Annotated in this window: 60 protein-coding genes (2 of these 60 only partly in view); 21 read left to right on the top strand and 39 right to left on the bottom strand. The window is 46.6% G+C overall.

The window, feature by feature from the left end; genetic code table 11:
* From QEP07_RS12845 to QEP07_RS12835, 3 genes are all read left to right on the top strand, one after another.
* On the top strand, nt 1-125 hold the 3' end of the coding sequence (locus QEP07_RS12845) for a lipoprotein signal peptidase (RefSeq protein WP_285010575.1). 478 nt of this gene lie to the left of the window's left edge; 125 of the gene's 603 nt are visible here — the last part of the coding sequence; its start codon lies beyond the left edge, outside the window; its stop codon occupies nt 123-125.
* Between the two features lie 67 nt (nt 126-192).
* A complete protein-coding gene (locus QEP07_RS12840) occupies nt 193-900 on the top strand; it encodes an SIMPL domain-containing protein (protein ID WP_437126689.1) in 708 nt (235 codons plus the stop codon).
* 109 nt (nt 901-1,009) lie between these two features.
* Nucleotides 1,010-1,324 (top strand): OmpH/Skp family outer membrane protein, encoded by a 315-nt coding sequence (locus QEP07_RS12835; RefSeq protein ID WP_285010573.1) that lies wholly within the window; start codon nt 1,010-1,012, stop codon nt 1,322-1,324.
* Between the two features lie 87 nt (nt 1,325-1,411).
* Here the strand turns inward: QEP07_RS12835 and serS are convergent, their stop codons facing one another.
* Nucleotides 1,412-2,683 carry a serine--tRNA ligase gene (gene serS, locus QEP07_RS12830; protein WP_285010571.1) on the bottom strand — a complete coding sequence of 424 codons (1,272 nt, stop codon included), beginning with the start codon at nt 2,681-2,683 and terminating at the stop codon, nt 1,412-1,414.
* A 32-nt stretch (nt 2,684-2,715) separates the two neighbouring features.
* Here serS and rsmI point away from each other — a divergent pair, with 32 nt between their 5' ends.
* Genes rsmI through lnt form a run of 3 tightly spaced genes read left to right on the top strand, consistent with a single transcriptional unit; the run spans nt 2,716 to nt 5,703 of the window.
* Nucleotides 2,716-3,441, top strand: coding sequence for a 16S rRNA (cytidine(1402)-2'-O)-methyltransferase (gene rsmI, locus QEP07_RS12825; RefSeq protein WP_285010569.1), 726 nt, complete (start codon nt 2,716-2,718; stop codon nt 3,439-3,441).
* Nucleotides 3,425-4,069, top strand: a complete 645-nt coding sequence (locus QEP07_RS12820; protein ID WP_256001969.1) for a PH domain-containing protein — start codon at nt 3,425-3,427, stop codon at nt 4,067-4,069. Before rsmI ends, QEP07_RS12820 begins: the two co-directional genes overlap by 17 nt.
* A gap of 5 nt (nt 4,070-4,074) precedes the next feature.
* Nucleotides 4,075-5,703, top strand: coding sequence for an apolipoprotein N-acyltransferase (gene lnt, locus QEP07_RS12815; protein WP_285010568.1), 1,629 nt, complete (start codon nt 4,075-4,077; stop codon nt 5,701-5,703).
* Here the strand turns inward: lnt and QEP07_RS12810 are convergent.
* On the bottom strand, nt 5,695-7,335 hold the full coding sequence (locus QEP07_RS12810) for an NAD+ synthase (RefSeq protein WP_285010567.1): 1,641 nt from the start codon (nt 7,333-7,335) through the stop codon (nt 5,695-5,697). The two genes, lnt and QEP07_RS12810, sit on opposite strands and share 9 nt — an antisense overlap.
* Before the next feature lie 29 nt (nt 7,336-7,364).
* Nucleotides 7,365-8,030 carry a porin family protein gene (locus QEP07_RS12805; protein WP_285010550.1) on the bottom strand — a complete coding sequence of 222 codons (666 nt, stop codon included), beginning with the start codon at nt 8,028-8,030 and terminating at the stop codon, nt 7,365-7,367.
* Between the two features lie 51 nt (nt 8,031-8,081).
* Here QEP07_RS12805 and gldB point away from each other — a divergent pair, with 51 nt between their 5' ends.
* Entirely contained in the window at nt 8,082-9,116 is a 1,035-nt protein-coding gene (gene gldB / locus QEP07_RS12800; RefSeq protein ID WP_285010548.1) for a gliding motility lipoprotein GldB, read from the top strand.
* On the opposite strand, the gene QEP07_RS12795 is transcribed toward gldB, so the two are convergent.
* The 7 genes from QEP07_RS12795 to QEP07_RS12765 are packed head-to-tail and all read right to left on the bottom strand — an operon-like array spanning nt 9,117 to nt 16,004.
* Nucleotides 9,117-9,833: a 2-phosphosulfolactate phosphatase gene (locus QEP07_RS12795; protein WP_285010546.1), complete on the bottom strand. Its 717-nt coding sequence runs from the start codon at nt 9,831-9,833 to the stop codon at nt 9,117-9,119.
* 12 nt (nt 9,834-9,845) lie between these two features.
* A complete protein-coding gene (gene gcvT, locus QEP07_RS12790; RefSeq protein WP_285010545.1) occupies nt 9,846-10,922 on the bottom strand; it encodes a glycine cleavage system aminomethyltransferase GcvT in 1,077 nt (358 codons plus the stop codon).
* Nucleotides 10,923-10,962: 40 nt separating this feature from the next.
* Nucleotides 10,963-12,165 carry a glycosyltransferase family 4 protein gene (locus tag QEP07_RS12785; protein WP_285010544.1) on the bottom strand — a complete coding sequence of 401 codons (1,203 nt, stop codon included), beginning with the start codon at nt 12,163-12,165 and terminating at the stop codon, nt 10,963-10,965.
* Between the two features lie 18 nt (nt 12,166-12,183).
* Nucleotides 12,184-12,795 (bottom strand): ribonuclease HII, encoded by a 612-nt coding sequence (rnhB, locus tag QEP07_RS12780; protein WP_256001977.1) that lies wholly within the window; start codon nt 12,793-12,795, stop codon nt 12,184-12,186.
* A 28-nt stretch (nt 12,796-12,823) separates the two neighbouring features.
* Nucleotides 12,824-13,906: an ABC transporter permease gene (locus tag QEP07_RS12775; RefSeq protein ID WP_285010542.1), complete on the bottom strand. Its 1,083-nt coding sequence runs from the start codon at nt 13,904-13,906 to the stop codon at nt 12,824-12,826.
* Between the two features lie 6 nt (nt 13,907-13,912).
* Nucleotides 13,913-15,049, bottom strand: coding sequence for a glycosyltransferase family 2 protein (locus QEP07_RS12770; RefSeq protein WP_256001980.1), 1,137 nt, complete (start codon nt 15,047-15,049; stop codon nt 13,913-13,915).
* Entirely contained in the window at nt 15,027-16,004 is a 978-nt protein-coding gene (locus QEP07_RS12765) for a lysylphosphatidylglycerol synthase transmembrane domain-containing protein (protein ID WP_256001981.1), read from the bottom strand. Before QEP07_RS12765 ends, QEP07_RS12770 begins: the two co-directional genes overlap by 23 nt.
* A gap of 42 nt (nt 16,005-16,046) precedes the next feature.
* Between QEP07_RS12765 and ruvC the strand changes: the two genes are divergently transcribed.
* Nucleotides 16,047-16,613: a crossover junction endodeoxyribonuclease RuvC gene (gene ruvC / locus QEP07_RS12760; protein WP_256001982.1), complete on the top strand. Its 567-nt coding sequence runs from the start codon at nt 16,047-16,049 to the stop codon at nt 16,611-16,613.
* A gap of 54 nt (nt 16,614-16,667) precedes the next feature.
* Here the strand turns inward: ruvC and QEP07_RS12755 are convergent, their stop codons facing one another.
* The 8 genes from QEP07_RS12755 to QEP07_RS12720 all read right to left on the bottom strand — a co-directional run bounded on the left by QEP07_RS12755 (nt 16,668) and on the right by QEP07_RS12720 (nt 22,705).
* A complete protein-coding gene (locus tag QEP07_RS12755) occupies nt 16,668-16,883 on the bottom strand; it encodes a hypothetical protein (RefSeq protein WP_256001983.1) in 216 nt (71 codons plus the stop codon).
* 59 nt (nt 16,884-16,942) lie between these two features.
* Nucleotides 16,943-17,824 carry an ATP synthase F1 subunit gamma gene (gene atpG / locus QEP07_RS12750; protein WP_285010541.1) on the bottom strand — a complete coding sequence of 294 codons (882 nt, stop codon included), beginning with the start codon at nt 17,822-17,824 and terminating at the stop codon, nt 16,943-16,945.
* Between the two features lie 38 nt (nt 17,825-17,862).
* Nucleotides 17,863-19,437, bottom strand: a complete 1,575-nt coding sequence (gene atpA, locus QEP07_RS12745; protein ID WP_256001985.1) for a F0F1 ATP synthase subunit alpha — start codon at nt 19,435-19,437, stop codon at nt 17,863-17,865.
* Between the two features lie 48 nt (nt 19,438-19,485).
* Nucleotides 19,486-20,034, bottom strand: coding sequence for an ATP synthase F1 subunit delta (atpH, locus tag QEP07_RS12740; protein ID WP_285010539.1), 549 nt, complete (start codon nt 20,032-20,034; stop codon nt 19,486-19,488).
* A 22-nt stretch (nt 20,035-20,056) separates the two neighbouring features.
* Complete coding sequence (locus tag QEP07_RS12735) at nt 20,057-20,551, bottom strand: F0F1 ATP synthase subunit B (RefSeq protein ID WP_256001987.1); 495 nt, start codon at nt 20,549-20,551, stop codon at nt 20,057-20,059.
* A 67-nt stretch (nt 20,552-20,618) separates the two neighbouring features.
* Nucleotides 20,619-20,828, bottom strand: coding sequence for an ATP synthase F0 subunit C (gene atpE, locus QEP07_RS12730; protein ID WP_062551197.1), 210 nt, complete (start codon nt 20,826-20,828; stop codon nt 20,619-20,621).
* Nucleotides 20,829-20,866: 38 nt separating this feature from the next.
* A complete protein-coding gene (gene atpB / locus QEP07_RS12725) occupies nt 20,867-22,033 on the bottom strand; it encodes a F0F1 ATP synthase subunit A (protein ID WP_285010538.1) in 1,167 nt (388 codons plus the stop codon).
* Nucleotides 22,034-22,483: 450 nt separating this feature from the next.
* Nucleotides 22,484-22,705: an AtpZ/AtpI family protein gene (locus tag QEP07_RS12720; RefSeq protein WP_256001990.1), complete on the bottom strand. Its 222-nt coding sequence runs from the start codon at nt 22,703-22,705 to the stop codon at nt 22,484-22,486.
* 97 nt (nt 22,706-22,802) lie between these two features.
* On the opposite strand from QEP07_RS12720, the gene porW reads away from it, so the two are divergent.
* The 3 genes from porW to uvrC are packed head-to-tail and all read left to right on the top strand — an operon-like array spanning nt 22,803 to nt 29,635.
* Complete coding sequence (gene porW, locus QEP07_RS12715; protein ID WP_285010536.1) at nt 22,803-25,577, top strand: type IX secretion system periplasmic lipoprotein PorW/SprE; 2,775 nt, start codon at nt 22,803-22,805, stop codon at nt 25,575-25,577.
* Between the two features lie 3 nt (nt 25,578-25,580).
* Nucleotides 25,581-27,812, top strand: a complete 2,232-nt coding sequence (locus tag QEP07_RS12710; RefSeq protein ID WP_256001992.1) for a transglycosylase domain-containing protein — start codon at nt 25,581-25,583, stop codon at nt 27,810-27,812.
* An 11-nt stretch (nt 27,813-27,823) separates the two neighbouring features.
* Nucleotides 27,824-29,635, top strand: a complete 1,812-nt coding sequence (gene uvrC, locus QEP07_RS12705) for an excinuclease ABC subunit UvrC (RefSeq protein ID WP_285010535.1) — start codon at nt 27,824-27,826, stop codon at nt 29,633-29,635.
* A 34-nt stretch (nt 29,636-29,669) separates the two neighbouring features.
* On the opposite strand, the gene porN is transcribed toward uvrC, so the two are convergent.
* From porN to QEP07_RS12675, 6 genes are all read right to left on the bottom strand, one after another.
* Nucleotides 29,670-30,548 (bottom strand): type IX secretion system ring subunit PorN/GldN, encoded by an 879-nt coding sequence (gene porN / locus QEP07_RS12700; protein ID WP_285010533.1) that lies wholly within the window; start codon nt 30,546-30,548, stop codon nt 29,670-29,672.
* Nucleotides 30,549-30,551: 3 nt separating this feature from the next.
* A complete protein-coding gene (gene porM, locus QEP07_RS12695; RefSeq protein ID WP_285010531.1) occupies nt 30,552-32,090 on the bottom strand; it encodes a type IX secretion system motor protein PorM/GldM in 1,539 nt (512 codons plus the stop codon).
* A 43-nt stretch (nt 32,091-32,133) separates the two neighbouring features.
* A complete protein-coding gene (porL, locus tag QEP07_RS12690; RefSeq protein ID WP_285010530.1) occupies nt 32,134-32,940 on the bottom strand; it encodes a type IX secretion system motor protein PorL/GldL in 807 nt (268 codons plus the stop codon).
* A 41-nt stretch (nt 32,941-32,981) separates the two neighbouring features.
* Entirely contained in the window at nt 32,982-34,349 is a 1,368-nt protein-coding gene (porK, locus tag QEP07_RS12685) for a T9SS ring complex lipoprotein PorK/GldK (protein WP_256001998.1), read from the bottom strand.
* Nucleotides 34,350-34,451: 102 nt separating this feature from the next.
* Nucleotides 34,452-35,222 (bottom strand): uroporphyrinogen-III synthase, encoded by a 771-nt coding sequence (locus QEP07_RS12680; protein WP_285010529.1) that lies wholly within the window; start codon nt 35,220-35,222, stop codon nt 34,452-34,454.
* Nucleotides 35,223-35,238: 16 nt separating this feature from the next.
* Nucleotides 35,239-36,237: a DUF4271 domain-containing protein gene (locus tag QEP07_RS12675; RefSeq protein WP_285010527.1), complete on the bottom strand. Its 999-nt coding sequence runs from the start codon at nt 36,235-36,237 to the stop codon at nt 35,239-35,241.
* A 208-nt stretch (nt 36,238-36,445) separates the two neighbouring features.
* On the opposite strand from QEP07_RS12675, the gene QEP07_RS12670 reads away from it, so the two are divergent.
* On the top strand, nt 36,446-37,243 hold the full coding sequence (locus QEP07_RS12670; RefSeq protein ID WP_285010525.1) for a patatin-like phospholipase family protein: 798 nt from the start codon (nt 36,446-36,448) through the stop codon (nt 37,241-37,243).
* A 49-nt stretch (nt 37,244-37,292) separates the two neighbouring features.
* Here the strand turns inward: QEP07_RS12670 and QEP07_RS12665 are convergent, their stop codons facing one another.
* On the bottom strand, nt 37,293-38,477 hold the full coding sequence (locus QEP07_RS12665) for an ATP-binding protein (protein WP_285010523.1): 1,185 nt from the start codon (nt 38,475-38,477) through the stop codon (nt 37,293-37,295).
* A gap of 117 nt (nt 38,478-38,594) precedes the next feature.
* Between QEP07_RS12665 and QEP07_RS12660 the strand changes: the two genes are divergently transcribed.
* On the top strand, nt 38,595-38,879 hold the full coding sequence (locus tag QEP07_RS12660) for a hypothetical protein (protein ID WP_285010521.1): 285 nt from the start codon (nt 38,595-38,597) through the stop codon (nt 38,877-38,879).
* Between the two features lie 106 nt (nt 38,880-38,985).
* Nucleotides 38,986-39,279 (top strand): hypothetical protein, encoded by a 294-nt coding sequence (locus tag QEP07_RS12655; protein ID WP_256002009.1) that lies wholly within the window; start codon nt 38,986-38,988, stop codon nt 39,277-39,279.
* Between the two features lie 26 nt (nt 39,280-39,305).
* On the opposite strand, the gene QEP07_RS12650 is transcribed toward QEP07_RS12655, so the two are convergent.
* The 4 genes from QEP07_RS12650 to QEP07_RS12635 all read right to left on the bottom strand — a co-directional run bounded on the left by QEP07_RS12650 (nt 39,306) and on the right by QEP07_RS12635 (nt 43,106).
* Nucleotides 39,306-40,238, bottom strand: a complete 933-nt coding sequence (locus tag QEP07_RS12650) for a DUF6438 domain-containing protein (RefSeq protein WP_285010519.1) — start codon at nt 40,236-40,238, stop codon at nt 39,306-39,308.
* Between the two features lie 48 nt (nt 40,239-40,286).
* A complete protein-coding gene (locus QEP07_RS12645) occupies nt 40,287-41,489 on the bottom strand; it encodes an MFS transporter (protein ID WP_285010516.1) in 1,203 nt (400 codons plus the stop codon).
* A gap of 67 nt (nt 41,490-41,556) precedes the next feature.
* Nucleotides 41,557-42,189, bottom strand: coding sequence for a class I SAM-dependent methyltransferase (locus QEP07_RS12640; protein ID WP_285010514.1), 633 nt, complete (start codon nt 42,187-42,189; stop codon nt 41,557-41,559).
* 56 nt (nt 42,190-42,245) lie between these two features.
* The gene (locus QEP07_RS12635) at nt 42,246-43,106 is read right to left on the bottom strand and encodes a pirin family protein (protein WP_285010511.1); all 861 of its coding nucleotides are present in this window, start codon (nt 43,104-43,106) and stop codon (nt 42,246-42,248) included.
* 21 nt (nt 43,107-43,127) lie between these two features.
* Between QEP07_RS12635 and QEP07_RS12630 the strand changes: the two genes are divergently transcribed.
* Nucleotides 43,128-43,883: a cation:proton antiporter gene (locus QEP07_RS12630; protein ID WP_285010508.1), complete on the top strand. Its 756-nt coding sequence runs from the start codon at nt 43,128-43,130 to the stop codon at nt 43,881-43,883.
* A gap of 32 nt (nt 43,884-43,915) precedes the next feature.
* Here QEP07_RS12630 and QEP07_RS12625 read toward each other — a convergent pair whose 3' ends face one another.
* The 3 genes from QEP07_RS12625 to QEP07_RS12615 form a co-directional block, all read right to left on the bottom strand.
* The gene (locus QEP07_RS12625) at nt 43,916-44,377 is read right to left on the bottom strand and encodes a hypothetical protein (protein ID WP_285010506.1); all 462 of its coding nucleotides are present in this window, start codon (nt 44,375-44,377) and stop codon (nt 43,916-43,918) included.
* A gap of 398 nt (nt 44,378-44,775) precedes the next feature.
* Entirely contained in the window at nt 44,776-45,207 is a 432-nt protein-coding gene (locus QEP07_RS12620) for a hypothetical protein (RefSeq protein WP_285010503.1), read from the bottom strand.
* Nucleotides 45,208-45,211: 4 nt separating this feature from the next.
* Nucleotides 45,212-45,838 (bottom strand): FMN-binding negative transcriptional regulator, encoded by a 627-nt coding sequence (locus tag QEP07_RS12615; protein ID WP_285010501.1) that lies wholly within the window; start codon nt 45,836-45,838, stop codon nt 45,212-45,214.
* A 109-nt stretch (nt 45,839-45,947) separates the two neighbouring features.
* Here QEP07_RS12615 and QEP07_RS12610 point away from each other — a divergent pair, with 109 nt between their 5' ends.
* Together QEP07_RS12610 and QEP07_RS12605 are read left to right on the top strand one after the other, a co-directional pair.
* Nucleotides 45,948-46,391 carry a hypothetical protein gene (locus tag QEP07_RS12610; protein ID WP_285010499.1) on the top strand — a complete coding sequence of 148 codons (444 nt, stop codon included), beginning with the start codon at nt 45,948-45,950 and terminating at the stop codon, nt 46,389-46,391.
* A gap of 9 nt (nt 46,392-46,400) precedes the next feature.
* Complete coding sequence (locus QEP07_RS12605) at nt 46,401-46,604, top strand: helix-turn-helix transcriptional regulator (RefSeq protein ID WP_285010498.1); 204 nt, start codon at nt 46,401-46,403, stop codon at nt 46,602-46,604.
* Nucleotides 46,605-46,811: 207 nt separating this feature from the next.
* On the opposite strand, the gene QEP07_RS12600 is transcribed toward QEP07_RS12605, so the two are convergent.
* Nucleotides 46,812-47,537 (bottom strand): hypothetical protein, encoded by a 726-nt coding sequence (locus QEP07_RS12600; RefSeq protein WP_285010497.1) that lies wholly within the window; start codon nt 47,535-47,537, stop codon nt 46,812-46,814.
* Nucleotides 47,538-47,566: 29 nt separating this feature from the next.
* Nucleotides 47,567-48,976, bottom strand: coding sequence for a TlpA family protein disulfide reductase (locus QEP07_RS12595; protein WP_285010496.1), 1,410 nt, complete (start codon nt 48,974-48,976; stop codon nt 47,567-47,569).
* A gap of 124 nt (nt 48,977-49,100) precedes the next feature.
* Between QEP07_RS12595 and QEP07_RS12590 the strand changes: the two genes are divergently transcribed.
* Complete coding sequence (locus QEP07_RS12590; protein ID WP_285010495.1) at nt 49,101-49,439, top strand: DUF4180 domain-containing protein; 339 nt, start codon at nt 49,101-49,103, stop codon at nt 49,437-49,439.
* An 8-nt stretch (nt 49,440-49,447) separates the two neighbouring features.
* Here QEP07_RS12590 and QEP07_RS12585 read toward each other — a convergent pair whose 3' ends face one another.
* Entirely contained in the window at nt 49,448-49,669 is a 222-nt protein-coding gene (locus QEP07_RS12585; RefSeq protein WP_285010493.1) for a hypothetical protein, read from the bottom strand.
* Nucleotides 49,670-49,719: 50 nt separating this feature from the next.
* On the opposite strand from QEP07_RS12585, the gene QEP07_RS12580 reads away from it, so the two are divergent.
* Nucleotides 49,720-50,103: a hypothetical protein gene (locus QEP07_RS12580; protein WP_285010492.1), complete on the top strand. Its 384-nt coding sequence runs from the start codon at nt 49,720-49,722 to the stop codon at nt 50,101-50,103.
* Between the two features lie 5 nt (nt 50,104-50,108).
* Here QEP07_RS12580 and QEP07_RS12575 read toward each other — a convergent pair whose 3' ends face one another.
* Together QEP07_RS12575 and QEP07_RS12570 are read right to left on the bottom strand one after the other, a co-directional pair.
* Nucleotides 50,109-51,167, bottom strand: a complete 1,059-nt coding sequence (locus QEP07_RS12575; protein WP_285010490.1) for a TlpA family protein disulfide reductase — start codon at nt 51,165-51,167, stop codon at nt 50,109-50,111.
* Between the two features lie 62 nt (nt 51,168-51,229).
* Nucleotides 51,230-51,700, bottom strand: coding sequence for a hypothetical protein (locus QEP07_RS12570; RefSeq protein ID WP_285010489.1), 471 nt, complete (start codon nt 51,698-51,700; stop codon nt 51,230-51,232).
* A gap of 139 nt (nt 51,701-51,839) precedes the next feature.
* Here QEP07_RS12570 and hemW point away from each other — a divergent pair, with 139 nt between their 5' ends.
* Entirely contained in the window at nt 51,840-52,979 is a 1,140-nt protein-coding gene (hemW, locus tag QEP07_RS12565) for a radical SAM family heme chaperone HemW (RefSeq protein ID WP_285010487.1), read from the top strand.
* Here the strand turns inward: hemW and QEP07_RS12560 are convergent.
* Together QEP07_RS12560 and QEP07_RS12555 are read right to left on the bottom strand one after the other, a co-directional pair.
* Nucleotides 52,976-54,238 (bottom strand): DUF1501 domain-containing protein, encoded by a 1,263-nt coding sequence (locus QEP07_RS12560; protein WP_285010484.1) that lies wholly within the window; start codon nt 54,236-54,238, stop codon nt 52,976-52,978. The genes hemW and QEP07_RS12560 overlap by 4 nt on opposite strands.
* Before the next feature lie 7 nt (nt 54,239-54,245).
* A complete protein-coding gene (locus tag QEP07_RS12555) occupies nt 54,246-55,742 on the bottom strand; it encodes a DUF1800 domain-containing protein (protein WP_285010481.1) in 1,497 nt (498 codons plus the stop codon).
* 135 nt (nt 55,743-55,877) lie between these two features.
* Between QEP07_RS12555 and QEP07_RS12550 the strand changes: the two genes are divergently transcribed.
* Nucleotides 55,878-56,529 carry the 5' portion of a cupin-like domain-containing protein gene (locus QEP07_RS12550; protein ID WP_285010480.1) on the top strand. It continues 230 nt past the right edge of the window, so the window shows 652 of its 882 coding nt (coding positions 1-652); its start codon is at nt 55,878-55,880; its stop codon lies beyond the right edge, outside the window.

Raw genomic sequence — 56,529 nt, 5'->3', positions numbered from 1 at the left:
TATTCAATATCGCTGACGCAGCCATATCTGTGGGTGTTGTGATTATCCTGCTCTTCCAGAAGACTTACTTTAAAGAAGATATGCAGGAAGAAATTGGCCCTAACAATGAGGTAGTTGAGGATTAGTTATATGCAGGCTTGTGGAATTGGCACATTCTTTTCATCATAATTCCAAATACACAAAAAACGAAGAATGATGAAGAAACTATTCACTTTGGCCATAGCAGCACTCTTTAGCTTCAGTGCGCTGGCTCAGCAGGCAGACCTCAGAAAAAAGATCAGCGTTAGCGGGTCTGCGGAAACCGAGGTAACACCGGATATAATTTACTTGTCGATTTCGCTTAAGGAATACCTGAAAGACAACAACAGTAAGAAAAAGATAGATATTACAACGCTTGAAAACCAGCTTTATGCTGCTGTGCAACGCGCTGGAATCGACAAATCGAATCTGACGATCAATAATCTAAGCAGTTATAATAACGTGACTGAAAAGAAGAAGAACCCGGATTTTCTGGCCAGCAAGCAGTACAAACTGAAGGTAACTGACCTGAATAAATGGAATGATATTATAGGAGCGATCGATCCGAAAGGTATTGCCTACACCAATATCGACAGCTACGATTATTCGAAGATCGAGGACCTGAAGAAGGAACTTAAAATAAAAGCGCTGCAAGCCGCTAAATTGAAAGCGACCTATCTTGTTGAAGCACTTGGTGAAAAACTGGGTAGCGTTATTGACATCCAGGAGATCAACAATGAACAATTTCCTCAGCCGATGTACAGAAATGTGATGATGATGAAGGCGGAAAGTGCAGATGCCGCTGCCAACGCCCCGGCAGAAATCGACTTTAAGAAGATCAAGCTGAATTACATAATGAATACCGTGTTCGAGATAAGATAGGCGCTGACTACTTGAGAAGACACTTTCACACGAACAACATTCGGAAACCTACCAAAACGTTTTGGTAGGTTTTTTGTTATTCTGTCATTGTATCATTAAACTCAACATTATGAAAAAATTTATTTACTCGTTGGCGCTGGTATTTACACTAGCCATTACCGCAGATACTGCTTACGCGGCAGACAAGGATAAAAAAGCCAAAACGGAACTAACTGCAGAGCAGAAAGTACAGTTGGAGCGGATTAAAACACGCGTTGAGGAAATCCGTGACATGGACAAATCGGATCTTTCAAAAGAAGAGCGAAAAGCCTTACGTAAAGAACTTAAGGAACTGAAACAGGAAGCACGTGCGATGAGCGGCGGTGTATACCTGTCGGTTGGTGCAATCATCATCATTATCCTGCTGTTGATCCTGATCTTGTAGACCACGCATACTAACTACCTATATAATCTATCTATGAAAAAAAGCTTCCCTCGGGAAGCTTTTTTTATTCTCTCGATTAGAGCGGGGCTAGCTGATGTACTCAAATCCCGCATAGGGCACAAGTACTTCCGGTAAACGGATACCGCTTTCGGTCTGGTTGTTCTCCAGCAAAGCCGCCACAATACGCGGCAGGGCCAGTGCACTTCCGTTTAGGGTATGGGCCAGTTGTGTTTTGCCAGAAGCGCCTTTGAACCGAAGTTTGAGCCGGTTACTCTGAAAAGTTTCAAAATTGGACACAGAAGACACTTCCAGCCAGCGCTGCTGCGCAGCACTCCAGGCTTCCATATCGTAGGTCATTGCTGATGCAAAACCCATGTCGCCCCCACACAGCCGCAAGACGCGGTAATGCAAGCCGAGGTCGCGCAACAACGACTGCACGTAACTGCTCATCTCTTCCAGGATGTCGTATGATTTATCCGGATGGGCAACCTGTACCACTTCCACTTTATCGAACTGGTGCAGGCGGTTAAGACCGCGGACATGTGCGCCGTACGATCCTGCTTCCCTACGGAAACAAGGCGTATAAGCAGTATTTTTTATTGGAAGCTCGTCTTCTTTTAAGATCACATCCCGGTACAGATTGGTGACCGGAACCTCTGCAGTAGGTATGAGAAACAGATTATCTGTTCCTGCATGGTACATCTGCCCTTCTTTGTCGGGCAGCTGACCTGTACCGAAGCCTGAAGCTTCGTTGATCAGGTGCGGTACCTGCATTTCCCTATAGCCTGCAGCCGTGGCACGATCCAGAAAAAAGTTGATCAGCGCCCGTTGCAGGCGTGCCCCTTTCCCTTTATACACCGGAAAGCCAGCGCCCGAGATTTTTGTACCAAGCTCAAAATCTATTATGTCATATTTGGCTGCAAGCTCCCAATGCGGCAATGCTCCTGAAGGAAGCTGAACCGGTTCGCCGTGCACATAGACGGTCTCATTATCATCGGCGCCGCCGCCTGCTTTTACAAGTTTATATGGGAGGTTCGGCAACTGCACAAGCAGCGCTTGAAGCAATTCTTCCGAAGCGGATAACTGCTCGGATAACTGCTTTTGCTGTTCCTTGCCCGCAGTCGTCTCAGCTTTAAGCTGTTCTGCCTCATCCTTTTTGCCAGCTCGCATCAATTCGCCGATCTGCTTTGCAAGTGCATTGGCACGTGCAGAAAGATTATCCAGCGAAGTTTGAAACTGCCTGCGCTCCTCATCGGCCCGAATAATTTCGTCGACCAGTTCAGGTTGCTTAAAGTGTCTTACACTCAGTCGTTCTAAAACTTTATCTCTATTTTCGCGGATATAATTAACTTGCAGCATTATTCTATTTTTCACCAAAGATAATAAGAGTTATGGATAACCTTACAGCAGGGAAGCTATTTCTCGTGCCTACGCCGATCGGAAACCTGGAAGACATGACCTTCCGGGCGATTCGTGTGCTGAAAGAGGCCGATGTGATCCTGGCTGAGGATACCCGAACCAGTGCGCCCTTACTGAAGCATTTTGGTATCGACAAAAAAGCCTATGCCCATCATCAACATAATGAGCACCAGGCGAGTGCGGAGATTGTCCGATTCTTGAAGGAAGGAAAGAAGGTTGCCCTGATATCTGACGCAGGCACGCCAGCCATCTCAGACCCCGGTTTCCTGCTGGTTCGTACTGCCCTGCAAAACGGGCTGGAAGTGGAGTGCCTTCCGGGGGCTACCGCGTTTGTCCCAGCACTTGTTAACTCCGGTCTGCCAGCGGACGCCTTTGTTTTTGAAGGTTTTCTGCCGGTTAAGAAAGGGCGGCATACACGACTCAAGAAACTTGCAGAAGAGGAACGCACCATAGTGCTTTATGAAAGCCCGCACCGCCTGCTTAAAGCATTGGAAGAGTTTATGGAGGTGATGGGTGCCGATCGCCAGGCTTCTGTGAGCCGGGAGCTGACCAAACTTTACGAAGAAACGGTCAGAGGTACGTTAACAGAAATTAAATCACATTTCGAAAACAATATATTAAAGGGAGAATTCGTAATTTGTATTGCCGGCAAGGCTGAGGAAAAAAAAGCGAAAAAACATTATGATAGTGATAGATAGATTTTTAGGTGAAGAGCAAGACCCGAAAGCGGTAGAGAAAGTTTTGGGCAAACTGGTGGACATGCTTTTTGCCGGCGAAGAGCTGCTTTACATGGCCGTCCAAAAAAAGCCGGCTGTAAATATTCTGCCTGATTGCATCGCGGTAAGCAACAAACGCATCTTCTATTGCGAGCCGGCAAATTTCGGTATCACGATGAATTTTAAGGATATTTCCTGGAAGAGCATTAAGGAAGTATCATTTAAGGAGGAAATATTCGGCGCTAAGTTTATCTGCGTGCCGCTGCAGGGTGAAAATATTGTAACAGACTACATCCCGAAGGTGCAGGCACGGAAGCTTTACCAGATCACCTCGGCACAGCTCGAAAACTACAAGCAGGAACAGCGTGAGCTGGAGCTTGAAGAGAAGCGTTCGTCAGCATCGCAGGTGACGCTGAATACGCTGGCCAATGATAAGCCGACTTTTGAAAAACCCTATGTAGAAACACCGGTAGCACCGGCTCCCCAGCCTGTTGAGCAAGAAGATGAAACTACCCTAAAGCTGAGAAAACTGAAGACACTATATGATAAGCAACTGATCACGCAGGATGAGTACGAGGCAAAAAAGGCTGACATCTTAGCGAGCTTATAAGACAAATGATCCGATTGTTCAATAAACCTCTTTTCCTGGCCCTGCTCAGTGCTTTGTTGCTTTGGCTTGCCTGGCCCCCTATCCCTTATGCAGCGCCCTTGCTGCTTGTGGCACTTGTGCCGCTACTCATTGCCATCTCGGTGATAGAGGAGCGGGCGGGCGTTAAACGGGGAAAACGCATCTTTCTGACGGCAGGGCTCACCTTCCTGATATGGAATACGGCCTCTATCTACTGGATATACAATGCCATTAGCGCCTATAATGATCCGTTTACTGCCTTTCTGATTTCGCTGATCCCCTACGGTTTAGGCGCAGCACTCATGACCTTTGCATTCTGGCTTTACCACCGCTTTAAACGGAACACCAACCGTTATATTGGATATCTTGGGCTCGTATCTTTTTATATTGCCATGGAATACCTTCATCAGGTATGGGAACTCGCCTTTCCCTGGATGACCCTCGGCAATGGCTTTTCCGGCATGGTGGAAATGGTACAGTGGTACGAATACACCGGGGTATATGGCGGTTCGTTATGGGTACTGCTAAGTAACATTGCTGTTTTTGAAATATACCGGTCATTTTCAAAAAGCAACAGCACAGGTTACCGGCTTAAAAGTGCCCTGGTTTGGGTGCTTATCGCCGGCCTTCCGATCGCCTACTCGCTATACCGTTACCACACTTATGCAGAAGAGAAAGTTCCGGTCAACGTAGTAGTGGTTCAACCGAATATTGACCCTTATAGTAAATACGGCAGCCTGTCGGTAAACAGCCAGCTCGACATCCTGACGGGCCTGTCAGATTCCGTTGGCCAGGTTAATACAGAATATTTTATATGGCCGGAAACCGCTGTGCCGAATTATGCTGATGAAGAGAGAATCAGGGAGAACAACCAGTATGAAGAAATACAGGAATTTCTTGCAAAATACAAGAACGGCACCGTTATAACGGGAATAGAAACGGTAAAGCGCTATCCGGATAAGGCGACAATCACTGCCAAGAACACGGGTCGGGGCGATTTTTATGACAATTTCAATGCAGCCATGCAAGTTGAAAATTCCCCTAACGTACAGTTCTATCATAAGTCCAAACTCGTTCCGGGCGTAGAAAAGATGCCTTTCCCGGCACTTGGCGCGTTGCTTGCCCCAGTGTTTGAAGGTCTGGGCGGCACCGTAGGCGGATGGGGCTGGCAGGAAAACCCAGGTGTGTTCTTTGCACATAGCGGCATCGGAGCCGCACCGGTGATCTGTTATGAATCTTTATGGGGCGCGTGGATCTCCCGGGCCGTAAAAGATGGCGCCCAGTTTATCGCCATCATTACCAACGATGGCTGGTGGGGCAATACTTCCGGGAAAGACCAGCACCTGCTTTATGCTAAATTACGTGCTGTTGAGACGAGGAGATACGTAGTACGATCTGCAAATACGGGAATATCTGCGTTTATTAATCAGCGCGGCGATATTATCAAACAGTCGGACTGGTGGACAAAAACCGCGCTTAAGGCCGACATCAACTTGAATGACGAGCAAACCTTCTACGTAAGGAACGGCGATATCATCCCTGTTGCCTCATCCGGAATTTCTGTTGTGCTGGCGTTGCTGATGATCGCAGGTCGGTTCCGGAAGAAGTTACGATAGGTACTTGCCCACAATAGGCATTCTTCTTCCCATACCAAATGCTTTCGGCGATACCCTGAGAATCGGGGGTGTCTGGTAACGCTTAAACTCTGCCGTATTCACCAGCTTGATAATCCTGCGTACAAGTGCCTCTTCGTATCCCTGTGCAATGATGTCAGAAGAACTTTTCCTGAGCTCCACGTACTGGAATAATATTTTATCCAGAACATCATAATCGGGCAAAGAATCTGAATCCTTCTGATCAGGGCGCAATTCCGCCGAAGGCGGCTTTACGATGGAGTTTACAGGAATAAGTTCTGCATCTTTGTTAATATATCGGGCCAACTCATAAACCTGTGTTTTATATACATCGCCAATAACGCCTATGGCGCCGCACATGTCGCCGTACAGGGTGCCATATCCTACCGCACACTCGCTCTTGTTGGATGTATTGAGTACGATATAGCCAAACTTGTTAGACATGGCCATAACGACGATACCCCGGCAACGGGCCTGTATATTTTCCTCGGTTAAGTTGAAGGGCTGACCTGCAAACGCATGTGCCAGCATCCCGTCGAATGCATCAGCTGCTTCCTTAATCGGAATGACCTCGTGTCGGCAGCCAAAGCGTTCTACCAGGTCGAGCGCATCCTTAATAGAATGATCTGAAGAGTATTTTGAAGGCATCAACACTGCCATCACATTTTCCGGCCCCAGGGCACGGCAGGCCAGCGCGCATACCACGGCCGAGTCGATACCACCTGAAAGACCCAGCACGGCTTTAGAGAAGCCGGATTTTTTAAAATAATCGCGTATACCGAGTATTAACGCCTCATAGATCTGCTCAATATCTGGCGCAATGACACGCTCAATCGGCTGGAGCCCCTTAATGTCGCCACCCGCTACATCATAAATCCGCATATCATCAGAGAAATAGGGCATCTCGTCGACCAGCCGGCCATCTCTATCGAACGCCAAGGAGCCACCGTCAAAGATGATCTCAGTCTGCGCCCCAACCTGATTAACGTACAACAGCGGCAACTGATATTGCTTCGCATTATTAGCCAGTACGTTCACGCGCTCCTCATCATGGCAATAGGAGAATGGCGATGCTGCGATATTGATCATCAGATCAGGCCCTTCCTTGATCAACTCGTCCATAGGGCTGGAGACGTACAGCGGATTATTATCTATATTCCAGAGATCCTCGCAAATGGTCAGTGCAATTTTCTGTCCCATAAACTCGACACAACCAAAGTGCTGGGCCGGCTCAAAGTAGCGATATTCGTCAAAAACGTCGTAAGTAGGCAGCAGGGCTTTCCTTACGACCGCCTTCACCTGCCCTTCTTCTATAAAATAGGCGGCATTGTGCAGGTCTTTTCCGGCTTTAATTTCGTTTCTGACCGGTAGGCCGATAATACATGCAACGCCGATGCAGGCCTGGGCTATCCGGGCGGCCGCCTGCTCACATAAATCTATAAATTCTTCAAACTCCAGAAAATCACGCGGCGGATACCCGCATACAGCCAGTTCGGCAAACACCACCAGGTCGGCCCCCTGGGCCTTAGCGTCATTTATACTCGCAATAATCTTGTCTGTATTATAGTCGAAATTACCGATATGGTAGTTAAGCTGGGCAAGTGCTATCTTCATGCAGAATCAATTAACGTTGGGACATTTCTTTAAAACAACACGCCAAAATTAATGCCGATATAATGGTTGCGCACTTTTAAATTGTCAGATTTAGTAATATCCGTAAAGCCATTGTTGAATGACAATCCGGCTGTAAGACTCGTCTGAGGCCCCATATCAAACTCAGCACCAGCACCAATCAGCAAACCGGCGCGGTAAAAACTGGTCGACTTACCCACATCAAGGTCGCGGTATTCAGAACTTCCGGAAATATCCGCATCCTGCTTTGCCCCGATCTTAAAGCCATTGCTCAGGCCAAACTGTCCGTACCAGCGCACATCGTTTATCTTTACGGTACGCAGCTTTATGGAAAGCGGCACCTCGATATATTGCATCATGTACTTCAAGTCGTACGCCGTCTGAACCGGCGTTCCGCCACCGCCCTCTGTAGTCCTGATCTCCGTGCTCCGTCCGTTAACGGTAGTAATGGTCAGTGCGGTCGCAAAACTATAGTTCTGCGCAAAATTAAAGTCTCCCGTCAGTCCGTACGAAAAACCAATAGATACACCGTCAGTTTTTCCGAGCTGTGGTTTAATCCAGCCAACCGTTGGATGTGCGGTAAGCCCCAACCGGAAACCATAAGGCAGACCGGCGGTTTGTGCATAAGAAAACGCTGTGGTGAATAATGTAAGGCAGGTAACAATAATCCTTTTCATATCTGATGTGCTATTCGTTAAATAATCTGCGTTGGCCTATCTTTGCCATTGATGCAAGACAAGCTAAAAACTGGCCAAAGCTATTTATTTTTTCTTTTAATTGGCGTGTTGCTCCTGGTTTCGTGCAAACAAGACAAGCGGCCCGATGTGAGCGCGGTAAAAATTGATCTGCAAACCATGCGGTTCGACAGGGATCTTTACTCGGCACGGAATGTACCACCGGCAAAGGCTGATGCAGCGCTTAAAGCGAAATACGGTAACTTTTACAACGACTTTGTCTTCCGGATGGTGGGTAATCAGGCGTATACCGGTCCGGAAATACTGAACATGCTCTTCAAAGACAGAGCCTACTCCGATCTGCAGCATGAGGTCGACAGCATCTTTCCTGATATAAAAAAATACGATAACGAGCTGCACGAGGCTTTTACCTATATCAAATATTACTACCCGAAAGTAAACATCCCCAGGATTATTTATTTCACCTCCGGCTTTGCGGTGCAAACGCCTGTGGGCGATAACTATCTGGGCGTGGGGCTCGACATGTTCTTAGGTAAAAACAGCAAGTTTTACGGGGCCATTGTGCAAAGCGTACCGACATATCTCTCGCGGCGCTTTACTCCGGACTATCTGGCATCCAGGGTAGTGGAAACCTTTATCAGGGAAGAGCTGTTCCCGGAGCGGGATGAAGACCACTCTTTTTTAGACAAAATGGTTCATCATGGTAAAATACTGTATTTCATGGATAATGTGCTCCCTGAGGATGTTGCAGACACCATTAAGATTGGTTATACGGGCAGGCAGCTCGACTGGTGTAAGACCTTCGAACGCGACATCTGGGCATACTATCTCGAAAATGAGTTCTTATACGAAACGGACTACCATAAGATCCAGGTTCTGCTGGCCGAAGGCCCTTTTACGCCCGGGCTGGGAGAACGGAATGAATCGGCGCCTAAGATCGGCGTTTGGACCGGCTGGCAGATCGTGAGGAAATATATGTCGGAGAACGCAGAGGTATCGCTGCAGCAACTTATGGCTGAAACCGACGCTCAGAAGATTCTCAAGCTGTCCAGATATAAGCCCAAATAGCTATGGTGTAAGGGCCACCAGTTTATCGCCCACCAGCAGGGGAATCGCTTTGCAAATATTCCTTTGAAGACAGAATCGTACGTCGGCCTCGATATTCAAGACCTCTAAACGGTGACTGTGAGACGACTTATACAGGTATCCTCTCAGATCATCTTTGGCCAGCAGATACAAATCCTCGGCGGCTATACTTGAATCGTCAAAATGCACATAATCCTTGCGCAGCGTATTCACAACCGCGCCAGCAAACAAGGTATCCTCCAGATTGAATTTATCCTTCCAGCCTGCGCAAAGCAGCAAAACATTGCGATCCTGTTCGCGCAGCCAGTGGCAAAGGGCGTCGAGATTAAGGAACGAGCCTACCACCACTTGATGAGCCCGCTCGCGCGCCATGTGTAAGGCCTTCGTGCCGTTGGTGGTTGTGAGCACTACGGTTTTGCCAGCCACCTTTTCGGCAGTGTAAGAGAACGGCGAGTTCCCGAAATCATAACCCGGAACCACTTCCCCATCGCGCTCTGCGGCCAGCAAAAATCCAGTGTTGGCGTAGGTCAGACAATCAGACACCTGGGCTACAGGAATGATCGCCGCAGCACCGTTATCGATACCGTAAACAATGGAAGAAGTTGCACGGAGCACATCTATTACTACTACAATGCTTTGCTCAATGTCGTACAGACTGAGCAAAGCCGGCGTCATACATACTTCTATGCTTTTTTGCATTACTGGTGCATGCTATTTAAAAGGGAATTTCACAACCCTGGCCTTAACCTTGCTATTGCGAATATTTATAAAAATTTCTGTGCCTTCTTTGTCCTGGCCTTTGGCTACATAACCCATTCCAATGGCCTTTTGAAGCGAGGGTGACTGCGTACCGGAAGTAACGCGACCTATTACGGTACCTTCTGCATCCACGATTTCATAATCATGTCTTGGAATTCCCCGTTCTATCATTTCAAAACCGACAAGCTTTCTTTTAATACCAGCCTCTTTTTGAGCTAACAGACTCTCAGAATTGGTAAAGCGCTTGGTAAACTTGGTAATCCAGCCCAATCCGGCTTCGATAGGAGAAGTGGTATCGTCAATATCATTTCCGTACAGACAGAAGCCCATTTCCAATCGTAAAGTATCGCGGGCGCCCAAACCTATAGGCTTAATATTAGATGGCTTGCCAGCCTCAAAAATCGCATCCCAGATCTTAAACGCATGTTCGTTATCAAAATAAATTTCAAACCCGCCTGCGCCTGTATATCCTGTCGCGGAGATCACCACATTATCGACACCGGCAAAGGTGCCTTTTACGAAATTGTAATACTCCATAGAAGCAAGGTCGACCTCCGTAAGACTCTGCAACGCTTCTGCAGCCTTAGGACCCTGGATTGCCAGCAGGGAAGTACGGTCGGAGATGTTGTGCATCTCTACCCCTTTATCGTTAAAGCGCTGAATCCAGTTCCAGTCCTTTTCGATGTTGGAAGCGTTCACCACCAGCATATAGGTTTTTTCATCGATCCGGTACACCAGAAGGTCGTCAACAATACCGCCATCTTCGTTAGGCAGACAAGAATACTGCACTTTCCCATCATACAATTTGGAAGCATCGTTGCTCGTAACGCGCTGAATAAGGTCAAGCGCGTCGCCGCCCTTCAGAATGAACTCACCCATATGGCTTACATCAAAAACACCTACACCGTTTCTTACAGTTGCATGTTCTACATTGATGCCTTCATATTGAACCGGCATATTGTAACCGGCAAATGGTACCATTTTGGCGCCTAAAGCGACATGCTTTTCTGTTAATGCAGTATTCTTCATAATTAAGTATAGTTAAAACGAGGGCAAAAGTACATAAAATTTAAGCACTTGCCAGTTTCTGGTAGACATTGACCATTCTTTCCGCAATAACGTTGATGTCATGATCGCGTTCGGCAGTTTGCCGTGCACTGTTCCCTATCTCGCGCCACCTGTTCGGATTGGTTATACACTGAAGGATAGAGCGGTAAAACTCATCGGCGGTGTTGGCAATCAGGATGTCTTTACCATTACTGTAATTGATCCCCTCTGCGCCCATGCTCGTCGCAATAATGCATTTGTTCATGGCCATTCCTTCGATAATTTTGACCCGCATCCCGCTTCCGGATAGTAGAGGGACAATCATAATGGCTTTCGAGTTTATAAACTCCGCGGCATCGAAAACCTCCCCTTCGACGACAACATTATCAGAATCATAATCGAAGAACTCCCGCTGCATATGTTTACCCGCAATATAGAAACGTAGCTCACTGCTCAGCTTTTCAATATCCGGCCATATCTCGTTGAGAAACCATTCCAGTCCCTCTTTATTGGGCCGCCAGTCCATAGCCCCTAAATGAAATAAGGTCGGAAAACTCGTTTTGGAGGCATCGGCAGCATAATTGTTAAAATCCAGTGCAACAGGCACCACGTCTATACCGGCGCTTCCACCAAAGCGCAAAATGCTCTGCCTGTCCTGCTCACTGATGGCGAAGATCTGATCAAAACGGTTGATCTGCTCTGTTTCATATTGTCGCAGGCGCCTGGCCAGAAACTGCAGGTAAGCGCGTCTCGGCGCCGAACGTTCGGTCGCCGCGATCCGTTCCCACACCTCAAATTCGATGTTATGCGCGCGGTATATAGTTTTGGCCCGGCTGTTCGCCTTAATGACATCCAGATAGGGCACCACAAACAGACCCTCAAACTGCACGATGTCAAACTCTGTTTCCCTGATTACGTTCTCCAGCATTCGAGCCGCTTCTTCGTGATAGTAGCGAGATACGTTGTACGACTGGTTGGAGAAAATATTGAAAAGCGCGCCCAGCACATTCACTTCCGTGTCCAGATCAAAGGCATAGAAATCGATGTTCTCAAACAGCGGATCGTAGATATCCTCCGTGTCTACCGCATGTTTCCCCGGGTTCAGGCTAAACAAGGTTATCTCCACACCCTGCCGCAACAATCCCTTTATCGTATTGTACACAACGATTGGGTAGCCACTGTTGGGCGGAAAAGGAACTCTGCTTGTCAGGATCAATGCTTTCACCGAAGTGAAAATAACCAATTATCCGGCGTTTTCAAAGACCAGTTCGAGCTGTGGATCTGTTATAGAGAAAGTTTTACGATGAAATGGAGATAGCCCGTGTTCAATGGCTGCCGTACGGTGAGCTACGGTAGGGTAACCTTTGTTCTGACTCCATTTGTAGTGAGGGAATTCAGGACAAATCCGTTCCATGTATTCGTCGCGGTGCGTCTTTGCAAGAATGGAGGCCGCCGCAATGTTCAGGTACTTGCCGTCGCCCTTAATGATGCAGGTATGCGGAATATCTGGATAAGCTTTAAATCGGTTACCGTCTATACTCAGGTATTGCGGCCGTACGCCCAATTTGTCAACCGCCCGGTGCATGGCAAGAAATGATGCATTCAAAATGTTGATACGGTCTATCTCGTCATTGTCCACCTCGGCTACAGCCCAGGCTATCGCCTCCCGTTCAATGATGACGCGCAAACGGCAACGCTGTTCATGCGTTAGTTTCTTTGAATCGGTCAGTTCCCCCGCCACGAAATCTTTAGGAAGTATCACTGCAGCCGCGAACACGGGCCCGGCCAGACAGCCGCGGCCTGCTTCGTCACACCCTGCTTCCAGGAGCTCATTCTGATAACTGTGCAGCAACATAAAAACAAAGATATGGGATTGCGCTTACTCAGACAGAAATATTTTGAGTTTTCACATCAAAGGCATCGCGCAGACCGATAGCGAGCACATTAAAAGCGTAAACCGTAAGCATAATAGCCAGACCGGGCAACAAAGCCAGATATGCGCCATCCATGATAATGTAACCGTAATGCTCACGGATCATACTTCCCCAGCTGGGCACCGGAGGCTGGGCACCGAAGCCCAGAAAGCTCAGCCCAGTTTCCAGCAGTATGGCCGAGGCAAAATTGGCCGAGGCCACCACCATGATTGATCCAGCTATATTGGGCAGGATATGGCGAATGATAATTCTATCGGCTGAAAAGCCAAGTGCCCGCGCCGCCTCTACAAACTCTGCTTCTTTCATGGCCATCACCTGTCCGCGAACCAGTCTGGCTACATCTACCCACGTGGAAAGGCCCACCGCAATAAAGATCTGCCAATAACCCTTGCCTAGCGAGAATGAAATGGCAATAACCAGCAGCAAAGAAGGGAGCGACCACACCACATTCATGAACCAACTGATCAGCCGGTCGACCCTACCTCCAAAATAACCCGCTGCAGCACCAAGACTTACACCGATGATGAGGGAAATAACGACCGAGATAAGTCCGACCGACAAAGACACCCTGGCGCCGAGCACCATACGGCTCAGCATGTCGCGCCCGTACATATCTGTCCCAAGCCAGAAGGTCTGCCTATACCGGTTTTGGCCTTTAATTTTGGGATACTTGCCCTCGACCGACTGCTCATCATCGCCGATAAATTCGCGTGCATAAACATAACCCCCAGCTTCCCGGTAGGAAGTAATGGGAATACGCTTTATGGCTGAAGGCTGACCAAAAAACATGCGGTCAAAAAGACCTCTTTTGTCTGGCGTCGCCCCATGTCCGATGATCAGGAAATCGAAAGTACGCCCTGGTTTCTGATTGCTCAACTGGAGTTGCATATCGTTCGCGTTTGGCGTTTGGTCGGGAATGATCAGATAACCCAGCAAACAGACCACCAACAGCATTGCAATAAAAGCCAATCCGCATACCGCAGGTACGTTACGACTCAGCCGGCGCCATATTTTCCGATAGGGGTTGTCCATGCTTACTTACCTTACCATTCTGCCTTTCCAGTTGTATTTACCTGAATTTCCGGCAATTCCAATATACACAATATAGAGAATATGCAAAACGCTCAGCACGGGTAATAGTTGCAATAGGCTTCGTCTGCCAGCAAAGGCCGTTACCCCGTACAAGAAAATCAGTTCGGCACAGATCTTAACAAGCAGTTGTACGCCGGCAGTCGACAAATATCGCGGGTCGAACATAGCTGCAACAATGCTGATCAGCATACTGAGGTTAAAAAGCCATACGCCGATTCCAAGTGCAATGATGATTTTGTTCTGATACCGCGTGCTTTTAGATGCCCAGCGTTTACGCTGCTGAATAAAAGCCTCCAAATCTGGCTTGGCATGAGTATATACGATAGCTTCCCTGCTTTTTAGAAAGCCGATGGAGTCGGGGTATTTTGCGGCCATTTTATGCAGCAGCAATTCATCATCGCCAGATGCGAGATTATCGATGCCGCTAAAGCCACCTACCTCATAGAAAGCCCTGCGCTGGTAGGCCAGATTGGCTCCGTTACAGGTGGAGGGCATTCCATTTCCTATAGTAGAGGCGCCCATACCGATCAGGTACAGGAATTCGAGTGATTGTGCCCGTTCAAAAAAAGTTCGCTCCTCGAAGTATGCCACCGGACACGATATCATCTTATAGTCCCCCGCTTCATAATAAGCTATGATGGTTGACAACCAGTTAACGCCCATTACACAATCGGCATCGGTAGTAACGATCAGATCACCCCTGGCCTGACCTATGGCTGTCTGGATAGCCTTCTTCTTATACGAATTCAATCGCTCCGTTTCATTTAGCTGGATCAGCACAACGCCCTGGCCTTCATAACGGCGTATGATATCTGGCGTGGCATCCGTAGAATGGTCGTCGATAAAAATGATCTCAGTAAGCGACTTCTCGTAAGTTTGCTCAAGCAGCGCTTTTATGGTACGTTCAATTACGGCAGCCTCATTTCTAGCCGCGACGATGACAGATACCCGGGTACGCGGGGCCTTAACCACCGGAATGAAATACTTTAAGGCCAACCAGCCTCTGGTGAACAGGGCAATAAGCGCAAAATACAGCAGGGAGAGTACCAAACCGATCAAACTAACTACGTTGATTGCTTCCAAAAAAATTAAGTTTAAATACGAAATAAGAACCTAGAATGGCTGGAATAATAATGTTGACCAGCCAAATACATGCCGTACAGGCTATGACAGCCACATCCTGATCTGTAAGAAACCCGAAAAAGTAAGAAGCTGTTACGCTGCGCACGCCAACGTCGAATAAGTCGAGCGAAGGGAGTGTCGATTGCACAAAGAAAAGGATGCTTACCATCATCAGGATGTCGAGATAATACAAATTTGGAATAAGCCAGAAAAACAGCAAAAAGTACTGCGTGCTGAACACCAGATAACGTGCAAAACACAAGAGCAAAATATGCCATAACTCACGCTTGCTAAGCCGGGCCAGGATGTTATAGAACTTCTTATACTTCCGGGTAAAACGGATGGACAGCAGTATGCCATTAAGCCACCTGATGTTAAAATAAAAGATCGCCATAAACAGGCAGAACATGGCGGAGAGCACAACCAACGCATAATAGAGGCGATAGTCGATATCGACATAACGGTACAGGAACACGCAGACAGCCGCTGCGCCAAAGATATTGGTAAGCACCATCTGGCCTATATTGCCTACCGCCATGGCCACGACGCCAATCACCCTTCTCTTTGGGGATAAAAAGAATACCCGACCCCCATATTCGCCAATACGGTTGGGCGTAAATATCGCCCAGGTTAATCCGCAAAAGACAGACTCGATGGACCTCCAGAGGGAAATCCGTTCAATTCTGGAAATCAGGTTCTGCCATTTGATGGCTTCGAGACCCCAGTTGACCAGCATCAGGCATAATATCAGCGTAAGCATCCAGGTAATTTCCGAAGGTGCAATACCCTTCAGCAGTTCGCTGAACTCCCTGATGTTTTGATTGGTTGAGAGTTTAATATAGATAAACCAAAACGCGAAAAAAACAACGCCTGTCTTCAATGCATAAGAAATAGCTTTTTTATACTTAGGTGTCAATCTTTCCGGCTTAGTGTCTGCAAATATGCTTAATATTGTTTTATGTTGGCAGAAAAAAAGGAACGGGTGATCATGGGCATTGACCCAGGAACATCTATCATGGGTTACGGGATTATCCTGGAGCGGGGAAGTAAGATCGAACTCATCGCCCTGGGTGTTGTGCGGATGGACCACTTGGACGACCACTTTCTTAAGCTGCAGCGGATATTTGAAAAAACCACCGCTCTTATTGATCAGTACAAGCCTGATGCTGTGGCGCTTGAAGCGCCCTTTTATGGTAAAAACATACAAGTGATGCTCAAACTGGGCCGCGCGCAGGGCACAGCAATGGCCGCGGCCCTGGCGAGAAATATTCCAATTACCGAATATGCGCCTAAGAAGATAAAACAGTCGATAACCGGCAACGGCAACACAAGCAAAGAACAGGTAGCCGCGATGCTGCAGCGACTGTTGAATTTCAAGGAAACGCCTGAGTTTCTGGATGCGACCGACGGTTTATCGGTCGCGGTATGCCATTCTTTTCAGCGTACCGCGGTTTTGGGCGGCAGCGGAAAATCCTATTCAGGATGGGAATCGTTTGTAAAAACGAATAAAACCCGGGTAAAATAAAAAAGCGCATCCGTTTGAAACAGATGCGCCGTAATATTTATTCGCTGACTATGCTTAAGCGTTTAATATTTTAAATACTGCTTTGCAGGCAATAACAGATCCAACCAGTAAGATAACCCACGATACAATAGACAGCATTGTAGAATCGGCAGCGAAACGAAGATAAACCCCCAGAACGCCAATCAAAATCCCAACGGTCATTAGCTTATATGTACCCACCTCGTTGGCGGTTTTCATGCTCTCAGTATTGTGCTTAGGTCTTTGTTCCATGTCTTAAAATTTGTGCTTCAAATATAGGATTTATTTCAATAAGTCTATCTTCCTCTGCCTTAACCGTTCAATGCTGCTGCACCACTCACAATTTCCGTCAGCTCCGTTGTAATAGCCGCCTGACGCGCCTGGTTATACGACAACTTCAGGGCCTTAAGCAGATCGCCCGCGTTTTCAGTTGCCTTATCCATTGAAGTCATCCGAGCGCCATGCTCAGAGGCGTGCGAATCAAGCACTGCTTTATACAATTGAATCTTAATCGATTTCGGGATCAGCTGCTCCACAATGCGCTCTTTAGAAGGCTCAAGAACATAGTCAGTATTAGATACCTGGGCGACCTCAGTTTCCTCATTCTTAGGCAAAGGCAATAATTGCTCGGTGGTCAGGATCTGAACTGCGGCGTTCTTAAAGCGGTTATAAACAAGTTCTACCCGGTCATACTTTCCTTTTTCAAAGCCATCCATGATGGAATCGGTAATTTTAGTTACATTTTCGAAGGTCAGCGCATTAAAGATCTCATTATTGTTGCCAACCGTATTGTATCCACGCTTTTCATAGAAGTCCTGAGTCTTCTTACCGATCGCCAGAATGCTTACGTTACCATTCTTGTACTGCTCGCTGTATTTTTCTGAAATAAGGTTGTTCGTCGTTTTAATGACGTTCGTGTTAAAAGCCCCCGCCAAACCGCGGTTAGAAGATACCGCAACGATCAACACTTTGTTAGGCTCTCTCTCCTGAATAAAAGGAGAAGATGAACCCTCCAGGCTGGCAGAAAGATTACCCAGGATTTCCTTAAGTTTGGTTGCATAAGGCCGTAACTGAACAATAGCGTTGGTCGCACGTTTCAGCTTAGCAGCCGAAACCATTTTCATGGCCTTGGTGATCTGCTGGGTAGACTGAACCGATGCAATGCGATTTCTTACTTCTTTTAAATTAGCCATTCTTTTCTCGGGTATTAAGTATCAGCTGCCTGTCTTTATTAATATTTAGCTGAAAGTTCTTTCGCTACGGTTTCCAGCACTCCAGTGATCTCGTCATCAAACTTGCCGGCCTTTAAGGCTTTCAAAGTCTCAGGATGACGCAATTCAAGCTGCTGTAAATACTCAACTTCAAATTCTTTCACTTTGTTAACTGGTACAGACCGCATCAGGTTCTTTGTTCCGATATAGATGATCGCAACCTGCTTCTCAACCGTCATTGGCGAGAATTGTCCCTGTTTCAGGATCTCCACGTTGCGCGCGCCTTTATCCAGTACCGATTTAGTTGCCGCATCAAGGTCAGATCCGAATTTAGAGAAAGCTTCAAGTTCGCGATACTGTGCCTGGTCAAGCTTTAAGGTACCTGCAACTTTCTTCATCGATTTGATCTGCGCGTTACCACCTACACGTGATACCGAGATACCTACGTTGATTGCAGGACGGATACCCGAATTGAACAGGTTACTCTCGAGGAAAATCTGTCCGTCGGTGATCGAAATTACGTTCGTCGGAATATAGGCAGAAACGTCACCAGCCTGAGTTTCGATAATCGGAAGGGCTGTTAACGAACCACCACCTTTTACGATACCCTTAATAGATTCAGGTAAATCGTTCATGTTTTTTGCGATATCATCGTTAGCGTTAATCTTCGCAGCACGCTCCAATAAACGGCTGTGCAGATAGAACACGTCTCCTGGATAAGCCTCACGGCCCGGTGGACGACGAAGCAGCAGAGATACTTCGCGGTAAGCCACAGCCTGTTTAGACAAATCGTCATAAACGATCAGGGCTGGCCGACCAGTATCACGGAAAAATTCGCCTATCGCTGCACCTGAGAACGGAGCATAGAACTGTAGAGGAGCCGGTTCAGCTGCTGAAGCCGCAACAACCACAGTGTATGGCATGGCGCCGTTCTCCTCGAGGGTACGGACAATGTTCGCAACAGTACTTGCTTTTTGTCCACAGGCAACATATATACAATACACAGGGTTACCTGCTTCGTAAAATTCTTTCTGGTTGATGATTGTATCAATACAAACGGCAGTCTTACCGATCTGACGGTCACCAATCACAAGCTCACGCTGACCGCGGCCAATTGGAATCATCCCATCGATAGCTTTGATACCAGTCTGCAAAGGTTCGGTAACCGGCTGACGATAAATTACACCCGGTGCTTTACGCTCAATCGGCATTTCGTAAGTTTCGCCCAGGATAGGTCCCTTACCATCAATAGGCTGACCAAGCGTGTTTACAACGCGGCCCAGCATACCCTCACCCACTTTGATCGAGGCGATCTTCTTGGTACGTTTAATAGTGTCACCTTCTTTGATATCGTCGTGCGGACCTAAAAGTACCACACCCACGTTATCTTCTTCAAGGTTTAACACGATACCCTGCAAGCCTGTTTCGAACTCAACTAATTCGCCGGACTGAACCTTGGTCAGGCCGTAAACACGGGCAATACCATCGCCCACTTGCAATACGGTACCAACTTCTTCAAGTTCCGCCGTTGATTTGAAGCCCGCCAATTGCTGCCTGATGATTGCCGATACTTCGTCTGGTCTTACCTCTACCATAATTTTATATTATTTCTTTATAAATCAGTATACATTTAAACCCCGGATCTAAGCAACGCCCTGGGCAAATTCTTTTTTCAATTTGTTTAATCCACTCAGGATGCTCGCGTCAAACTGCCTGTCGCCAACCTTAAGTATAAAACCGCCAATAAGCTTTTCGCTTACTTTTTCGTTTACGAACACCTGTTTAGCACCCGTCTGCTGCTTAACAATAGCTTCGATCTCAGCCCTATTAGCCGGTGTCAATGCCGTAGCAGAAGTTACATCTGCCGTTACAATGCCTTTCAGCGCATTATACTGCGCGACAAAAGATGTAGCGGTGTCAGGTAAAATGGCCGAGCGTCCTTTGTTGACAAGCAGTTGCATAAACGACCTGGTGATCTCATGTACTTTACCGCTAAACACGTTTTCCAGTATACCCCACTTCTTATCCAACGGTACGATCGGATTTCTGAGGATAGCACCGAGCTCGGAACTGCTTTCCAAGACCTGCGCAAACGACACCATATCCTGTCTAACTTCCTCCAGCGCATTGCGCTCGATTGCCAGGTCTATGATGGACTTGGCGTATCTGGATGCTGCTTTATTTTCTGCCATTATATTCTGCGCTAAACAATCCTTAGTTTAATTCTACGTCTTTCAACAGACTGGAAACCAACTCCTGCTGTTTCGCTTTATCATCAAGCTGGTTACGCAAAACACGCTCAGCGATATCAAGTGACAGGCTTGAAACCTGGCTCTTCAATTCTGCCAAAGCTGCCTTTTTTTGATTCTCAATTTCGATCTTAGCCTTCTCAATTAACTTAGAACCTTCCTGCTGCGCTTGAGTTTTCGCCTCCTGCACAATATTGTCTTTCAAAAGCTTAGCCTCCTTAAGGATGCGGTCGCGCTCATCGCGCGCCTCTTTCATCAGTTCCTCATTCTGAGCAGTCAGTCTGGCCATTTCCTGTTTTGCCAGTTCTGCTTTATTCAAAGCCTCATCGATAGATTGCTCACGCTCTTTAATCGCTGCCAGAACAGGTTTCCAGGCAAACTTTGCCAGCAAAAACATCAATATTAAAAAAGCTATCGTTTGAAGGATAACCAGGCCAATCTCAGGTATTAATAATTCCATTTACTTATATCAGTGTTATTTTCTTAACAAAAAAATGCGCCGGGCGTGACGCCCGGCGCAGATAATTTTAGCCATTACCCATCAGGGCAACAACCACTGCGAAAAGCGCAACAGCTTCAACGAATGCTGCAGCGATCAACATTGCAGTTTGGATTTTAGAGGCAGCTTCAGGCTGACGGGCAATACCATCCATAGCCGAACCACCAATGCGTCCGATACCCAGACCAGCGCCAATCGCGGCTAGTCCTGCACCAATTGCAGCAATACTTCCTGTAATCATGATTCTATATATTATATGTTAAAAAATAATTCAATTTAATGGTGGTGCTCTTCAATTGCCATACCGATAAACAGGGCAGACAATATGGTAAATATAAAAGCCTGTATAAACGCAACCAGAAGTTCAATAGCTCCGATGAAGACCGCAAAAGCTACAGAAACAGGAGCAATGTAGAGGCTATCAAAAACGAATACCAGACAGATCAGTGAAAGCACCAGAATGTGACCTGCAGTAATATTGGCAAACAAACGAATCATCAAAGCAATCGGCTTTGTAAAGATACCGAAGAGTTCAACCGGCACCATAACCACATACATCCACCACGGAACATCCGGCGCAAAGATGTGCTTCCAGTAATATTTGTTTCCGTTGAAGACCGTAATGCAAAATGTAGCCACAGCAAGAACCATGGTTACGGCGATGTTGCCTGTTAAGTTGGCACCACCTGGAAGGAAAGGCACGAGGCCAAGCATATTGTTAAACCAGATAAAGAAAAACACGGTCAACAGATATGGCATGAAACGCTCGTATTTATGACCCAGGTTAGGCTTAGCAATATCGTCCCGCACAAAAAGGATGATCGGCTCCATCCATGACTGCAAACCTTTAGGCGATTTGCCGCGACGTTTCTTATATCCCTTAGCCACGTTAATGAAAACAACCAAAAGGACTATGACCGACAAAAATAACGTGCATACGTTCTTGGTGAACGACAAATCAAGCGGGCGGGCGTTCAGCGGATGATGATGCTCATCGAGATCAACAAACTGACCATGGTCATTGGCGGTAGCCGAAGCATAATAAATCTTCTCATGGAATTTCACGAAGCGCTGTCCGTTGCGCTCTACAACTACGGTCGCCGCATCGTCATGATGAAAATCCGAAGAATTAAAAAACACAAATCCCTGGGGAGTATACAGAATCACCGGCAAACCAATATACGTATCACCAATCACATGCCAGCTGTGCGAATCCGCAATATGATGCAGAGCAAACTTACCGATATCGAATTTTTTCTCAGCAGTTTCTTCCCCGTGAGCCCCATGAGTTGCCGCGGTATCGGCTACATGATGATTTCCGGCACCGTGAGCAGTGTCAGCCTGAGCAAAAGCAACAGATGTCCGAAAACAAAACGCTAAAAAAAGCGTAAAAACAACAATTAACCTATTCACTTTAAACTCAAAAACGTGGCTACAATCCATTTAGTCGCAGATTTTTACTTTTTATTTTGGTGGCGCAAGTTACGTAACAAACAGTAGATTTCAAAGAAGGTGAACAATAAATATAAAGAAAAAAAATTCAGCACAAACACAACACCTTTTTCCTTCCCGTACACGCTGTAAATCAACACAAAAGCCATCGAAAAGAGCATCTTCAGCGCTATCGACCCCATTATAGCCATAATACCGGTTTCCGGGTTACGTTTAATCCCCAGATCAGCCAGGATATACGCAATGAAAGTAACCCCTGCAAGGAAGCCGAATACCACCCAGAATTTGGAAACAAAAAGGTGTACGCCCGGGAAAAACAGAGGAGCGACGCAGGCTACCAAAGCCAATAATGCGCAGTACAAAAAATAAAAGACAGAAAACCTGGCGATGCTCAATTCAATTTTTTTTGCAAAGGTATGCAATAAAGCCGAGTGTAAACAACTATTCCTTTCTGTTCAGCTGCCTAATCACCTGATATAAAGAAACAATCACACCAAGCACGCCCAGCAGTGCAGTTGCAAGCGGCGTCCGGTTTTGCTGATATGCATCAATTTTATAACCTGCGAATACGAACAGGCCTATGGTGACGAGCATTTGAAAACCCATAGCCGAATATTTCACATAGCTATTGACCCTTTTGCCTTTATTGTCCTGTTCTGCCATACGATAAGCCCTTAAATAAATCCCTTTTATCCATGAAAATGCTGCCAAATTAAGATACTTTTGTATATATTTTAATGAGCCAACATAATACATATTCTTGAAACACTACGCGATCCACAAATTAAACATCATTCTTGCTGCGCTGGTTTCCATATTTTACTCCTGCGGCTCACATCGTGACACAGCCACAAGCCGCGGCATGCAGAACCTTACCGCCCGCTACAACTATATTTACAATGCCAGACAGATCCTAAGTGTACACCAGGCAGAACTCGCACAGAACTACCCAGACAATTACAACAGCATTCTGCCCGTATATATAGGGCCTGAAGGCGATGCCGCAGACGCAGGGTTTACGGCTGGACTGAAGCCGATGAATGACATCATAAAAAAGGCGGAGTTCATTATTTTTGAAAGAACCGCAAGCAATTACATTGATGACGCGTATCTCCTGCTTGGCAAAGCCAGCTTTTACAACAGCAATTATTTTAACTCGACAGAATATTTTGATTACGTGGCCCGTACATATTCCAAAAACAAGGATCTTGTGCTGGAAGCGCTCAATTGGAAAGCGAGGAGCCTGATGCAACTGAGGCGGCTCAGTGAAGCTGGTAAGGTGCTAGACACCCTCATGCAGATCATCCCCGGATCCAAGAAAAGCGAAAAGCTTGCCGAAACCTACGCAACGCTTGCCCAAATGTGTATTTATCTTAAAGACGACAGCTGTGCGACAGAATATCTTGCCCAGGCACTTCAGAACGGCGCCGGAAGCCTGAACAAGATCAGATGGATTTTTATTCTCGGGCAATTGTATGAGCGGCAGAAACGATATGCAGATGCGGCATCCGCCTACAGGAAAATCCAGCGGAGCAATGCTCCATATGAAATGTATTTCCAGGCCGGCCTCGGGCAGATCCGCCTGCAGCAATCCTCGGACGCCTTAGAGACAGACATCAGAACCGCGCTAAGCCGCATGCTCCGGGACGATAAAAACGTGGATTATCACGATCAGGTCTATTATCAGATCGGGGAAAATTATGCAGACGAACAGATGTGGGAAGAAGCTTTAGCGCAATACACATTGGCTCTGCGTACACCAACGGCCAGCCAAAGCCAAAAGGGCTTGGCCTATATGCGCATGGCCGATATATATTTTAAACAACAAAAAGACTATGTCCGCGCCAAGGCCTATTACGACAGTACGGTGTATGCATTACCCGATTCATACCCCGATTATGAACTTGTACGTAAAAAAGCGCAGAACCTCGGCTACCTCACCACGCGCTATGAACAGATCGCGCTCGAAGACGCCCTGCAGGCAATAGCTCGACGGCCGGAGAACGAACGCGCCGCGCTTATTGAAGCTTTAGTCAAACCTGCTGCGACAACTGCGGCAGCAGATAACGCTGTAGCGCCAGCATCTGTTGGAGCCCCGGCCTCCGTAACAACAAACACCGTACAAAGCGGCTTTTACTTCAACAATACCACGGCCATCAGCATCGGTTTTAATGATTTTAAAAAAAAATGGGGAAACCGGAAGCGCGAAGACAACTGGCGGCAAAGCGTCCGGAATTCGGCGCAGCAGAATACACAGAACGCTCTGTCCAACACAAATCTGCTGCCTGACTCTCCCGACAAGCATGCAGGTGTTCAGAACACCACTGATACTGCGGCACTTATCAAAACCTATAGTGCGCGACTGCCTGTAACTCCAGAACTGATGGCGGGATCTGATAAACGGATCATTGATGCCTACTACGAGATTGGAAACTTCTACCTTCAGGAATTGAGGGACCAGGCTGAGGCTGCCGAGGTATTTGAAACTTTACTCAAACGCTACCCGGCAAACGATTACCTTCCTGCTGTTTTCTACAGTCTGTTTCTGGCTCATCGCGACTCAGACCCGGACAAGGCTAATCTTTACCGGAATAAGCTGCTCAACGACCACGCCGGCTCGTCTTATGCCAAGACCTTGCTCGATCCCGCGTACGCTGCCCGACAGACCGAGCTGGAAGCAGCCTCCGCCAGACGCTACAACGAAGTTTTTGAACAGTACGAACAGAAAAATTACCCAGAAGTAATTTCCATGGCAAGGCAGATGGAAGTGCAGCCGGCTAACTTGTTTTCCTCCCAGTTCGCCTATTTAAAAGCCATTGCCATCGGCCGGACAAACCATGTGGACAGTCTGCTAAAGGCATTCAACAATATCGTACGCAGCTATCCCGACGATAAACTCATCACCCCGCTGGTGCAGGAGCATGTAAACTATATTAACAATCATCTCCAGGCCTTCCGTGCACGCAAGGTTGCGCTGGTCGATTTTGATCCGAACGAGCCGCCTTTTCAGGAAGCCAGGATAGCACAACACCCGGCGCCGGCCAACCCGCCGGCCGCAAAGGTGCAGACACCCCAAAACGCCGTGCAAACGACTAAGCCAGTCCAGCCAGTCCCCGCGCCGGTCGCCCCCGCACAACCCGCCGCTGTGCCCGTTGTTGCTGTAAAAACCGATGGTACCTTTACAGATAAGCCTTCAGCCACCTATTACTTTGTGGTACACGTTCAAGATGCCTCATTGACATTAAGCTCATCCCGGTTCGGCATCGGTCAGTTTAACCGCGGCAACTACGCAGAAGCCAGCCTGCGGCATCAGTTAAAGGAATTTGACAATGATCAGCTCGTATACGTCGGGAACTTTAGTACTTTTGAGGAAGCTAAGGTCTATGCCTCAGGTATAGTGCCGCAACTGAGACAGATCATGAAGGTGCCAGCAAATCTTTACAGCAGTTTTATCGTCAGCAAAGAAAACTTTGATCTGATCACTACCCGAAGGCTGCTCGACCAATACGTAGAATTTTATAAAAAGAATTATTAAGCGATGAATAAACCTCTTTCTAAGGAAGAAATCAGGAAATACAACATAACACTCTGGAAGATACTGATTGGCGGAATGGTACTTTTTGCGCTTTTCATCATTTCGATCGGTTTCGGACTTTTCGGCGAACTTCCTTCATTCAGGGATATCGAGCACCCAAAAAGCAACCAGGCCTCAGAAATCGTCACCGACGACGGGCGGGTGCTTGGCACTTATTTCGTTCAGAACCGTTCCAACGTCACTTACAGCGAAATATCGCCAAACGTTATCAATGCCCTGATCGCTACAGAAGACATCCGATTCCGTGATCACTCAGGAATCGATTTTCGCCGGACCTTCACCATCATCCTGTACAACCTGGTTGGAAAAAAGCAGGGCGGAAGTACCATTACGCAGCAGCTTGCCTTAAACTTGTTCTCAGAAGAAGGTCGCCAGCAGAACATCTTTAAACGCGCCATGCAAAAGTTCAAGGAATGGGTCATTGCCGTAAAACTGGAGCGAAACTACACCAAGGAGGAAATCATTGTGATGTACCTGAACACGGTCGACTTCGGCAACCAGGCCTACGGCATTAAATCGGCCGCCCGCGTATATTTCAACACCACACCCGATAAACTCACCGTACCACAGGCGGCCACCCTGATCGGGATACTTAAGGGCATTACGAGATATTCGCCTACGCGTAACCCCGAGCGCTCCCTTGCACGCCGCAACCTGATTATGGAACTCATGGTGAAGGCAGAACTGCTCACCGCACAGCAATATGAGACCGAAAAGGAAAAGCCGCTCGGCTTAAGGTTTAATGCAGCAACGGTCAATGAAGGCATAGCCCCATACTTCCGCGCTGTTCTTAAAGCAGATATCAAGCGGATCTTTGAAGAAAGGTCGATCACCAAGCCAGACGGCACACCTTACGACCTTGATCGCGACGGACTTCGGATCGTCACCACGCTTAATTACGACATGCAGGTTTATGCTGAGGAAGCTCAGAAAGAATATATGAAAGTACTTCAGGCCTCCTTCTTAAAGAGCTGGAAAGGCCGCAACCCTTTTAAAGGGAAAGATTTACAAATCCGCCAGGGCATTAAGCGTTCAGACAGGTACAAAGCGCTTCAGTTAGAAGGTAAATCGGAGGAGGAGATCATGGCCGACTTCAACACACCCACGCAGCTTACCATCTTTACCTGGAAAGGCAATATCGATACCCTGATGAAGCCTATCGACTCCGTAAAATATTACAAGATGCTGCTTCGGAACGCCATGATGGCCATGGATCCGCAAACCGGCTATGTAAAAGCCTGGGTGGGTGGCATCAACTACGAACACTTCAAGTACGACCAGGTCAAGATGGGTACCCGCCAGGTCGGCTCTACCGCCAAGCCATTTACCTATACCGTAGCTATTGAAAATGGCTATTCCCCTTGCTTCAGTGTACCGAATGAGCCGGTAACGATAGAAGTGCCGGGCAGCGAGCCATGGACACCGCGTTCCAGCGGGACTGTACCCGGATATCTTACCCTGCAGAAGGGCCTGGCCCTTTCGCAGAACTATATCGCAGCCTATGTCATGAAACAGGTGGGTCCTACTGCGGTGGCTACACTGATCAAGAAAATGGGCGTTACTACCGAAGTACCTCCCTACCCTTCCATAGCGCTGGGATCGTTTGATGCCTCGGTGTACGATATGGTGGGCGCATACAGCGTGTTTGCCAATAAGGGGGTGTGGACTAAACCCACCTACATCCTCCGCATAGAAGATAAGAACGGCGTGGTGCTGCATAGCGAAAAACCTATACCTGTACCTGCACTCAATGAAGAGGTGGCTTACGTAATGACCCGCATGCTGCGTGGTGTGGTAACACATGGTACGGGCTGGCGGTTAGCCGGTCGCTATGGCGTAAAAGCGCCAATAGGCGGTAAGACCGGCACCACACAGAACAACTCAGATGGCTGGTTTATCGGCATCAGTCCGCAACTCGTAGCCGGGGTGTGGACAGGCTGTGAAGACCGCGCATTCCATTTTACGAGTACAGCACAGGGGGACGGGGCCACGACAGCGCTGCCTATATTTGCCGGCTTCATGAAGCGGGTATATGCCAATCCGAAGCTTAAGATTCAGCAGGCCGATTTCGAGCCGCCTGTTAACGGCGTATCTATTGTGTACGACTGTGCGCAGTATCAGCAGCAGCAACAGGCCGAGGAAACCACTGAACTCGACGAGAAACTCGGTTTCTAGCCGTTCCGACTATGGGTGCTTTCGATTACAAAAATGCATTAGCCGATATTCCGCACCGGCCCGGGGTCTACCAGTTCTGGGATGCAGAAGGTACCCTTATTTATATTGGTAAGGCGAAGGACCTCCGCAACCGTGTGGGTTCCTATTTCAACAAAGACACCCAGATGAACGGTAAGACACGCGTACTTGTGTCTCGAATCCGCAACATTACCTTTACGATTGTAGACACGGAAATTGACGCCTGGCTATTGGAAAACAGCCTGATCAAAAAACATCAGCCCCGTTATAACATCATGCTCAAGGATGATAAGACCTATCCATGGATCATCATCAAGAAAGAGCCTTTCCCCCGACTGTACTGGACACGTAAAATGGTGAAGGATGGCTCTACCTATTTTGGCCCGTATGCCTCTGTAGGCATGATGCACACCATTCTTGATCTGATCAAGGAAACTTATCCCCTTCGCACCTGCAATCTGCCGCTCAGTCAGGAAAATATTGCCGAGGGTAAATTCAAAGTATGCCTCGAATACCAGATCGGCAACTGCAAGGGGCCCTGCCAGGCATATCAGTCGGCCGACGACTACGAGCAGAACATCTCTGAGATCAAAGATATTCTTAATGGCAAGATCGGTAACGTAATCCGCGATGTAAAACAGGTGATCAAAACCGCATCCGAGCAACTCAATTTTGAGCAGGCCCATCAGTATGCACGGAAACTGCAGGTGTTGGAAAAATACCAGAGCAAATCAACGGTGGTCAACAGCGCCATCACCAATATTGATGTGGTCAGCATCGCGTCCGACGAACGTTATGCCTTTGTGAACTATCTGAAAGTCATGAACGGCAGCATTATACAAACGCAGACCATTGAGATCAAAAAGCGGCTCGATGAAACGGACGAGGAATTGCTTACCCTGGCCATCACAGAGTTCCGGAACAAGTTTCACAGCACCTCAAAAGAGATCATCGTACCATTCGAAATTACGCTTATGGACGAAGGCTTGAAGTTTACCGTACCTAAACTGGGCGAAAAGAAAAAGCTTCTGGAACTGTCGGAGAAGAACGTGCTCTTTTTTAAGAAGGAAAAACTGAACCAATACGAGAAGCTGAATCCGGATCTTCGGACCGATCGCATCCTTTCCCAGATGCAGAAAGACCTCCGACTGACCCAGCTGCCCCGGCATATCGAGTGTTTCGACAACTCCAACTTCCAGGGCAAGTATCCGGTATCGGCCATTGTGGTGTTTAAAGATGCCAAGCCCTCAAAAAAGGATTACCGGCATTTCAATGTGAAGACAGTGGAGGGGCCAAACGATTTCGCCACAATGGAAGAAGCGGTGTACAGGCGTTACAGACGTATGCTCGACGAAGGCGAGTCTTTACCTCAACTGATTATTATCGACGGTGGCAAGGGGCAGCTCTCCTCGGCCATGACCAGCTTAAAGAAACTGGAGATCGACCGGAAAGTAACCGTGATCGGTATTGCCAAGCGACTTGAAGAGCTGTTTTATCCGGGCGACAGCTATCCGCTCTATCTCGACAAGAAATCGGAGACCCTGAAAGTGATCCAGCAGCTGCGTGATGAGGCACACCGTTTCGGCATTACCTTCCATCGCAAAAAACGCGACCAGGGCACACTGAAAACCGAGCTCGAACAGATCGGTGGTATAGGCAAGACCACGGCCGACAAGCTGCTCCGGCATTTCAAGTCAGTAAAACGCATTAAAAATGCATCCGAGGCGGAGTTAAGTGCCGTATTGAACAAATCGCAGGTGCAGACTCTGCTCAACTATTTTAAACAAGAAACCCCCGAAGCCTAGGCTGCAGGGGTCTGCTCATATTTAATATATCTGGTTAATATTCCCAAAGACTCTGCTCAAAGTCCATGATTGATTTCTTGATCCGCTCCGATTCATAAAGCTTACGCGGATCCTTAGGATCTGTAATGCCCAGCATCTCATTGATATCTTTATTGGAAGGATTCGTTTCTTTTACAACATAACTCGAAAACAAGCGACGTACGAAGAAGTCGTCGAAACTTAACGTCGAGGCGTCGTTCGCAGGGTTTACAAGCTTTTTAGTACTCAGCAACTGACGGGCATCATCATAATACACCCAAAACACGGGCTGCCAGTTTCCTTCCACCATTTTCATCGGAGCAATACCGACAATGCGCGGCTCAAATACCGAACGCTTGGAATCAAGAATCCAGTCCTCCTTGATACGGTACTTCATAAACTCCTCAGATCTCAGCCGTCTGAGTGTAGGTTCCGCAATCTTACCTGTCTCCGGATCGGCCTCACCCTCAACGGTACCTTGTGCACTCTGAAGCGCCTCCTGGGCGGTCAGCGCAATCTTAAATGAGTCGTTATCGTCAAGCAAGCGGCCCGCAGTTGTATCCTTATTGGAATACACGGTAAGTTCCTCGTTGCGTATGGCCTCCAGAAGCACATCGATCAGTTTGGAGCTCTCTGCGTTGAGTACCGAATTGATCGTGTCACGAAGATCGAGTTCGCGCCAGATCCTCTTGGAATAATACACATCCTCTTCCCGCACATCCGGGTAAGGCACCATGACGTTGCTGTCAATTTCCCGCCGAACAGCAAAACCATCCTTAGGCGGGGTTTTGATCCGCGTCTTCTTTACTGAGTCGACACGCGCAGGCGGGTTAACCTGTGCTAAGGCCGGTACGGCCAGGCACAACGCTACGATGACTCCTAAAATACTTTTCATATACTACTTAGCTGTAAATGTAATGCCGTCGAGCACCTTCTGCCTACCATCAGGCCCCTCGCAAACGATGTCCTTAAATATAATTGTTGCCCCGGAACGCAGTGAATTTAAGGCCCCGCGAACCTGGCTGCTGAACGAAGCCCCACTGTTCTGTATGGTTACGGCGTCCGACTTCGGATTAATAAAAGTTACCGAAAAGCGGAGTACCCTGAAGTTCACGTCGAACACGAAATCTTCCAGCTGCGTTTCTATAGCCGTAGCACTTTCCATCCATTCGAGCCCCACATTACCGCCCGATTTACCTTTAATATAAGGTCGCGGCGTTGGCAAAGCCTTTACCCTGAATTGTTGCGAACCCAGGTTGAGTGTTTTACCACCGTTGCTGGCCGACACGTTGATGGTCAAGGTCTTACCAACCTGTCCGCCCCCAACATTCACCATGTACTTACCATTGCTGCCCGATATGGATCCGCCATCCATGGTGGCGCGCACGCTTTCGAGCGGAAAGCCGGCTGCCGAAACCGAAAAGGGATTAGGGATACCCGCATAGATCACGTTCATTTTATCAGGAGAAACCGTAGCGGAAGGCTTCGCCACCTGGTAAGTCTGCTCCGGTGTATAATATTCTTTGATCTGACCATCCGTCTGGCGCACTTTAATAGTCCCGCGCCATTTAAAGACCCCTACGCTATTGGTGCTGCCGGTATACGTTCCTTTTCCGTCCCGTACCGAGAGGCGGTTGCCCCCTACGGTAATTTCAGGGTTAGAGCGCGAGTCGCTTGCCGTAAGGAAAACTTCGGCTGTATAAGGCTGACCCTGCACCACATAAGAAGAAGGTGCCACAGCAACTGCCGAAAACTGATCAAGATTTACCAGGGCCTTGTCCATGTTACCAAACAACTTTTTAACCACCTCTGCCTCTGCGTTACGCACGTCAGACTGGATCTTGCTCAGTATAGTATTTGCCGCCGTGAGCGGTGTACCTTCCCCGAAATTAATATCCTCCCATTTCTTCTTACCGTTCACCCGCTTTTCAGCATCAGTAGCCTCCAGTGTAAAGGTTACCCCAGCCTGATCCTTATCGTCGAGTAACGCAATTAACTTCTGACGGGTCTCATTAATCTTCTGCTTCAATTTCGCACCCTCACCCTTGTTGATCATGATGTTCTGGGCAATATCCAGGTTAGCCCGTTCCGTAAGGTCGCCTGTTTCCTCATCTATGCCGTTACCCTCTGTCCTGAACTGGTCTTTAAGTCTCTGCACATAATTGTGAAGTTCGTCGGCATAGGCCTTGGCCTGGTTGGCCTTGGCCCAGATAGGCTGTGCCCTTGCAGGCTCATCTTTCAGTTTCGTGTTCTGGAAGGAAGCAAACAGTTGGTCGATGCTGGTGTCTACGTTCGATTTTGAACTCACCAGACTATCATTAATATTCTTAAAGGCATTTAATATCGTATCGGATACGTTCAACGCGAGCATCGCTAACAATACCAAATACATGATATTGATCATCTTCTGACGCGTCGTCTCTTTTGCTCCTGCCATGCTAATTAATCTGAGTCGGTTTAATTAATCAATATCTGCGGTATTACACCCTTGTCTGATTCATGGCAGAAAGCATATTGCCATATACCGCGTTCAGCGAAGCCAGATTTTTCGCAAGCTTGCCCACCTCTTCCTTGAACTGTTTAGAGTCTTCCATCGACTCATTGAAATTATTCATGGTGAGCGACAAATTCTGATAGAACTTGTTCATCGACTTCAGATGCGCACTGGAATCCTGAAGTTCAAGTTCATAAACCGCGTTAAGTGCCGAAAGATTCTTAGCCAGTGCATTCACCTGCTCATGATAAGCTGCAGCACCACTGCCGCTTTCGCCCATCTCCACCAGTTGTGAGGTAGCCTTGGCAAAAGCCTGATTCAGGTTATCAAAGCTTGAAGAAGCCCCTTTAATCTTGCCGGTCAGTTCGGTAGTAGCCATGGAAACATCGGCCACATTAGAGATCGCAGCCACCTTGTCGCTAAACGTACGCAATCCCGTACCCAGGCTTTCAATAAGTTCCGGGCCAACCTTAGCATCGCTCAGCATCTTGTCGAGCGCCGCAGTAGAAGAGAACCCGGCAGTCTGTGGCTGACGGACACTTGCCTTAGGCAATTCACCGCTAAAGTCGTCGCCCAGTTCCGGATATACCCGTTCCCATGCAGGCTCAGGCTCGGGCTGTCTAAAACCGGTCAGGAAAAACAGCAATGCCTCCACACCTAAACCGATACCGATGGCATAATCGCCAAACTTCCCACCGATGTGCAGAATCTTAAATAAAGCACCCAGGATAACCACACTGGCGCCCCATGAAATTGCCACATGTAACCAATCAAATTTTTTCTTTGCAGCCATGATTTTTAGAATAAGGATTTCCTTGTATAAAACGAGATCTTTTAGTTTCGATAAGTAATATCAGTGCCCGGATAAGCCGAGATACACCTGAAGCCGATGTACGATCTGGCCTGATCCTGATATTCGTAAGTACCTACAGCGTTTTGCAGGAAGAAGCCGATGTCTTTCCAGGAGCCACCGCGTACAACCTTACGTTTCATGTATTTGCTGTCGCCGGCCTTTGCAGAATAAGTATAGTTCGGGTTAAAATCGAGCAGCATAGGTGCGGCCGACTGATTATATGCTGTAATGGTCCACTCCGCTACGTTACCTGCCATATTGTACAAGCCGTAATCGTTCGGGAAATAAGACTTCACGTTAACGGTATACAAACCACCGTCGTCAGAGTAATTGCCCCTGCCCACTTTAAAATTGGCCTGCATACAGCCCTTGGTATTCCGCACATACGGGCCACCCCATGGATATTTAGTTTTCACATTACCCCCTCTGGCAGCATACTCAAACTGCGCATCGCTAGGCAGCTGATATTCCGGACGGGCGTTCAAGGGCTGTCTTCTTGCCACGGCTACCGATTCATAAAAGCGGGTCCTCCATACACAGAACGCTGAAGCCTGTTCCCAGGTTACCCCCACTACCGGATAGTCGTCATAAGATGGGTGATTGAAATACGTCTTCACCATCGGATCGTTCTGCGAGTAGGTATAATCTGCCCTCCACACCATGGTATCCGGGTACACCGGAACAGAAGGATGATGGTTCGGATTGTTCGGATCAGGCAGATCAGTGTAGGTGACGATGAAGTCCTGTCTGCGTTTGTTCGGATCATTGCGCCCCTCAACCGCAAGGTCGGAACTCACATAGCTGTAAGCGTAACGAAGCTTTCTGATGTCTATTTCATTTCTTCCGGGAATCGCATCCGCACCGCTGTAATACATATCGCCAAGCTGGCTGCCATAGCCACCTGATTTGTTGCTCCACAAGCGTGAGCCGTTGCCCACTTTCCGCCAGTCTATATTCTGGGAAGCACCCGGAATCGCCGCGCCATTTGCATCCACAGCCTGCGGCTTAAAAAGATCTGGCGCCTTCTGCGGGCCCAGTGTAGTAATTGCTATAGAGTCCCGCACCCAGTTCACAAACTGCCTGTATTCCGCATTAGTGATCTCGGTTTGATCCATGAAAAAAGCACTGAAAGAAGTCATCCGGCTCGGAGAGCTCTGCGTGTTATTGATGTCCTCATCGGATATCCCGATCAGCGTACGCCCCGGAGGTATGTAAACCATCCCTAAAGGTACACGGTTATTCCTGAACTTTTTATTGTAAACCCCCACGAGTTCGCCCTGTCCGCCGCGTCCGCAACTGGCAAGTAAACCGGTCACAATAAAAAACCCCAGCAAGTATATATTTCTCATAGTATAGTCGACGCTATTTTATAGCAATTTTATCGATTATGATTGAAAAATGCAATTATTCAACCGAAAAATATACTGCTGAACAAAATGAACAACAGCGACTTACTTGTTAGACTTTTTGATGTAATTCTCGATAGCCATAATCATTGAGGGCGCTTCAGGGGCAGGCGCAGCGATGTCTACGATCAGCCCGGCATCTACTACAGCCTTGTGTGTATTAGATCCAAAAGCGGCAAGCCTGGTATTATTTTGCTTAAATTCCGGGAAATTGGTAAAGAGCGACTGGATGCTCGAAGGGCTGAAGAAAGCGATCACATCATAAAACACCTCTGCCAGATCTGAAAGATCAGACACAACGGTCCTGAACAAAACCGCCGGTGTAACATCATAACCATTCTTCTGCAAAAAGTTCATGGTATCTTCCGTCGCCACGTCGGAGCAGGGATACAGAAATTTCTCTCCCGAATGCTTTTTCAACACCTCGGCAAGATCGGCAGCTGTCTGCTTCCCGAAGAAAATCTTACGTTTACGGTACTGGATGTATTTCTGTAGATATAACGCCGTCGATTCGGAAATACAGAAGTATTTCAAATCTGCCGGCACATCATGACGCATCTCCTCGCAGATTCTGAAGAAATGATCCACTGCATTCCTGCTGGTAAATACAACCGCACTATAATCACCCAGGGTGATCTTCTCTTTCCGGAACTCCTTCGCCGGAACGCCCTCCACGTGAATAAATGATCTGAAATCAATCTTCAGATTGTATTTCTTTGCCAAATCAAAATAAGGGGATTTTTCCGTTTCGGGTTTAGGCAACGTCACCAGAATGCTCTTCACTTTGCGCAACCTATCTTCTGTCTTTTCTTGCATTTTAACAAATTACAGCTTATAATCCTATTGCCTTGATCAGTATTAAAATCGGGCAAATTTCGAGGGCACAAAAATACAAAAATAAATAGAACTTTGAAAACCGGTACCCAGATAATATGTTCAGACCGGCCCTCAGAAACTGAAACGCAAATATTACGCCCAGTAAAATAAATGACACGGCAATAAAGTACGGACCGTATTTTAAGGGTGATAGCGAGAAGACAATAACCAATGGGATAAACAGAAGCGAAAGGTTAAAATAGCTCAGGTAAAGCACTGTGATGTATTCGCTTACAGGCTTCTGCACCCTGAAAAGGTGCCCAAGTACCCGCAGCACAACGATCTTCAGCAAATAAAGCACTACGATAAATATCGAGATGGTCAGATAAAACTGGAAGCCTGTACCTGAAAAACCCACATGGTAAAACTGCGACACCAGGTAAAAGAACATACCCAGCGTAAAACCAAACTGCACAAACAAAAGCAAGAAGGGCCAGGAAGTAAACAGGTTATCTTCCTTATGCAGGTTGTTCAGCACCCGGTTGCTAAAAAAAGACTGAACAATTGTTTGCAGTTGCTTAGCGAATGAGATCTTCAGCGTAGCAAACAGCATCAACAGCAGACACACCACGGCAGGCACCCAGAGCTGCCCTTTAGGAACCGGCCTACCCAGCCTGTACCTGCTCACCGCCCTCGAGTCGAAATCCTTGTAGCGGTTGATGAGGTTAGAACGCCCCACAGTATTTGCTTTCAGAATACTATCTATAATAATAAACCTATCAAGCGCAGAATCCGGAAAAAGCCAGGTATGACGCATGATAGAGTCGGTAACAAAACGCTGCCGTTCCAAAAAAGCAGCCTGCTGAGCCTTCCATCGCTGATAACGCTCGGCTCTCTCCAAAACTGCATTAGCCGGAGTGTCGGCCGGCACCTCCGGATTTTCCTGTGCGTACAGACTTGTAAAGCAACTAGTGCAGACCATCAGCAATAACAAGAAAACCTGCCGCAGTTTCATGTGCACAAACTTAGTAAAATATAGCGCATGGATTGGTACGGTATGCTAAATACATGCCAGAGAGATGCCGAACAGAGATTACCCAGTGCCGCGTGCGTAATGTCTGGCTAAGATCTGGTCAGCAGCCGAACAGCAAGTGGACAGCAACCCGCATCAGACCTTTGGCAAACAGGTTTTTATTATTGAAATATTTTGCTTCTTTTACAATATGATATCCTGGCTTAAACGAAAAAAAGACGAACCGAAACCGATCATCGGGCTTACCCTGTCGGGCGGTGGCCTGCGTGGCATCGCGCATATTGGCGTACTTAAGGCACTGGAAGAACACGGTATTAAACCCGATCTACTCTCGGGAACCAGTGCAGGAGCGGTTATCGGCGCTTTTTATAGTTCAGGCTACACACCCGACGAGATGCTGGCCATTGCGCTGAAAACCAGTTTCTTTTCACCCTATGCCCTTCGCTTGCGTACTTCAGGCATATTTGATACCGGCTTCCTGGTTGCCCTCTTCAAGACACATATGCCTCACAATGACTTCGCGTCACTTAAAATCCCCTTGTACGTAGGCGTAACAGAACTAGTGTCAGGCAAGCCCGTATACTTAAGCAAAGGCAATCTCGACACGGCCCTGCTAGCATCCACCAGCATACCCTTCCTGTTCCCTTCCGTTCGTATCAACGAAAAGATATATGTAGACGGCGGAATACTTGACAATCTGCCCATCGCCCCCATCAAAAACCAATGTACAATGCTCATTGGCAGTCACGTTAACTCCATTGCACACGAAAAACCAGAAAAGCTTGTTGGCCGTAAGGTGCTCGACCGCGTCATCCACCTCGCCATTGGTCACCCCGTATACGAAAAGTCTTCGCAGTGCGATATCTTCATTGACCCGCCCGAAATGACCAGGTTCAGCATGTTCGACAAAAGAGCCGTTCAGAAGATATTCGATCACGCTTATGAATTTAGCAGTAAAATGCTGAGCGAGCGGGCAGAGAGGCAATAGTTAATCGATGAGATCACCGTCTGACAAGTTGCATAATGCGATATTTCAGTTAAAATAAAGTAACGGGATTAAAGGATAGAAATTCTTCAACACTCAGTCCGCTATTACCAATCATTAATATTTTATCGGGGTTAAATTGTTGCTGAAATTTACTTAAACCTGTATTCGACTGATCATTGCCACTTTTTACTTCTAATCCAACTACTTTGCCTCGGCGTTCGAGCACAAAATCAATCTCGTCATTGCGTTCCCTCCAGTAAAATATACTGAAGCCTTCAGTAAGCGCACTGTTAACCAGATGAGAACCGATTGCCGATTCCACCATTCTGCCCCATTCTTTCGGATCTTGTCTGATTTCATCGAATGATTCATTTTTCTGTGCGCTAATTAAAGCATTGTTGTGAACCTGGAATTTGGGACTTGATGAACGTTTTCGGATTACGTCTGCCGCGTATTTCTCAATACCTCCCAATAAACCTGCTGTGTCTAATAATTCCAGATAGTGTGATAAGGTAACGGTATTACCGGCATCTTGCAACTGACCTAGTATCTTGGTAAACGAAAGAATTTGTCCGGAATACAAACACCCAAGTTCAAATAATCTCCTCATTAATGCCGGCTTGTCTACCCTTGTGAGCATCAGAATATCTTTAGATATACTGGTTTCGATCAAAGATTGATTGATATAGTTTTTCCATCTTTCTTCCTGAAAGATTAGACTTGCAGATCCAGGATAACCTCCAAACCATATAAACTGGTCTACCGTCCAATTGAATGCATTCTTCATCTCAGTATATGACCAATGTGACATATAAGTTGATTCAAACCTACCGGCCAAAGATTCCGTTAATCCCTGTTGAATCAACAATCTGGACGATCCGAGTAAAATGACTTTCAATGGTCTGCCTTCGCGTGTATCCTTATCCCATAATAGTTTAACGGTTTCGCTCCAGTTAGGTATCTTTTGTATTTCGTCAATTATCAATAGAAACTCCGTTTGCGCTGAAGTTATCATTCGCTGTCTGGCAACTTCCCATTGTTGTGCAAGCCATACATGATCTGATGCAGCAACCGCATCGGCAGAAGTAAAGATCGATGGTATATCCAGATTTTTAGCAAGTTGGGTAACTAACGTTGTTTTACCTACCTGGCGAGGCCCCATTACTACCTGAATATGCTTTCTAGGTTCTTTGATCCTTGACGTAAGTTCGTTAATATAAGGCCGTTGAAACATGTTTTACAAATTACTCAGCGTACTGAGTAAAATTACTAAATATATTGAGTAATTCGTAATTACAACAAATTTTTGTGGTGGGTTACCTCCCTCATCTATAAAAAATCCCTATTGCTGTTGCTGAATCTGTTGCTGTGCTTCCAGCTTCACCCGCCCGATTTCCATGCCTGCTTTGAAGTATTTTTAGGTGGGCAGTGGATCATTGCCGATGCCACGCGACTAGTCGCCCTAAACAAAATAGTCAAAATCGCCACAGGCTTGGATGCGGCTGAGACGGCGTTTGCCAGCATTTTCGGAAACCTCCGGTTTACGAGCATGAAAGTAGAATTCGAACCGGCGACGTCAACAGGCGAAGAGCCCGAGGAAGAGACACTGGAAGGTAAAGGGATGAATTTATATTGACGTAACCGGTAGACATGAAATAAACACAAAAGATTAATTTAAATTCTAACAACGAAATTTTGTGTTCTAATTACAATGCATTAAATTTGCGAAAACAAACCGAAAGATGTTAGAAGTAGAAAAAAGAATAACCGCTCTAGAAGAATCAGTTTCAACATTATTAAAGCACATCAAAGACATCAATTTCGCTGTTGCGAGTGGCTTTGAAAAAGTGGATAAAAATTTCGAGACCGTTATTGAAGATATCAAAGCGATAAGAGGCAGGTCACGCGCAAGTCTCGAAACAGTAGAAGTTAAACTGGAAGATCTAACAGCAGAAATCAAAAAAATAAATGATGTATCCGGATATGATGATATTTTCGCAAATAACAAAGGACTAAAAATCGTATCAGGCAGGTAGTTGAGAGCCGGCTGCGTAAAAACTCCTTACTGTTTCCTCCATTTTTGGCTAAATCTCAAATCTCCTATTTGCCGGTAGACTTCACGCAGTCCACAAGTTCCGACCATCCCATAATCTTCAATTTCTTTTACCTGCCCATTGTTATAGGTAATTCTTAGTGTGGAAGTTGGATCGTCGGTCCAGTTCACCCAATAACTGTCTTCCAGAATGGGAAAGTCGATATAATTCAGCAAGTTGATGAGCGCATTATAAGATCCCTTATCAATTTGCCCCATATATTCCCCATCTTCGATTTTCAAACTCCGTTTTCCGATATTATGGTACTTCGCATCAAAAGTTGCTCTTCGTTTTTTAGTTATTACAAGCTTGAACACAGGATTTAACCACGGGGAAGATTCATCGAATTCGATTTTCTCAATGTTGTACCGCTTCGGATGTTCATTGAGTTCTATAAAAGCTCCGCTTTTGTAAACTAAAGTCGTCTTGGTAAGTGTCCCGCTTCCCTCAATAATTAAGCCTTGTCTGAATTTGTAATCGTAGTATTCAATCTGATTGCCATTCACTATCCTTGCGAATACACATTTCCCATAAGAACGACGCGGCATGCCATGCAATTTCAGAGAGTCATTCCCCAAATTCATCACGATAAAAATCCTCACATCTCCTGAACCACCAGTAACCAGCATGTCTGTAAGACCATTGTTATCAAAGTCTGCCTTATAATACGCTTTCGTGATGTTTAATGAATCCGCAACGCATTTACAGGAAACGGAATCACCCATTTGCTCTTTAAACTCAGCGATAGCTTTTATTTGAAAATTCTGATAGAAACGACCAAACGAATGCATAAGCGTTTCGACATCAGCATCTGAACTGATACTGTCGATATTTCGGGTTTGGCCAAAAGCAAGTTGAGCAAACAACAGGAACAGACAGAAAAATATTTTATACTGCGGCATAATCTTTTTATGTCATGATGCTAAACACAGTGAAAATGCATAAACCCCTCAATCCCTAACCTTCAGCCTGCCATACCCATAAGCACACAAGAGCAGCACGAAGAATATCCCAACCCATAACCAGAAGTAACCGGCATGCTTCGCAATGTAGAAACCTGCAAAAGGACCTGATACCTGCGCTACCGACCAGCTCAGCGTATAGCCGGCAGAGTACAACCCCCGGTTTTCCGGCGTGCTGCGGCTTATCACCATGGTATTGATAAAAGGGAGCACGAGCATCTCCCCAAAAGTGAAGACAGTAATGGAAAGTAAAGCCAAAGCCAGGTAAAAAGTCACGGGTAAACTAAGCAGCAGATAGGCAAATGCAAAGAACACCATACCCATGGTAATATAAAACAAAGACGGTCGTCGATGCTCAAGCCTGTTAATGAGTACCATCTCAAAAATAGCGATCAGCAAACCGTTCAGTCCAAGGATAACCCCAATCACCGACTCGCTTAGCTGCCACTGCTCCTTAAAGAATACCGGAACCACCCTGAACATGATGAACACACAGGTCACGAATGCCGTAGTCATCAGGATAAACTTCACGTAGAACACATCCTGCCAGGGTTTCTTACCAGAGCCTTCTTTCACCGCCCCGCCACGATCAGTTCGGTTCACCTGGGTCTTCGGCAAAAACAACCATATGGAAAGGCCAACAAGAATATATACACCTCCCTCCACCACAAAGAGCATTTTGTAATTAAAAGACGCAATTATCCCAGCAATACTAATCCCGATAGACCAGCCAATGTTGGTCGCCAGCCTGTTTAAAGAATACGAACGCGTGGTAGTACCCGCCTTCGCATAACTCGCAATTGCGGTAAAGTTGGCCGGCCGGAAAGCGTCTGCAAAAAAACTGATAACTACAGTCAACACACAAAGCGCCGGAAAATCTGTAACAGCCGGAAATACGATAAACATACAACCAGCGATGATCGAAGGGAATATCTGAACCGGCCTGAAACCCACAAGATCGGTCAGCCTACCGCCCGCAATCGTTCCGAGGATAGACCCGCAGCCAAACAACGTTATGATGAGTCCTGCCTCGACTTCAGAACGCTTCAAGCTTTGTGTAATATACAAGCCCATAAATGGAACCGCCATCGTACCAAACCTGTTCAGCATCATTACCATGCTCAACAGCCAGGTCTCCCGGCTTAGTCCGCCAAAAGAGGATTTATAGGTATAGGCCAGTCGCCTGAACATGGTTTGAAATTAAGGTCGCAAATATAGCAGATTAAGCGGGCCGCGGAGCATTAAATGGCAAGCGACCTTACACAGGCTTTTCACACACGATATACCAAAACCTCTGCTGAGCTCTTCCATCTGTAGCCTTATCGGGCTCGCTGATCTCCTTTGCATCAACCAGTCCAGCATCACCAAATTCCGCTCTTATGGAATCAGCATCGTAAAAGAATAAACGAACGCCATACTGCATTTCGAAAGTATCTTTGCCAATTTCCCTGCCTTGTCCGTACCTGAAATCTTCTTTGGAGAGCGACACGAAAACCATGTAGCCACCGGGTTTTAATTGCGCATAACAGTCGGAAATTAACTTTATTCTATCCTCGTTATTTAGTAAATGAAGCAAGGCATAACAAAATATCCCATCATACAACTCATCATCAAAAGGCATCGCACTTACCGATCCATGACATATCCTTACGCTGTCGCCAAATTCGCGCTTAGCAATACCGATGGCTGTTTCGGAAATCTCAATACCGGTTACCTCAAACCCTCTATCCATGAATACCTTCGCATTCCTACCATACCCAAACCCAGGGATCAGTACCTTTCTTAATTCGTTCTTGTTAAATAGCGCTGCGGCCGAAAGCGCTGAGTCTGCCGCCTCCCAGCCCCACATTTCCTGTTTATCCTTAAAACTGGCTTCCCAAAATTCTGTCATTTATACTACTTTTGCTTATTTGCAATACTGTTGCATTATGCAAATATAGTATAATACTAGTAATTGATCTTCCCGTAATCCCCATTGTAATAATCCCGGTAGGCATGAGCGATCTCCAGTTTGGAATTCATCACAAACGGACCCTCCGCGAAGATCGGCTCGAGGTACGGTTCACCGCCAAATAAGATGAAGTCGCAAGCGTCCTCATTGTCGTTTTGCAGTTCAATCGTTCCGGCAGTCCGGTCATATTCTATGAAATCACCTGCGTTGAACTTCTCGTCGTTGATGCTTGCAGGAGAAACGGGCAGATAAACAGCGACCTCCGTTTTTTCTTGAAACCCGATCGTAAAGCCGGAACCAGGTGCCAGGCGGACATGATAGAGAAACTGTTTCGAATAGTTCGGTATGGCCGATTCCAGTTCTTCATAAGAACCGGCGATCACCTTAATCCAGCTCTTCCCATCCGCCAGCATCTTGAACGGAACCCGGTCGCCTTCGATAGCCATATAACCCGGCTTTTCGGCTTTTATTTTAGCAGGCAGGTTAATCCAGAATTGAAACGCATGGATCAGCTTGGCATCCGTTTGGGAGTCATAGTTTAACGTTTCATCGTGAATGATACCATTACCGGCATTCATCCATTGCACACCGCCCGAATGGACCATGGCATAGTTGCCGGCGCTATCGAAATGCTCATCCTCGCCGTCGAGGATATAAGTCAGCGTAGCGATGCCCCGATGTGGATGTGCGCCGGTTCCTTCCTCATTAACCCTGGTCTGGGCCTGTGGAACAATGTGATCCAAAAAGACGAAAGGACCCACCGCATCAGCATATCTGTTGGCAAGTATCCGGTATATCTGCAGGTCGCCAATGTCGGCTCTACGACCCTGCGTTGAAAAACTGCTTTTCTTTTTCATATTTTGATCGCTCTATAGTCAATGATACCCAAATTTCAGACTTCTTATAAACCTGAACGACAATATCTTTTTAATTTATATTTGTCGCACCATGCACGAAGAACTATTTCTCTTACTCGGACTCCTGTTTATCGTGATGCTGCTGGTCATGCTGGCCCAGAAGCTCCGCATCGCATACCCGATTTTTTTGGTACTGGCCGGATTGGGCATCGGATTATCATTGGCTGGGCAGGCATGTGCGGCGTTGTATCACTGGCAACAGCCCTATCTATTCCGCTGTACATGAACGATGGGAGTGCTTTTCCGCACCGCGACCTGATCATCTTTATCACCTTCGTGGTTATTTTCATCACCTTTGTTTTTCAGAGACTTACCCTGCCTTTTGTAATCAGGCTGACCAAAATTCAGGAAATAGACCTGGTACTACCGCCGCATGAGCAGCAATCACTGATCAGGCTCCGACTCGATACCGTAGCACTCGAACACTTAAACACACACTATGCTTCGGCAAGTGGAAATAGCCTGCTAAGGGCTTACATCGAAAAGCTGAAACACGATATGGAAGGGCATCAGCAGTTCCTAAGTTCAAGTGAGGCATGCACTAACCGGGCCTCCGAAACGGCAGAATTTCAGCAGATCATGTCCGATATTCACGATCACCAGCGCAAGGAACTGTTTAACATGAGAAAGGAAAAAACATTTACAGATGAAGCGATACGGAAAGCAGAACACCTGATAGACCTGAATGATCTGCGCATCTCGGATAGTGTGGCGTGATGAATGAAGGCGAGGAATATGCATCTGAAAAACTACCTTACTTTAATAACAGTTACAGGAAGCGAAAATGGGAATTCCCGCTCGCGCGGAGGTTTTATCCAACCCTGATCTTTGCTCATAGCAATAACGAGGGTCGTCTTATCTCTAATCAACATATCTATTGCAGTGGCTGTACCATGCTTATCATCAGTATAAAACTGAAGAGTTTCCGGCTTATGAGATAATCGATGTCCCACCATCCTCTCAGTCTTCGAGCTTCTTGCGATCAGTGTGCCTTCCCGAAACACCTGATATGTGGCGATCAAAGCCTGAATTTTGATTTTCCTTTCGCCTGCATTAACCCGAATGTCGTCAACCTTCAGGTTTAAAATTAGTGTAGTTCCATCCTGTTCGCTCCGGTATGTTCCGGCTAAGTCTTTAAGGCTGTGATCCACCAGATATACATCACCAGTCAAGTGCCACTGATCGATGTTCTTAATATCAATTACCTTCATCTTTGTCTGCTCTTGTCCAAAGGATGATATTGAGAATATCGTGAATGCTGCTGCGAAGAGTAAAAAGCGTTTATTCATGTGGATATGTTTTAATGGTTACGCCAGTTAATATAGCTAAATTAAGGAACCTACATGCTCGAGAAAACCCAACGTCAGGTTCATCGATCTTGATGATCCAAAGGTCGGCAGATTTGTTCTTGCAGCAAAGCAGGATACCGTAAAATAATAAAAACTACCCCGAAGGCTTCAGGTTGTTAAGAAGAGGCTATCAAATTATGATAGCGCGTCTCGAGACCTGCTGCTATGGGCTCACCATATTGCCCTCACGACGAAAACTCAGATGACCCGCCATCCGTAGACGCTAAATATCTGATATATTTATGCTTACACTCACAAGATTAGGCTGCAATATACAGTGAACCATACAGAAAGTACGCTTTTATTATGGCGTAGAGTATTGGCAGTAGTATAAAAAACAGAACGACCGCAAACCCTATGAACTTAGCCTTACGAGAATTAAGGTACTCATCTCCCTTAAATTGCTCGTAGATCGCTTTATGTGTATTGCGCCAAAAGAATCTGAAGTACGTGATCAGCATGGCCGCAATGAACATCAAGTGAAAAATAAGTCCACCTTTGCTGCAACCGAGCCAGGAAATCATCTCTTTGCCCTCGTCTTTCTCATAAAAGAACATAAAATGAATGGTCAGAAAAAATGAAAAGACTACTGCACCAAATATCCCTCCTACCGTAAGTGCCGGGATATCGCGCTTGTAATTGCCATGTTTGTAATAGCTGTTATATACGATGTAGAACAGTTTATTGACCATATGATTAGCTCCCTATCTTCTTCTCAAGATTCAATGCCATATACTCCCCCATCGCCTTTTCCGAGCTTAGATCACTAGCCTGCAGCGTATCAATGATTCGCTTCTGTTCTTCAACGGTCTTATTCTGACTCATCTTTTGGCTGGCCTGAATCTCGGTTACCTTTACACTAAATGCCACGATGCCATTTAACATTTTATCCTTGAAGCTATCCGACAAAGAGTCCCAATGGCTTTTATACTCCGCTTCATAGATCATGATCATATCTTCCAACGAACGGAGTGCTTCAGCACGATCCTGCACCAGAACGCAATCGCCATAAGCGTGTACAGCATAATAATTCCAGGTTGGAACACTTTCAAACTTATCGTAATGCTTCGGTGATATGTAAGCATGCGGCTCAGCAAAAACCACGAGTACCTTTTGATCTTCGATATTCTTCCACTGCGGGTTGGCCTTGGCGAAGTGAGCGTGTAATGTAATAATCCCATCCTTGTACACAACAGTAAAAGGGAGGTGCGTAGCCTGCGGGACCTGACCAATGGCAGAAATGATTGTCGCGAAGGTAAAGCGCTTCATGAACGACACGATTTCTTCCTGATCTGATATCTGATTGAGTTTGGCTACATACATAGCATTGAAATTTAGATGTATCTAAAATAAAAAATAACCCCGTCATAATAAGTAAAGTTTTTTTGACATTATGAAATATATCTTTTACATTTGGTAAAACAAATATGATATGAAAAATCAATTTCTCCTACCCGCAAAGTTTAAAGCCATAGGCTGGATTGGCTTCCTGTGTTTTCTGGCGCTTTCCATTGCAACGCACTTCTATGGCTTTTCAATACCGGGATTCCAGATATATTATCCGGAAGACAACGGCTCCGCGGATTACAATCTGACTGACGAATTCGCATTCGCCGGAATTATTGTGTCTCTGTTGATGATCTCACTTGCCAGGCAAGAGCATGAAGATGAACTTATCAGAAAAATAAGATTAGAGTCCTGGCAATGGGCGGCTATTGTAAATTACGTTATCGTATTGGTCGTAATTTTTGCCACCTATGGTTTAGGATTCTTATTTATTATGACTTACAACGTAATCACCACTTTAATTGTCTTCATTGCAAGGTTTTACTATTGCTTGTATGTCTTGAACAGAAATCTTGTCAAAGAAATCTAAACCTCTTTAATGAAAAATACGATAAGAATTCAACGGGCAATAAAGAACATCACCCAAGCCGAACTTGCAGACCTGGTGCAGGTATCACGGCAAACGATCAATACATTGGAATCGGGCAAGTATATTCCGTCTACAGTACTTGCTTTAAAGATAGCTGCGGTGTTTGGGGTGGCGGTAGAAGAAGTTTTTCAACTGGAAGAAGGCGATTTGTAACACTCAAGAATGTCAGGTAACCAGGATTAGTGTGCCTTATCTTGGTATGACCTGGTCCAACATTTCTTCGGGAATAGTCCGGGGTTTGTTCGCAAAAACGGTACCTTTTGTGGACTATTCCCGAACAAAACCCAGATTAATCCCGGATTTGGTGGACACCCGGTAGCATCTTGTCTACTATTTCCGATATTGGAATTACTTTGTTTTTTATTGATTGATATCCAAGACTGCTAGTCTGGATAACTGCCGGACAAGGGCTCTGTAAAGCCAAGATTTACGTCGCTTGAATGCCTCCTGTCCAGCCAAGTAGTCGAAGCTAAGTATGATATTTGGATTGTAGAGGCTTTTACCGTCATTGATCCACGGCAAATTAAAGGGATTGTCGGATGACGTTGACATTATTTGGAGATTTTGGCCGTTTGAGAAACTCACCGATATTGAATATGTGTGATTGTCATCCATGAAGCGTTGAGTAAAAACAGCGGTCAATGCACTTTTCAAAATAACAGGATTATCTATGCGGCTGATAAATTTCTCTCGGGCGTTCTGACTAGTTGCAAATGCCGACAGATTAAAGTATTTGATTAAACTGTCGCGCTGTAAATTGAATAATTTAATGTCTATATCCTCTTTTGAATTGAGAATATGATGAATCATACGTTTTACGCTATCGGCGGGTATTTCACGAGAGCCTGGCTCAGTGACAATATTAGCCGAGGCATTCCTAACTATTTGCTTGGTTGCATACCACTTGCCTCTTTTATTTGAAATCTCAAATTTAGTGTAATGATCGCTAAGCCCTCCTCCTTTTATAGTTAACTCCAACTTATCAACGTTTGCATACACAGAAGACACCTGAGTTCCAAAAGATTTTTGTTGTGCAGGTAATTGAATTGACAACAGAACAATTAGGTAGCAAAATAAATTTTTCATAGTTAACTTAATTTTTACAGCCATCAGCACTACTCTCGTAACAACTGCTCGATTATGCCGTTATCTTTGAGCAAGTCTTTTGAAGACGCCGCAGAATATTCTCGTATCTTGCCTTTTTTGTCAACAATCATGTACCGCGGGATGGAATGCACTTGAAACTTAGGAGAAATTTCTTCATAGGTTCCCCGAACATTTACGCCACTGATGCCATACTTATCAATAAGCTTACGCCATGTTGAAATATCTGCATCCAGACAGACATTTACAACGGCAAGGTCTGACTCGTTCGCGAACCAGGCATTGAACGCCGGACGGTGCAGCTCAAATTCTTTTAGGCATGGTGCACAGCTGGTAGCCCAAAAAGTGACATAAATTACTTTCCCCTCGAACGAATCGAAGCCGTACTCCTTTCCGTCGATACTTATCAGTTTCACTTTCGGGATTTTATTGTCAAGCGTCGAGATTACCTGATCTCTGAAACCACTCAATAAGCGTTTAAATTGCGGATCTTTTATATCGGCAAGCGACTTCTCCAAAACGTTTTGAGCTTCTGTGAAGTCGTAATTTCTAAAAGCATCTATGCTAATTGATGTTAGATACCAGTCCCGGATAAACTCGTCTGCTATTTTACTGGATTTCCGATAGTCTATCCAGGGAGCGGCTTTCTTTGCGTCGCCATACTTCCCATACAGAGCGTCGTCCGTTGAATCTCGGATAAAGAATCTGTGCCTCAAGTATGTGCGGTAAAAGTCAGAGTTTTCAACTAATTTCCTGGAGACTATTCCCATAGGATCCTCAGATTCTGACAGTAAATTCGATTTGGTGACTTTGGAGAAACGTAGCTTCTGATAATCCTTAACCTCAGTAGCCTTCATATAAAGCAGGTGACTAAAATACAGGTCAGCATAGTATTTGAACGCGTTGGGACCTAGCACTCCCTGCGATTCGTCAATTCTCTTTGCGTGTCTGTCTAGGTTTTTTTGAAAAGCTCCATATGCAGAATCTTGTGAAATCTGCTTTTCGTCAACGGCTTTAGCTAACATAGCAACATCGTATATCATCTCACCGTTGTAGGTGAAATCAAACCTGTATCTTTTGGAAATTTCGGGCGTAATTCCAGTGAGGGAAATCAGTTTTTGAGAGGATGCGTCGTAATTAAATATGATATGATCACCAGGTTCGATATATAACTGGTAAATTTTATCTGCCAGAACCATCGTCAATGCTTCGTTACCCAAAAGCTTAGACTGGTAATAAAAGGCACCGCCAGTATCTGTAGACACTGTTTCAATAACATTGGTGTAGGCGCCTATTCTATTAATTGTGAACGTCTTGCCGCCCAGGTTTTGGACTTTACCTTCCAAAATAAAATCTGCTGCCAAAGCAATATTAGATGCAAAGCATATTAAGAGAAGGACAAAGTTAAATTTCAGTTTCATGGAGCAGCATTAATTGCGTTTGAGGTCACTTATCAAACTTAATAAATTTGCATCGGATTCATCTATCTAAAATCTCGCAATTGTTGCTGCCCTGCCACTTCCAAAAATTCAATATATTAGCCATATGCAAATTATCGCTCACAACACAGACAACATCAACACTGCCGAACTTGTAAGCAGCGATATTCTGATTAATAACCCAGAAGACACGCTTCAACTCCTCGTAGATTTGTATTATCAGGGATACGACCGTATTGTGGTTTCAGAAAAAAACATCGCTCCGGAATTTTTTGACTTGAAGACAGGTCTGGCTGGCGAGATATTACAGAAGTTTGTGAACTATAAAATGCGGCTGGTTATTGTCGGTGACTTCGAAAAATATACTTCTCAGAGTATGAAAGACTTCATTTTCGAAAGTAATAAAGGAATTCAAATAAATTTTGTCAAATCATTTGATCTATGATCCCTCATTTACACATTGAGCCTGACAGCCCTTCGCCACTCACTGGACTGATTCGTGCCGTTCAGGAATATTACCCGGTGGGCTTTCAGATAATGAATGAGCAATTTGAAGGTTTCCAGAAAGTGAAGAATATCGTCGGCGACAAAATAACTCTGCTGATGAATAACACGCTCCCTGAGCATGTGAACAGGCTTAGCGATCAACTGAACGACAGCTTCGCCGGTATGCATGTCTATAATTTTTTTCTCGTCAGTTTCCCAGTTACACGGGGTCTATTGTTTTGTCTGACACAAAATCGGAGCGTAATGAGCGCACAGTAATGCTTACGTTCAACATTTCACTTCTGACCAATTGCTATACTTTTTTCGTTGAGGAGCACATCAAGTATCGGGATATTGTTCATTACGGCCATCCGGCAAGAACCGTAGCCGTATCTCGCCTGAGCCAGACAAATCGGGAAGCTTTGGATGTTATCGAAAAGCTGGATAACATCATTTTATCCTGCTTCCCTGATTACATTTTTGTTGATCATTACCTGTTATTCAATACCCAAGTGAGTGGTGTACCATACTCGGAAGATGGCTGTGGTCCAGACACGAAATTCCCTTTGTACAGGTTTTTATTTGATATGAACTCTTACCCTGCGGCTCAAGTGTTTTCGTAAGCCTGTCACAGCAGCTCACCCGCGGCCTTCCGGTCAGCCTCTTCTGCTTTCTCAATATCGCCTGCTCGCCGGTACATTAGGGCCATTTTCTTGTACTTAACAGGCACGTTTCCATATTCGGGATACGGATTCTCATCTATCCATGCTTGGTAACATGCAGCGCCAAATCTGTAAATATCTTCCTGCATATCCAGCTTATCAAACTCTTCTTCAATACTTGCTGTAAATATCAAATATGAAGGATCTTCCTGTTCATAAGCTAAAACTTCACGGGCAAAGTCGATGGCCCTTCGCTGATCGGTCTCTAATAATGCCGAAAACCTGAATGAGGCAAAATTCCCATAATATTTCAGCGTCGGGATATGTTTCACCATCTCATCCAGGATCATCAATATGGAATCGGGAGTTGTCCTGACCCGCTTATAGGTGTTACCAGGGATATCGACCACCATACGGTCGGTTCTTCTAAGAAATTCGGCTATGGCTACGGAATTCAGTTGCCGCAGATATCGTTGGTCGGTCAGCTTAATCCTTGCAAGTTCAGGGCTCCATGTTTTGTTTAAAATTTTGGTAAGCACACTGTCCAGGTATTTAGGGTGACCAATCCAGTCTAGCCTGCCATCGTTCACGATAAAGATCGTCGGTATTCCATAGGTTCCCGAGGTATCCAGCCAGTTTTTCGACATAAACTTGCCCTCTTCTATACCCACATGGAAGTTCATTTTATCACCCATCGTGTCTACGAGCTTCTTTATGTCTGCGATGGGGACATCCTCCTTTTCGTAGACGTCAATAGCCAGAAACGTCGCCTTGTCTTTATACTTCTCCGCCAGTTTTGACGTGTGGGGCATGGTAATCTTACAGGGTACGCACCAGGTGGCCCAAAAATCGATTACATAAATCTTCTCCTTTTCAAAGGCGGTAACAGGAGTGCCCTTTATCCAATGCTTAACCTTAATTGCAGGTGCAGGGTCGCCTATATTGAGATGATAAGTTGGAAGGACTTGGGCGACGGCAACGGTTGCCCAAAGCATCCATAACAAAAAACAGGTTTTAAGTTTCATAGCCTCGGGGTTTGTCTCTAACTAATTTACTACTTCTCTGTAGCAACTCCAAGATTTGTGTGCTAGCCTGGAACCTCAAGAAAGCTCATCCTTTCACGTGCCTCTTCGGGAACATCGAAAATGCGTAAGTCGATCGTTGCAGTCATAAAGCCGGCGACTTCAAACATGATATAGACGGTGTTCCCGATAGAGTGCGGGTTAATTTTCTTGGGAACAATATGCAAACCAGAATGGTATGGTGGTACAGCTTCTGCCTTATGAAAAATAAGGGGTTTAACGTACAGCTTATGCTTCATCAACCCTGAATAGCCAAACACGAGCACAGCGGAATGAGTTATAACCAGATCGCATTTTTTAAAATTAAGGTCTGGTCGCTGAACACCCGAAATAAAGGTTTCACATCTCAGATCGTATAGCTGCATAAGGATATCAGCCTTAGGAACAGACACCAGCGAGGTATAGTTCTTCACAGGTCTGCGCCCTAGAAAGAAGAGCACGAAAGCGGCGATTAGTAATACAATGGTAAGCGTCATGATGGTTGGCTGAGACTTAACAAGTTAACTTTACCAATATACAATCTTATCGTTAAAACTGAAGAAAACTGATGGATTTGAAGCCCGAGGTTTTCGCGATACTGAGTATGCGACAAAAAATCGCGAAATTTGTTGCGATATGCCCGGAATCTATATTCATATCCCTTTTTGTAAAAAGGCCTGTACCTACTGTGATTTTCATTTCAGCACTTCGCTGAAGTACGCGGATGACATGACCGATGCAATCTGTAAGGAACTGCTGATTAAAAAGGATCGGGTTGCGGGAGAGGTGGGCACGATATATTTTGGCGGAGGTACACCTTCGGTGTTGCCGCTTAAGCAACTGCAAAGGATCTTTGATGTGATTCTGGTCAACTATAACGTGGCAGCAGATGCGGAGGTTACACTGGAGGCTAATCCGGATGACCTGGACGCGCAGAAGATCGCAGGACTGAGGCAGTTGCCGGTCAACCGCTTCAGCATTGGTATTCAGTCCTTTTTTGAGGAAGATCTGATCTGGATGAACCGTGCGCATAATGCCATGGAGGCGGAGGACTGCATCAAGCGGAGTCAGGATGCGGGTTTTGAGAACCTGAACGCCGACCTGATTTATGGCTATCCCCTGCTTACCGACGCCAAGCTGCTGCATAATATCGCTAAACTTCGGGAGCTGGAAATTCCGCATGTTTCGGCTTATTCCTTAACCGTGGAGCCGCGCACTGCGCTGGCTAAGGCGATCGAAAAAGGTGCTACCGTGCCTGTAAGCGATGAGCAGAGTGCTTCGCAGTTTCTTACCGTGATTGAAAAGCTTGGGGAAGCGGGTCTGCAACAGTACGAGATATCGAACTTTGCGAGGCCTGGCAGGTATGCCGTACACAATACGAATTACTGGCGGGGCGTGCCTTACCTGGGTATCGGTCCCTCAGCGCATGGCTTTGATGGAAAAACGCGCTATTTGAACATAGCCAACAATGCGTTGTACATGAAGGCAATTAACGCGGGTAACCTACCGGAAACCATTGAGCAGTTGAGCATATACGATCAGTTTAATGAATATATGATGACCTCGCTTCGTACCATGTGGGGTACAGATTTGTCACATGTTAACACCGCGTTCGGGGATCAGTTTTACCAGGATACGCTACGGACTTCAGAAAAGTTTCTGCGAAAAGGCTGGTTGATGCAGGACAACGAAGTCTTGAGGCTCTCCGCGGAGGGCAAGCTCTTTGCCGATCATATTGCTTCGGGTTTCTTTTTATCGCCTGAAGATCACTGCTAGGCTTTCATCACGCCGACGTGGCTGCCCTTCCAGTCTGGAAACAGCACCTTGTCGTTGTTAATTCCCAAATGGCGGTCGGCCACCTCGCTGAATACGCTGCGGAAATCGGTGGTTACCGCAAGGTCTCTTCCATCTTCCAGATTTTCTTTGGCAAGAGGAGCTACCGATCCATGAACTTTACCACCGTTTACGCTGTTGCCCAGTATAAAATTACAGGAAGCGCGACCATGATCTGTTCCGCCTGTTCCGTTCTGGTGTACGGTACGGCCAAACTCGGTCATCGTCATTACCGTCACGTCGTCCTGATACGTGCCTAAGTCGGCCCAAAAAGCCGCAATGCTTTCACTGAGATCGCCCACGTTCCGGGCAAAAATACCCGTGTCTTTACCCTGGTTAAAGTGCGTGTCCCAGCCGCCCGATTCTGCGAAGGCGACTTCAAGACCTACATCCAGCTTAATGAGCTGGGCAATCTGCTTGAGGGAATTGCCTAATGCGGATGCTGGGTAAACAGCATTATTGGCAGGCTTATAATTTCTAACGTCGGCTTTCTGCAGAACTTTCATGGCATCGAAGCTGTCCTTTCCGGTGGTTTTGAGCAGACCGGTGCTGCGGTCGTACAGATCCTCAAAGCTTTTTGCCGTGGTGTTTACCTCCGCCGGTTTGCCGCGCATCTGTATCTTAAAATCCTGCAGGTTGCTGATGGCCAGTGCAGCCTTTTCGCCATACATGGCCCGGGGCAGCGACGAAGTCAGGCTTACACCCTGAAAAGGGGTCGCATGCTCGTGACCGAGTAGCCCGATGGCGCGGTTTAGCCAGCCGGAAGATGTGCCCTTTTTAAAGGGCGTGCCCGACTCCATATAATCCTGCGCATCAAAATGCGAGCGTGTGGTATTGGGCGATCCGATGCCGTGCACCATGGCCATGCGCTTCTCGCGAAACAGCGGTTCGAAGACCGACATTGAGGGATGAAGTCCGAAGGTTCCATCCAAATCGATGAGCGACTTGCCACTGCCTTTTGCCGGCGTCATGAACAGTCCGGGCCTGGCGGCTTTCAGATGCTGATCGTTGAATGGCGTAAGCGCCATAAGTCCGTCCATAGCGCCGCGCTGGAAAATGCAGACCATGATCTTGCGTCTCTTAAACAATCCGGGCGCCTGCACGCCGGCTACGGCCTCGGCCAAAAAGCCGGGTATCCCACCGATGCTGATGCCGAACAGGGCTAATCCACCTCCTTTAATAAATCCTCTCCTTGAAATCATGTCTTGACTATTTGCGTTGAAACTCCGGTGAACCGATATGCACGCCGACCTCACGCGCATTTTTTGAAGGGCTGGCTGCAAGGAGGTTGACCTTCACTCCTGGGATACGCTCGCCAGTGAGTGCCAGCGCAAAGTTCATGCGGCTGAGCAGTGCACCTGTGCTGATCCAGTATTGTGCCTTATCGGGAAAGCCTGTAGGGGCCTGGTAATAATATATCTTCTGCCCCATCCTGTTTACCCAATTATAAATCTGATAGGGCTGCTCTATTTTTGCATCAAGGGTTCTTACCGCACTGATGGCGTATTCGAAGGGCGACTTGGTCTTCTCGCGCAGCGCATCCTTGCTCCAGAAGCCGGGGTCGCTTACCATGGTGATAAGTACCTGACGGATATCACCGCCGCTTTGCATAAAGGTCTTCGCCATTTTATCGACCAGCTTCCTATCCGGATCATCTTTAACAAAGCGCACCGCGATCTTATGGGAAATGAACTTAGCAGTAGCCGGTTGACTGGCCAGCATTTGTAACAACTGCACGCCTTCCTCATAACCGCCCCCTGCGGCAAAGGTCTTACCTAAAACGGTCTTCTCGGCCTGATCGTGCCGGGCCGCGGCAAAACGGAATTCGTCTTCTGGCGAAACGCCCCAGCCGGTGAGCACGCGTGCCGTTTCGGTAACGTCGTTCTGCGTATATCCGCCGTCTACGCCAAGTGTATGCAGTTCCATCACTTCGCGCGCATAGTTCTCGTTCAATCCACCTTTGCGCGCACCCTTAGCTTTTGTGCCCGAACTCGTGGCATTATCAAGATAAAGCAGCATGGCGGGCGATTTGGCGGTAGCCAGAAGCAGGTCGCTGAACTTGCCTGTGACATTTGGCCGGATCACATCGCGCTCAAATGCGGGAACGTAGGCGGCGCACTGACCTTTAGTGAGCGATACGTTGAAATGATTGAACCAAAAGTCGGTAAGCATTTCTCTTAACTGGTTATTGCTATAGCTGGCGCGCAATACTTTCTGGCTAATGAACTCGCGGAACAATTCCTGCTCCGTTCCCAGTCCGTGCTTATCCCGGTACTCCTGCAGCATTCGCCGGTACTCGGTTCGGTCGCCCTTATTCACCGAATCCTTATGTACAGCCCCGTCACGTATCGCCATCCGGACAAGTTTTGCATTGCGCGGAAATTTATCGCCCACTTCCTGGTTGCTCAAATTGATGTTGGGATAACGCTGCAGCTTTAAATTGAGGGAATCATCGGGAAGGCCGCCTTCAAGTTGTTGCATGAACCACTTTTCAAGTCCGACAGCAAGCAGGGCATCTACGTCGCCGGGCCGGGCACCATAGGTAAACCTGCTGAGCAGGTGTGCCGCAGCCTGCTGCTCGTTAAGCCCCGAACGCTTGTAAGGAAAAAAGATCTTAGCCGGTTCCGGCTTAGTGAAGGATGAGCACACTAAGGCAGCCACGACCAGAAGGAGAAACGTACCGAAAACTTTTACCTGGACTTTCATAAATACTTGTTGCGTTGCCTAAGTTAGACGCGTGTAATTGCGAAAAGATTAATTGTCAGTTATTTTTAAATTTTGCCGGGCTGCAATACATCCACCCGTTTTTTATATAGCTTTGTCTATTAACATTGTCTTAACATGCAGTTTGATTTATCTCCAATAGATATCGTTGATGATATTTCGAAGGCCGATTTCGAAAAGAACTACCTGAATCCGAGAAAGCCGGTCATCATTAAAAACATGAGCAAGTCATGGCCTGCTTATGAAAAATGGACGCTGGATTATATGAAATCGGTGGTGGGCGATCAGACCGTGCCCTTGTACGACAGCTCCAAAGCCGACCCTTCCAAACCGATCAATGCTTCGGCAGCTGAGATGAAGTTTGCCGACTATATTGAACTGATCCGCAATACGCCGACTGATTTAAGGATATTTCTGTTTGACCCGATTAAGCATGCTCCGGGATTGCTCGACGACTACCGGGCCCCGAAAGACTTGATGGGCGGCTTCCTCGACAGCTATCCGAATATGTTCTTTGGAGGTAAGGGTTCTGTTACCTTCCTGCATTACGACATCGACCTGGCGCATATTTTTCACACGCATTTTAACGGCCGCAAACATATTATTCTGTTCGACTATAAATGGAAGGAACGTTTGTACCAGATCCCTTACGCAACTTATGCACTGGAAGACTATGACGTGGAGAAACCTGACTTCGATAAGTTCCCTGCACTGAAAGGCGTTAAAGGCCTGGAGGGTTTCCTGGAACATGGCGATACGCTGTTTATGC

The sequence above is a fragment of the Pedobacter faecalis genome, from assembly GCF_030182585.1.
Lineage (GTDB): Bacteria > Bacteroidota > Bacteroidia > Sphingobacteriales > Sphingobacteriaceae > Pedobacter > Pedobacter faecalis.
This window is presented reverse-complemented; position numbering and strand designations above follow the sequence as displayed.

Excerpts from the sequence above, each read along its gene's own strand:
- QEP07_RS12720 (WP_256001990.1), bottom strand. The coding sequence starts at position 22,705 with ATGGCAGAACAGGACAATAAAGGCAAAAGGGTCAATAGCTATGTGAAA.
- QEP07_RS12665 (WP_285010523.1), bottom strand. The coding sequence starts at position 38,477 with ATGTTTCAACGGCCTTATATTAACGAACTTACGTCAAGGATCAAAGAA.
- QEP07_RS12840 (WP_437126689.1), top strand. The coding sequence starts at position 193 with ATGATGAAGAAACTATTCACTTTGGCCATAGCAGCACTCTTTAGCTTC.
- uvrC (WP_285010535.1), top strand. The coding sequence starts at position 27,824 with ATGGGTGCTTTCGATTACAAAAATGCATTAGCCGATATTCCGCACCGG.
- QEP07_RS12670 (WP_285010525.1), top strand. The coding sequence starts at position 36,446 with ATGATATCCTGGCTTAAACGAAAAAAAGACGAACCGAAACCGATCATC.
- QEP07_RS12820 (WP_256001969.1), top strand. The coding sequence starts at position 3,425 with ATGATAGTGATAGATAGATTTTTAGGTGAAGAGCAAGACCCGAAAGCG.
- ruvC (WP_256001982.1), top strand. The coding sequence starts at position 16,047 with ATGTTGGCAGAAAAAAAGGAACGGGTGATCATGGGCATTGACCCAGGA.
- QEP07_RS12680 (WP_285010529.1), bottom strand. The coding sequence starts at position 35,222 with ATGCAAGAAAAGACAGAAGATAGGTTGCGCAAAGTGAAGAGCATTCTG.
- porN (WP_285010533.1), bottom strand. The coding sequence starts at position 30,548 with ATGAAAAGTATTTTAGGAGTCATCGTAGCGTTGTGCCTGGCCGTACCG.
- atpH (WP_285010539.1), bottom strand. The coding sequence starts at position 20,034 with ATGGCAGAAAATAAAGCAGCATCCAGATACGCCAAGTCCATCATAGAC.
- QEP07_RS12645 (WP_285010516.1), bottom strand. The coding sequence starts at position 41,489 with ATGTTCAGGCGACTGGCCTATACCTATAAATCCTCTTTTGGCGGACTA.
- QEP07_RS12625 (WP_285010506.1), bottom strand. The coding sequence starts at position 44,377 with ATGAAGGTAATTGATATTAAGAACATCGATCAGTGGCACTTGACTGGT.
- rsmI (WP_285010569.1), top strand. The coding sequence starts at position 2,716 with ATGGATAACCTTACAGCAGGGAAGCTATTTCTCGTGCCTACGCCGATC.
- QEP07_RS12795 (WP_285010546.1), bottom strand. The coding sequence starts at position 9,833 with ATGCAAAAAAGCATAGAAGTATGTATGACGCCGGCTTTGCTCAGTCTG.
- QEP07_RS12560 (WP_285010484.1), bottom strand. The coding sequence starts at position 54,238 with ATGATTTCAAGGAGAGGATTTATTAAAGGAGGTGGATTAGCCCTGTTC.
- QEP07_RS12605 (WP_285010498.1), top strand. The coding sequence starts at position 46,401 with ATGAAAAATACGATAAGAATTCAACGGGCAATAAAGAACATCACCCAA.
- QEP07_RS12620 (WP_285010503.1), bottom strand. The coding sequence starts at position 45,207 with ATGGTCAATAAACTGTTCTACATCGTATATAACAGCTATTACAAACAT.
- QEP07_RS12590 (WP_285010495.1), top strand. The coding sequence starts at position 49,101 with ATGCAAATTATCGCTCACAACACAGACAACATCAACACTGCCGAACTT.
- QEP07_RS12555 (WP_285010481.1), bottom strand. The coding sequence starts at position 55,742 with ATGAAAGTCCAGGTAAAAGTTTTCGGTACGTTTCTCCTTCTGGTCGTG.
- QEP07_RS12570 (WP_285010489.1), bottom strand. The coding sequence starts at position 51,700 with ATGACGCTTACCATTGTATTACTAATCGCCGCTTTCGTGCTCTTCTTT.
- hemW (WP_285010487.1), top strand. The coding sequence starts at position 51,840 with ATGCCCGGAATCTATATTCATATCCCTTTTTGTAAAAAGGCCTGTACC.
- QEP07_RS12755 (WP_256001983.1), bottom strand. The coding sequence starts at position 16,883 with ATGGAACAAAGACCTAAGCACAATACTGAGAGCATGAAAACCGCCAAC.
- atpG (WP_285010541.1), bottom strand. The coding sequence starts at position 17,824 with ATGGCTAATTTAAAAGAAGTAAGAAATCGCATTGCATCGGTTCAGTCT.
- QEP07_RS12575 (WP_285010490.1), bottom strand. The coding sequence starts at position 51,167 with ATGAAACTTAAAACCTGTTTTTTGTTATGGATGCTTTGGGCAACCGTT.
- atpB (WP_285010538.1), bottom strand. The coding sequence starts at position 22,033 with ATGGATTGTAGCCACGTTTTTGAGTTTAAAGTGAATAGGTTAATTGTT.
- QEP07_RS12640 (WP_285010514.1), bottom strand. The coding sequence starts at position 42,189 with ATGACAGAATTTTGGGAAGCCAGTTTTAAGGATAAACAGGAAATGTGG.
- QEP07_RS12610 (WP_285010499.1), top strand. The coding sequence starts at position 45,948 with ATGAAAAATCAATTTCTCCTACCCGCAAAGTTTAAAGCCATAGGCTGG.
- QEP07_RS12655 (WP_256002009.1), top strand. The coding sequence starts at position 38,986 with ATGTTAGAAGTAGAAAAAAGAATAACCGCTCTAGAAGAATCAGTTTCA.
- QEP07_RS12805 (WP_285010550.1), bottom strand. The coding sequence starts at position 8,030 with ATGAAAAGGATTATTGTTACCTGCCTTACATTATTCACCACAGCGTTT.
- lnt (WP_285010568.1), top strand. The coding sequence starts at position 4,075 with ATGATCCGATTGTTCAATAAACCTCTTTTCCTGGCCCTGCTCAGTGCT.
- rnhB (WP_256001977.1), bottom strand. The coding sequence starts at position 12,795 with ATGTTGCTGCACAGTTATCAGAATGAGCTCCTGGAAGCAGGGTGTGAC.
- QEP07_RS12600 (WP_285010497.1), bottom strand. The coding sequence starts at position 47,537 with ATGAAAAATTTATTTTGCTACCTAATTGTTCTGTTGTCAATTCAATTA.
- porM (WP_285010531.1), bottom strand. The coding sequence starts at position 32,090 with ATGGCAGGAGCAAAAGAGACGACGCGTCAGAAGATGATCAATATCATG.
- QEP07_RS12650 (WP_285010519.1), bottom strand. The coding sequence starts at position 40,238 with ATGCCGCAGTATAAAATATTTTTCTGTCTGTTCCTGTTGTTTGCTCAA.
- QEP07_RS12585 (WP_285010493.1), bottom strand. The coding sequence starts at position 49,669 with ATGCATACCGGCGAAGCTGTCGTTCAGTTGATCGCTAAGCCTGTTCAC.
- QEP07_RS12675 (WP_285010527.1), bottom strand. The coding sequence starts at position 36,237 with ATGAAACTGCGGCAGGTTTTCTTGTTATTGCTGATGGTCTGCACTAGT.
- QEP07_RS12775 (WP_285010542.1), bottom strand. The coding sequence starts at position 13,906 with ATGGACAACCCCTATCGGAAAATATGGCGCCGGCTGAGTCGTAACGTA.
- atpA (WP_256001985.1), bottom strand. The coding sequence starts at position 19,437 with ATGGTAGAGGTAAGACCAGACGAAGTATCGGCAATCATCAGGCAGCAA.
- QEP07_RS12710 (WP_256001992.1), top strand. The coding sequence starts at position 25,581 with ATGAATAAACCTCTTTCTAAGGAAGAAATCAGGAAATACAACATAACA.
- QEP07_RS12630 (WP_285010508.1), top strand. The coding sequence starts at position 43,128 with ATGATACCCAAATTTCAGACTTCTTATAAACCTGAACGACAATATCTT.
- QEP07_RS12635 (WP_285010511.1), bottom strand. The coding sequence starts at position 43,106 with ATGAAAAAGAAAAGCAGTTTTTCAACGCAGGGTCGTAGAGCCGACATT.
- QEP07_RS12615 (WP_285010501.1), bottom strand. The coding sequence starts at position 45,838 with ATGTATGTAGCCAAACTCAATCAGATATCAGATCAGGAAGAAATCGTG.
- QEP07_RS12595 (WP_285010496.1), bottom strand. The coding sequence starts at position 48,976 with ATGAAACTGAAATTTAACTTTGTCCTTCTCTTAATATGCTTTGCATCT.
- serS (WP_285010571.1), bottom strand. The coding sequence starts at position 2,683 with ATGCTGCAAGTTAATTATATCCGCGAAAATAGAGATAAAGTTTTAGAA.
- QEP07_RS12835 (WP_285010573.1), top strand. The coding sequence starts at position 1,010 with ATGAAAAAATTTATTTACTCGTTGGCGCTGGTATTTACACTAGCCATT.
- porK (WP_256001998.1), bottom strand. The coding sequence starts at position 34,349 with ATGAGAAATATATACTTGCTGGGGTTTTTTATTGTGACCGGTTTACTT.
- gldB (WP_285010548.1), top strand. The coding sequence starts at position 8,082 with ATGCAAGACAAGCTAAAAACTGGCCAAAGCTATTTATTTTTTCTTTTA.
- QEP07_RS12735 (WP_256001987.1), bottom strand. The coding sequence starts at position 20,551 with ATGGAATTATTAATACCTGAGATTGGCCTGGTTATCCTTCAAACGATA.
- QEP07_RS12810 (WP_285010567.1), bottom strand. The coding sequence starts at position 7,335 with ATGAAGATAGCACTTGCCCAGCTTAACTACCATATCGGTAATTTCGAC.
- porL (WP_285010530.1), bottom strand. The coding sequence starts at position 32,940 with ATGGCTGCAAAGAAAAAATTTGATTGGTTACATGTGGCAATTTCATGG.
- gcvT (WP_285010545.1), bottom strand. The coding sequence starts at position 10,922 with ATGAAGAATACTGCATTAACAGAAAAGCATGTCGCTTTAGGCGCCAAA.